The sequence below is a fragment of the Geomicrobium sediminis genome (genome assembly GCF_016908595.1).
Classification (GTDB): Bacteria; Bacillota; Bacilli; order Bacillales; family Marinococcaceae; genus Geomicrobium_A; species Geomicrobium_A sediminis.
In genome coordinates, this window is the sequence record NZ_JAFBEC010000009.1 from 57672 (window position 1) to 111954 (window position 54283).

Below are 54283 nucleotides of genomic sequence, written 5' to 3' on the forward strand. Positions count from 1 at the left end.
TACGAAATGGAGTTTATATCCGCAAGCGAAGTAACGAAACATGAAGGTTTACAGGAAGCTTTTAGACTTAATCAATTGCAGGCGCAGGAGGCGGCGGAATGACACAGGTGCTCATTAAAACCGAAAATATGAGCCGTGAAGACTGGCTCAACCATCGTAAAAAAGGCATCGGCGGAAGTGATGCAGCAGCGGTGCTAGGAATTAGTAAATATAAAACACCATTCGAAGTATGGCATGAGAAATCAGAGGACTACGTGCCTAATACGGACGATCCGAGCGAAGCAGCGTATTTCGGCAACTTACTTGAAGATGTAGTCGCAGAAGAGTTTGCAAGACGAACAGGTAAGAGAGTACGAAGAAAAAACTTCATGCTTCAACATTCGGAACACCCATTTATGATTGCTGACGTTGACCGTGTGGTCGTTGGAGAAGACGCAATTCTAGAATGCAAAACAGCGAATCAGTTTTTAGCGAAGGATTGGGACGGAGAAGAAGTGCCAGACGCTTATCTGGTGCAAGTGCAACACTATCTAGCTGTTACAGGTAAGAGTAAAGCGTACTTTGCAGTGTTGATTGGCGGACAGCGTTTCGTATGGAAAGAGATTGATCGAGATGAAGAACTCATTCACATGATCATCCAACAGGAAAAGCGCTTTTGGGAAGATCATGTTGTGACTGGAATTGCACCTGCATTAGATGGATCAAGCGCAGCAGAAAGGTATATCAAAGAAAAGTACCCAGAATCAGACGGTGAGAAGGTTGTGAACCTTGGTAAATCGGACTTAGAGAACCTTAAACAGCTAGAGCATATCAAGGAGCAAATTAAGCTACTAGACGTTCAAAAGGCTGAGATCGAGAACAATATTAAGCAACAGATGAAAGACGCTGAAACAGCGCTCACAACGGAATATAAAGTCGTTTGGAAAAACGTAGTAAGACGTGGAATCGATACTACTAGAATCAAAAAAGAAAAGCCCGAACTTTACGACCAATACGCCAAAGAAAGCGTATCACGACCATTCAAAATCCAGACGGTATAGGAGGCTATTATGGCTACGAATCAATCACTTAAAAACAATCTATCGAAGAGTAACGGACAAGCCCCTGCCAAGCAGGGGACGACACTTAAAGGACTCCTTGAAAGTCCAGCAATTAAGAAACGTTTTGAAGAAAACCTAGGCAAGCGATCCAGTCAGTTTATTACGAGCATTGTCAATCTCTATAACTCAGAAAAGATGCTACAGAAATCAGAGCCAATGAGCGTCATTTCATCCGCAATGATCGCAGCAACAATGGACTTACCCGTTGATAAAAACCTCGGTTACGCCTATATCGTGCCATATGGCAATAAAGCAACGTTCCAGATTGGTTATAAAGGTTTAATACAACTGGCGCTACGTACAGGGCAATACAAGAACATTAACGTCATCGAGATCCACGAAGGAGAACTACAGAAATGGAACCGTCTCACAGAGGAAATTGACATTGATTTTGAAGCAAAAGAATCGGATAAAGTCGTTGGCTACGCAGGGTTTTTCGAACTCATTAACGGGTTTAGAAAGACGGTTTACTGGACCAAATCAGAAGTTGAGGCGCACAAGAAAAAGTTTAGCAAATCCGATTTCGGTTGGAAGAATGACTGGGATGCAATGGCGAAAAAGACCGTTATTCGTAATCTGTTATCCAAGTGGGGAATCCTTTCCATCGAACTACAAACAGCGTATGTCGAGGACACTAAAGACCCGCAGGATCGTAAGGAGATCAGCGAAGACGGCGAGTATTTAGACATTGATATGGCAGAGGTTCCAGAAGAACCCGCAGATGAGCCACAGGTCGAGAAGAAAGAAGCGAAGCAACAAGGATCAGCCGAAGAAATCGCCTTAGATTTTAAATGATCTATGAGTACCACGTGCCGATCCCTTACGAGTATTTAGAGATAGCGGATCAAAGCCCGAACAAGAAGCAAACATTTGCTAAGTATGTACGTGGCTACATCAAGAGTCAGTACCCAGAGTTTGAGTTTGTCAGGATCGAAAAGATGAACGCGATTTGTAGGAAGAAAAGCTAAAGAACTAAGAACATCAACCAGAAAAAGAACACCAGCAGGGGAAGGTGAAGCACTTGCGCGGGGCATTCCAGATGAGTAGAGACATTTTCGAAAACCCAATTTGGGAAGATCCAGTGAAATTTCGCATATTCTTTTTCATCATCGGTAATGCAGTTTTCTCTCAGGATGGGGTTACTCATGCTGGGGTGCACCTCAAAAGGGGTCAATACCTTCGTTCATTACGTAAGTTGAGAGAAGACTTAACTTATCGAGAAGGCAAAGGAAATGCAATAAAACAGTACCCATTAACAACGATTCAGAGGAAGCTTAAATCACTTGAAAACGAAGAGAAAATAATCATGAAAACACTCGAAAATGGAACACTCTTTACAGTGGTCAATTACGAGAAGTATCAAGGATTAGAGAACTACAAGATACATGAAATGGAACAGCTACGGAACAGTGATGGAACAGTGACGGAACAGGAACGGAACAATAATAAGAATGTTAAAGAATGTAGTAAGAATGATTCTGTTGTTGTTACTAATACGCACGAAACAAATTCAAATCATGACGTGGATAAAATAGCTGAACGATATGCAGATTTAAGAACCGCACAGGAAGGCAAAGAGATTTACCCGAGCATTAGTGATTATGATGCCATCGCCCAGGTTGTCGCCCGTGGTATACCGTTACCGCAAACAATCAAATGGCTTGATCAATGCTTTGAGGAATATCGAGAGCGTGATCCTAACGGTGCTATCAAGAGCTTTAAATACTGCATGAAATATATCGAGAGCAGACACGAAGAGTCCCTTGCGAAGAGTCATGCAAAAGAGGTGAAGCCAAGTGGAGGGTATAGCAGCAGTCATCGAGCAAATCAAAGCGAAAGCCAACGAGGTTCAAAAGAATCCGTCATTGGCGGACAAACAGGATGGATTAATCGTAAAAGAGCCTAAGTGCACAGAATGTCAGGACAAGCTCGGATGGTTAGAGGATCGCAATGGCATTGAGGTTTATGTTAAATGTCCATGTCGAGAACAACGAGCCTTAGCGAACAATATTCGAACCAGTGAAATTACTGATTCCTTTCGAAAGGCAGACTTTAAAACGTTTCAAACGGAGGGCAAGCCAGAGATTGTGCAACATGCTTATGAATGTGCGGTGACTTACTTTAAGGATTTCAAAGACATTCACAAAGAACGTTGTAATAGCATTCAGCTTCTTGGAAGCTCAGGAGCAGGGAAAACGCATCTGCTTACAGCCGTTGCCAACTACCTCATGCGTACTAAGATTCCAGACCCTAAAGAGTACGACAAAGAGCGCCAACGCTATGTGCAAGTTCATTACTTCCCTTTCGTTGAGGGGTTCAATAACTTGCGTGATGACTTTGAAAAGCTCGAAGCCAAAATTAATCGAATGCAGACCGTGGATGTGCTGTTTATCGACGATCTATTCAAGCCAGTAAGCAAATGGCATAACGGAGAACGAATAAAGGTTCCAAGAGCTACAGAATGGCAGATTGAACAGATGCAGGCCGTTGTTAATTATCGCTACCTCAACCACAAACCCGTACTTGTTTCGTCCGAATGGGATGTAGACGGATTGTTTGATGTTGACGAGGCGTTGGCTTCAAGACTCTATGAAATGTCGAAGGATTACACGGTTGTGATTAAGGGTGACCGAATGAAACTCAATCATAGGATGGGTGATTAAATGTGCAACGTATGTAACGGCTCAGGGATCGTGTACACGCAATTAAGCTACGGGGTGCGAGCTGACGGGTGCATCGCCTGTCCCCGAGAGGTGCAAGAACAAAGAGAGCGTGAGCGCATCAAAAACTATCAAACTCTGAAAGCTAAATTCCAACGTCACGTAAACAGGAGGCGGGCGGTGTGATCGATCGTAAGCGAGTTGGCGAACGACTGATTGAGCTACGAGACATCGACAATCGTACTTTGGAAAGTGCTGCAATGATGATAGGCATACATGAAAACACGCTTGCGAGTTACGAACACGGGAAACGCTTGCCATCACCTGATCGAATGGTGTTAATCGCTGATTATTATGATCAGCCTGTTGAAGAGCTATTTTTCTCTTACAGGAAGGAGCATAAAGCATGACATTAGAGCAACTAGATTTAGTCGACCAGTTAGTGCCTAATCGCAAATACAAAGGGCTAACGCTCAGTCAACTTGTAACGGCGCACGCAAAGCATGCTAAGGATCGCGCAGAAATTGAAATGGAGTGGGAGTTACAAAGCAACTTGCCGTACCCGTATCACATGGACGACGTAGGGCGCATTGTCAAAGACGCTACGGATGTGATGAGGGATAAGGATGCACCGAAGCACATTGTGTGGGAGAGGGATTTGTGGTTAACGAGACGAGCGAGACGTGAGGAGGCGGAGTGATGGAAATTAAAACACCAGTGTTGACGAAGGAACAGGCGGATATGGTGGAAAGAATAAAAGAGGAAAAAGATATAAATTATGCTCTAGAACGTCATGCAGACGAGACGAGATCGTGGACGAGCTTTAACGTCGGTCTGAATGCTCTAAGAATCGATGAACTTGCAATTGCTTTAATACACGGATACGAGGTCGAGCAGACGGCGGAAGAACGGTTAGCAGAATACTACAAGGAGTACAAAGGAATTATTGAAAGTCCCATCTACAATCTTCAAGACAAGATATTTGCTGGTGGAGTCGTCTCTGCAATTAACGCCATGTTGAATATTGAGAGTAGATCAATCCAAGGTATCAACAAGGAGGCGAATGAGTGAGGGGCGGTAAGTTACTGGAGCTAATGGATAAATACTCAGAATGCCCAGAGTGTGGAAATACCAATCTTGGAAATGGTGAAGGTGAGCTAATAGTTACAGGCACTAGCTATCACCGATCATGCAAGTGCGGATGGGTTGTAAGGTATGAGTCATAAGGAGGCAAATAAATGAACGAAATCTTAGAATGTCACAACTGTGGTCGTCCGTTAAAGGATGCTAAGAGTCGAGAGCGTGGCTATGGTCCAAAGTGTTGGCAGAAGTTGAAGGAGAAGTCAGAGGAGGCGGAGTGAGTGAAGGTTTTTAAAATGAATGATTATGACTGGGTTGCAGCAGAAAACGAAAAACAAGCAAAAGAGCATTATGAATTTGAAACTGGCTTTAGTGATATTGAAATCGAAGAAGATTTTGAAGGTGAAGTAAGTCTTGATGAAACGATGTTAATTAGCGTTGATGATTTACCCAATGAAGTACAAAAAAAAGCGTTGGTAATGGAGCGAATTCATGGGGTGCTGTGGGTGAGAAAGTCGTTTTCTTGGATGATTGAGCAAGATAAAATAACAAAACCTTGCATCATTGCTTCAACTGAATGTTAGGAGGCGAAGGGCGATGAGTGACAAAGATCGGACAACGGCAAAAGCGTTATTAGCTTGGGGATTAGGGTTTGTTGCCGAGCAAGAAGAAAGGGATGAACGCATTGTTGAAGAGCGTCAAGAGCAAGAGAAAGGAGCGAAGGGTGATGAGTGATGAGAAGCGAGGATTGTACGGAAAGTATCACATTATACGAGCTGACGGAAAGCCGTTGAAGCAGGATTTTAAGTTTGTGCTATCCCCTGAGAACGATCCTGCTGGATTAGAAGCTCTTAAAACCTATCAAAGAGAAACGACTAACATGCAACTTTCGAAGGATTTAAAGCTTATGATTCAAGTTATTGAGCAAGAGAAGGGAGGCGAAGGGCGATGAGTAGGGAGATTAAGTTTGAGTTTTGGGATACAGATTTCAACGAGATGATACCTGCCGATGAATTAACGGCAATCGGAATTGGCAATGCGCTAACAGATAAAAAAAGATATATTCCTAGACAATACACTGGACTCAAAGACAAACACGAGACGAACATTTACGAGGGGGACATTATTGAGTTTAACGACTGTTCCTACGACAGAACAGGTGGAAACAGGGGCGATCAAATACTAAGGGGTCCAGTCGTTTATACTGGTGCAGCGTTTTGGTGTGAGGGCATCCTCCTTATTGATGTCGAATGCAATGATGAAGAGCTTGAAATTATCGGCAACATCTATGAAAACAAGGAATTACTGGAGGAAAGCACAACATGACGTACTGCAAGAAGCTAGAGGTATCAGCAGCAATAACACGGGGTGAACGAACATTAGCCACAGCTAAAAACTACCCCGTTGATCCATGCAACGGCAACTGTGAGATTAACAACTCGTGCGTAAAGACGATACACGCAGAGGTTGCAGCATTGATGAAATGTGCTAGGCACGGAATAGCGACAGAGGGCGCAGAGATTTGGGTGAGCCACAAGCCATGTGCCGAGTGTACAAAAGCAATCAAGTTTGCAGGGATCACCAAGGTTTATTACAGGCACGACTATCCGCATAAGTATGACAACAATTTTAGCGAGGGATTGGAGCTGGTGAAGGCGTGAACCTACAGAAACTATTTGAAACTCAGAAACAGTTAGATGAACGGATTATCAAGGAGAAAGGGTTGGAAGCCGAGGACTTGACTCTGAAACGTGTGAGAGCGCTGTTGACAGAGTTGGGGGAGCTATCCAATGAGGAACCGAGCTTTAAGTTTTGGAGTGAGGATCGGGAGCCGAGGACAAAACTTAGAGTTGAATGCACAACTTGCATCGGTACAGGAGATATAAATGCAGAGTCCAACATGCAGCAAATGTTAGAAGGTCAGTCAGGAGTTCCTTATGAAGAATGTGATCATTGTGATGGTACTGGAACAGAAAGATACAAAAACCCACTCCTAGAAGAGTACGTCGATTGTTTGCATTTCATCCTCTCAATCGGTTTAAACAACGGATATTACGACGTGCATAAAGATTATGTGATGACATTAAATCCAATGTTCAGACAGAGCGTTGATCACTCAATAATTCAATTGATGCAAACAGATTGGGAGTATTACACCACTACTATTGAGGGTGATTACAAGGATGGTTTTGAAGTGTTTCTGGGACTCGGAAGCATGCTCGGATTTACCACAGAACAAGTCGAACAAGCCTACTACGCTAAAAACAAAATCAATCACGATCGACAAGCCAACGGTTACTAGGAGGGGCGCATGACACAACTAGAGGTTAAACAGGATATTTCATTCACCATCTACGGCGAACCAGTGGCACAAGGCAGACCGAGAGCAGGGCGGGATCGCAAGGGCAATGTACAGATGTACGATCCTCTAAAAAGCCGAGATTATAAGCAATACGTCAAGTTGGCAGCAGCTGAGCATAGACCAAGTAAGTTGCTAAGTGGCGAGCTAGAGCTAGTGGTGGATGTGTACAGGCAGATACCGAAAAGCCTAGCAAAATACAAGCGGGCACTAGCAATTGAGGGCAAGCTCAGACCGATTACCAAGCCTGACGTTGATAATTACGTCAAGGGCATCAAGGATGGGCTTTCAGGGATCATTTGGGAGGACGACAAACAAGTTGTCGATTTGACGGTACGTAAGTGGTACAGCGACGAGCCGAGGGTTGAGGTTCAAGTTAAGGAGGTTGGGCAGTGAGTGATGATCAAATGTTAAGAGAAGTGCTCGAAAGGCGGAGACAATGGGGAAAGACAAGAGACAGTGATTTTGATTGGTTCGTTGAACGAGCTGAGAAAGCGGAACGTTATGAGAAAGCACTTATCAAAGCAAAAGACGCATTACAGGATATTGTAACCGAATTGCGTCCTAGTGACGGTGAAGATGAGTTTTTGGGGGAAGCGATAGACACAATCATAGACGTATTGGAGGAATCTGAATGAAAACAATGACGAAGAGTGAGCAGATCAAGTGGCAGCGTAAGGTGATTCGTGAGGAGATCCAAGAAGAAGAGGTCAACAAACGTGCTAGAGAAATTGCGGAGAGGGTTTTAGGGTAAAGGTTATCAAAGGAGGTGACCAAAATGGATATTATATGGCTACCTATTCTCATAGCAATGCTGTTACCATTCATTGTTGCATTTATAATATATGCAGAGAAAACAAAGAAATAAAAAAAATAAAAAGACCCCTTGCGGAGTCTGTACCCACAGAGAGTATACCACATACACGGGAGGGGTCGCATTGAGTAAAACGGCGGAGATTGATTTGAGCAAAGATGCGGTGTTGATTATAAAAGGCGGGCAAATTACACAGGTAGAGAAGCCAGTCACGGGGTTTGGAGAGCAAGTTATTACATGGCAGGATCACAAGCTGGTGCATAAAAAGGTGTCGGCGACAGAACGATTATAAGTAGCTTATCGGAAAAACCGAGAGCGCTAATTGATACAGCAATAGCTGTGTTGGTTGGTGCTCTTTTTTATTGGGAGGGACGAGATGACGGATAAGCAGACTAAGAAGAAGCCACAGAAACAAAAGGAAACGCACTCAGAAGCGTTTTGGGAGCAGATGATGGGGCAGAACAAGCAAACTCTGAAAAGAGGCAAAGGCGGAGCGTACAAAGGCAAATAAGAGCAAAGGGGCGGGTTGTATGTTGGATCTAGTGATCGAGTACAAGCAAAAGCGTAAAGAGTTGGTCAAGTATCGGGAGACATTGCAACGTAAACCTATGGAGACTGATGGGGAGTGGACGCAGCTTAAAGCTGAGAAAAACGAGCATGAGATCATTGGCGGGATGATCCGAGACTTGGAGTATGCAATTGAGTGGATGGAGACGAGTAGACGACCAGGTGCAAAGCGAGATATTGAGCGACGATCCGTACACCAACGCACAATTTACATGGAGCCTAGCGCACTGGAGCGATTACGGCATAACATGTCAGAGGACAAACAAATTAGCCAGGCAGACCATTTCCGTATCGACGACGCTTTATCTATGCTTACGGCTAGAGAGCGTGAGGTTTATGTAATGGTCAAGGCAGAGTTGCTCTCGTTGGAGCAGGCGGCACAATATTTGGGTGTTGGAAAAAGTACGGTGCAAAAACATTTAGATCGAGCTAGCGCTAAAGTCGAAAATCAAATTTCTACGAGCCTATTCTCTTATGCAGGATAGGTTTTTTTATATTATTTTGTAATTTATAAATGAATTTTGGGGATAGTTGTTAATATACTAGAGTTATAGGGGGTGAAAAAATGAAAAGTGATAAATTAAGATATGCAGTATTAAGAGAGATTGACGAAGGAAATACAGACCTTACAGAACGTAATCTATATGTGTCGCAGGAAGAGTTCGACAATGCAGTGAACTATCACACGAGAGAAGGAAATTTAATAGGGGTAAATCGTGGAGATGGTCGACCAATACTAGAAAAAATAGGACCACAACTTACAGCAAAAGGCGAAGACTATTTGAGTTATCATAGTGACTTTGCAAAGACATACAGAGGTATAAAAGAGATCAGGGAATGGTTTAAGCTGTAATTTTGTCGTACGGTTGCCACCTATGTATGAGAGAGCCATTCTTATTAAGCCATGACGAGGTTGGCGTTGTGGCTTTTTGATATTTTTTGAAGAATTATGCAGGACTTTTGAACCTACTGTCGAAAGAGTGGGCAGGGGGAGATAATAATGAAAAAATATGTCAGATTTAATTATTTTGAACCAAAGCTAGTTCCTGCAGAGGTCAACGTTTTAGAAGAGTACGGCGAAGAAATAAATCAATATCCTGCAGAATCATGGGATATGCAACCATTACTGAACTATTTTATCCAACAAAGAGAGTTTTTCAATCCAAATGTAGAGTTAGGTACTGAATATTCAGAGATAGAAAAGGATTCTCTGGATTATGACGACAGAAGAAATATTTATACATTTCAGTTGTCAAAATTACGAGAAACAAATATTCCTTCAAAGAAAAGATTTGGGGAAATTAAAGAGAATATCTTGATCAATCGCGATGAATACATTGGTGAATTTAATTCTTTCATATATGATAATGAGTATAGTTCATTAGTGATGCAATCTAACTTGTATGGACTTACAGTTAAACAAGCAGAACATGTATTAACTAATCTTAGGTTTTCTTATTTAGACAGGATTGGTGAAACTGAACAAAATCCACTTGTTGTAAAATTAAATCCATTAATTGATTACTCGAAAGTTGATCGAGTTACTGACGCAGATTACTATAAGAAAATAAAATTAAGAGCCTCGGATGTTTTATTGAATGCTAATCAAGACGATCAAACGTTGTTGACTGATGCAGCTAGACTTTTAAATCAATATTCTGGCGTGAATATAGAAGTTGCTGTATCACTAGGTAGAGCAGAAAAAACAGCCTCTCTAGATCAAGAGAATGTGCGGGAAGTTATTAATCAATATTTACAGTTACAGGGTGAAAGACCACATTTTGAAATAACTTCTTCTTACAATGAAGATACTGATAACGAAACTATTAATTTAATAGAGCCAAGAATGACTGATAGAATATCTATCGAAATACAGCCAAGGGTTACAGTCGGTCATCAATATTTATCTGATAAATTCATAGAAGATATATATGACCAAAGAAGACCTGATGTTAGAAGAGTGATGGTACCGTTACAATAAAAAGGGGAGGGTTTAAGTGAGTCAATACAAACTTGCATTTCACGAGAAAATTGAGAGGTTTTGGGAAAAATATCAGGTTTGGATTTGCTTAATTTTTGCCCTTCTATCAGCTGTTCTTTATTATTTCAGTCTTCTTCAGGATATACGCGGGACTCTAGGTGATGTCATAACTTTCTCTTCAATTGTTATAGGCATTAATGGTGTATTTTTGACTCTTGTTATTACTTTGAAAGAGAGCATAGCTTTTGAGAGGCTTTCATTTCTTATGCCGAAATTTCAAGAGAGGTTATACAAAGCACTTCGAGATCTGATTTTATATGGTTTAGCTTTAGTAACACTTTCTGTGATAATTAGTCTCCTGCCTAGTTCTCCTAGCAGGTATTTATCAGCTATGGGAGTGAGTGTATGGTTTTTCTTCTTTTGGAAAGTTAGTATAGGGTCATTTTATACAGTCAAGTTAGTGACAGATATAGTTGTAAAAAGTATGAATACACCAGTCAGGAAAAAAAGGAAATAATATTCATTTTTACCAGCACCCACTCGGGTGCTTTTTTAATGCTTACATAATATCAAATTACAAGGAGGGAGCTGATATGTAATGAAAATGACTGAGAAGCAAAGGCGGTTTGCAGACTACTTTATTGAGTATGGCAATGCTCACAAAGCGGCGTTAGAGGCAGGATATAGTGAGACGTATGCAAGGACGGATTCACACACCTTACTAGAAAATCCTAGAATTAAGCCATATATAGATGAACGCCTGCAACAGCTTCAAAGTGAGAGGGTTGCTGATCAGCAGGAAATTATGGAGTTTTTAAGTTCAGTGATGCGAGGAAAAGTTACGGAACCTGTGCCTATCTTAAATGGTGACGGCTATCAAAAGGTTGTTGATTTAGTACCAGGAGTGAATGTTAGAAAAGCTGCGGCTGTTGATCTCGGCAAACGCTATGCTATGTGGACGGATAAGCAAGAGGTTTCTGTCGAAGGTGCTGTCCAGTTTGTTGATGATATAGGTGATGAGGATGGCGGTTAAAAAGCTTTCTGAGTTCATCCCGCCTGCTTTTCATTCAGTTTGGAGAGCTGCGTTAGATCCCGACACTCTCAATGTTGTAGCGAAAGGCGGTCGTGGGTCGGGGAAGTCATCAGACATTGCTCATGTCATCGTACAATTACTCATGCGATTTGCCGTAAATGGTGTTGGTATTCGTAAGTTTGACAACACAATTGAACTATCGTTGTTTGAGCAAATTAAGTGGGCAATTAGCGAGCAAGGAGTAGCGCACTTGTTTAAAGTTAATAAGTCGCCTATGAGGATCACCTATATCCCGAGAGGCAATTACATTGTGTTTCGGGGTGCGCAGGAGCCAGAGCGTATTAAATCGCTTAAATCAGCAAATTATCCTTTTGCAATTGCTTGGATTGAGGAGTTAGCCGAGTTTAAGACGGAGGACGAAGTAACAACCATCACCAACTCACTTTTACGTGGAGAGCTTGGGGATGGTCTTTTTTATAAGTTTTTTTACTCATACAACCCTCCTAAACGTAAGCAGTCTTGGGTTAACAAAAAGTATGAGAGTCATATACAGGCTGACAATACCTTTGTGCATCATTCAACCTACCTTGATAACCCGTTTATTTCACAGCAGTTTATTGAGGAGGCTGAAGCGGCAAGAGAACGTAATCAAAGCAAATATGATTGGGAGTATCTAGGCAAGGCAATTGGAAGTGGCGTTGTGCCGTTTGATAATTTGGAGTTTCGCAGGATCGAGAGCGAAGAATACAACAACTTTGATAATATCCGCCAAGGAATTGACTACGGATATGCTGCCGATCCATTTGCATTTGTTCGCTGGCACTTTGATAAGAAGAAGCGCACGATCTATGCGATGGATGAGATATATGACGTTAAGCTATCAAATCGCAAAGCATCTGAGGGCATTAAGTCTAGGGGATATGAAGACAAAGAGATCCTTGCTGATAGTGCGGAACCGAAATCGATCGATGAAATGAAGCTAGAGCATGGGATTAAACGCATTAAAGGAGCTAAGAAAGGTCCTGATAGCGTGGAATACGGCGAGGAATGGTTGGATGATTTAGATGCTATTGTGATTGATCCAAAGCGCACTCCGAACATTGCTCGTGAGTTTGAAAACATTGACTATCAGACTGACAAAGACGGCAATGTGCGTAGCAAGCTAGAGGATGCAGATAATCACACAATAGATGCAACACGTTATGCATTCTCTAACGATATGGAGAAGCGCGGGAAGTTGCGCTCTCGAAGCAAAGCTTCATTCGGATTTTAAGCAGGAGGTGAGAAGATGGATATAAGAATGAATGATCCAGAACCAAGTGTTGGTTTGGTAAAAGCGTTAATTGATGCTCATAAGAGCAGTGAAGATCTTAAAAAAGAGAAGACGAATCAGTCTTATTACGATGGTCACCACGCTATCATGGAACGAGTGTTTGATGACAAAGATAAACCAAATAACAGGATCGTCACTAACTTTTGCAAGTACATCACTGATATTAGCACTGGATATTTCATAGGTGACCCAATTTCATATAGCAGCGATGCTGATAAGTATTTGGAGAAACTACAAGAAATATTTAACCTAAATGATGAACAGTACGTAAACGCTAGGCTTGCCAAGTACGCGAGTGTATATGGTCGTGCTGCGGAAATTATGTATACAGTAAAAGAGAATGATGAGAAAGCAAAGGTTAAGTTCACGGCGCTCGATCCAGGAGAGCAATATTGTGTTTTTATCTATAGCGCTAATGTTGAGAGTGATTTAATCATGGCTTTACGTTACTACGAACACTCGGACATTCTATCAAACAAAAAAGAAACTCATGCTTTCTTGTATACAGATAAACGTATTTATCATTATGTGTCTACTGAAGGTGGTTTTGCTTTAAGGAGCGATGATGAGCATTTTTTTAGTGATGTTCCACTCACGCCGTACTACAACAAAAGCGAGACAGCAGTTGGCGACTTTGAAAGCGTAATGACGCTTAATGATGCGTATAACTCTTTACAGTCAGATGATGTTGATGAGAGTGAATACAGTAACGATGCTTACCTTATAATTGCTGGATTAGAAGCAGATGAAAAAGACGTAAAAGAAATGAAGTCTCGCCGTGTGATCGAGGTGGACAACGAAGGACAAGTACAGTGGCTTACAAAAGATATTAATGATACGTGGAAGGAAAACATGAAGACTCGTATTCACAAAGACATACACAAGATCAGTGGCGTGCCAGACATGACGGATGAGAGCTTTTCGTCGGCTGCATCAGGTATATCCATTCAATATAAGTTAACGCCTTTTGAAGACAACCGAGCAGCTAAAGAGAGATCTTTTAAGAAGGGTTTGCAGAGGCGCATAAAACTTATTACGAGCATTCTTAGTGTGCAGGGTAGTGATTACGACCCTAACGATATTAGCATTCGGTTTAGCAAAAACCTGCCTACCGATGATCAAGCTGTTGTTAATCAAGCGACAGCAGTGTTAGGCACTCGTTTAGTGAGTAGAGACACATTGCGTGCAACACTGCCAATGGTTGAAGATCCAGCGAAGGAACGCGAGAAGTTAGAAGCAGAAGAAGCAGAGGACTTAGAGCGCTTTAGCTTAGACGATCATATCGACGAGAAAGACGAAGAAGATGGCGATTAGTTATCGGCGTATGAAATTGATGCTAGAGCGAATGGCTAGAGGTAGTGAGAGGCAAATCATAAAAGTTCACGCAGATACACTAGTTGCAATCCGCAACCTGCTTGGTGACCAATATCGCCAATACGAAGAAGAAGGCAAGTTAACGTATGAAATTATGAGTAAGTACGAGCGTCTCTCTAAGCTCGAAGAGAATATTGTTAAGGTGATAAATACGATGTCTCGTAATACTCGTACTGAAATTCATAAGCAGTTACGTAACCAGTATCGAGAGTCTTATTATATGACCGCGTGGAAAATCGAAAGTGAGAGTCGCGCTTTATTAAGGTACTCGGCAGTAAAACCCCAAATTATTCATCAAGCTGTTAACAACTCGTATAACGGTTTAACTCTTAACGAGCGATTGAGTCGCCATCGGAATGATCTGATCATGAATATTCGTGAGAAGATTACAAGAGGTTTGCACCGTGGCGAAAGCTATAGTCAGATGACAAAAGCTATACAAGGTGAGCTAGAACACGATGTTGTTAAGGCTCGAAGGGTAGTGAGGACAGAAGCGCATCGTATTCGAGAAGAAGCGAATCATGAGAGCGTTGCTCATGCTGAGGAGCAAGGAATCATCATGTCAAAACAATGGAATTCATTGTCTGATGAGCGAGTGAGGGATCGGCACGATGAATTAGATGGTGTGCGGGTGGGTAGCGACGTAGAGTTTGTAATCGACGAGTATGCTGCACTTTACCCAGGAGGATTTGGAGAGCCAGAAATGGACATAAACTGTCGTTGTTTCATCTCCTACGAAATCGAAGAGATTAAGAAGGTGCAATCAAATGAAGCTGTGGCATCTATGACATATGAAGAATGGAAGTCCGAACGCCTAGCATCTTAGCAGGCGTATTTTTATGAGGAGTGATTGGTATGAGTAAAGAAATTGAAAAGTACCTCAAACAGATCGCGAACAATACTGGTGAGATCGCAAAGCAATTAAAAGAACATAACCGTCGAGAGAATAAGCGTAATATCCATCCAGTTGTTGATGGCTCAGATCGTGAATTAGAGCACCGCGAACCAACAGAACAGGAAACAAAAGCAAATGATTTGAATAACGCAGTGCAATCTTTGCAACAGCTAGGGAAGTTTGCAGGCGAATTGCAAGGGACTCAACAAACTTTGAAAGAAGCTCGACGTAAAAAGGATTATAGACAACACGCCCGCCAACGGTAGGGCTATTTTTTATGCCCTGCACGGACGGCATTAAAAGACGGGCGTTGCACGGACGGTAGAAAACGGACGGGTGCGCTATTACAAATGAACGCGACGGTAGAATACGGCGCGGGCAGGAGGATGTAATGAAAAAGTATTTTGATAGCACAGGCACTATTTCTATGAATCTACAGACTTTCAACGACGGTCAAGGTGGCGGAAGCGACGAGGGCGGCACTGGAGGTCAAGGTGAAGACAAAAGTCGCGACGGTGACGATCAAGAAGATTCAATCACGATGACCAAGGAAGAACTGGAAAAAGAAAAGAATCGTGAGTCGGATCGCCGGGTGCAAGAAGCTCTAAAAAAGCAACGAGCGGACATGCAAAAAGAGATCAAGCAACAGATCGATCAAGAGCGAAAAGATGCCGAAGAACTTGCGAAGCTCTCTGAAAAAGAGCGAGCTGAGAAGCAAGCAGAAAAAGAACGAGAGGCATTCGAGAGTGAGAAAAAAGCCTTTTACCGTGAACGTTTACAGCTACAAGCTGAACAAGACCTGTTTGATCGAAGTTTGCCAAAAGCGATTGCTCCTTATGTTCTTGCTGAGGATGCAGAAAAGACATTAGAAGTAATCACAAAGGTTGAGGAAGTTTGGAAAGGTTCACTTGAAGAGGCAGTAAATAAGCGATTGGGCGGAGATAAACCATCGTTAGGTAACACCACAACATCTACAGCAACAAAAACGCCTTCAATCACAAATCTAGCTCAGGAAGCGAATATCAGAAAATAGGAGTGAGTTATGTATGAAAAAGTCAGTTATGAAAATGAATTTACAACACTTTGCGGATCGTTTTGATCCATCGAATGTATTATTGCAAGATTCTCGAACAGGAAGCATTCCAAGTGAACAGGGGACTCTCGTTCTTAAAGAGTTTATGACTAATTCATTGGTTGCGCAACTTGCAACATATGAAGAAATGACAAAGGAAAAGAAAGAGTTTATGTATCTAGCCGAAGGTCCTGGCGCTTACTGGGTTTCAGAAGCAGAACGCATTCAAACTAGTAAAGCAACTTGGTTAAAAGCAGAAATGGAAGCAAAGAAACTCGGTGTGATTCTACCAGTCTCTAAGGAGTTTTTGCGCTATAGCGTGAGTGATTTCTTTAATCAGATGGGTCCAGCAATTGCAGAAGCATTCTATAGCAAGTTTGATGCTGCGGCACTGTTTAACAACAACTCTCCTTATGCATCAGATATGTCGATTTGGGAGCGTATTGAGAATGAAGGAAATCAAATTGAGCAAGCGACAACAGGCAACATCTATACGGACCTTAATAGTTTGTTAGCTCTAATTGAAGATGGAGATAACGAACCAAACGGGTTCACCACTACGCGCCGTTTCCGCAAGGATTTACGCGCTGCTCTAGATGGGCAGGGAAGACCAATCTTTAATGAACCAGGTCAAGGGGCAACTAACCAAGTTCTAGGATTGCCTGTAGGTTACGCAAACCGCAAGTCTTGGGATTATGACAAAGCTAATCTTATTACTGGAGATTGGGAATTTGCTCGTTACGGTATGTTGCAAGGTATCGAATATAGTATTAGCGAAGATGCGACGTTAACAACTCTGCAAGATGAGAGTGGCGAACCTATCAATCTATTTGAACGGGATATGTTTGCGTTGCGAGCGACGATGCATATTGGTTTTATGACGCTCAAAGACGATGCATTTGCAGCACTTGTACCGCAAGGATCGAATGATGGTGAATAATAGGATTAAATAGCAGGAGGTTTTAGTTTATGAGTAATACTACTAAGAACTATAAAGCTAACGGGGGCGACAGTTGGATTGTCGGCGGTACATTGGATATTGTCGGTGATGGAAAGATCACTAGAAATGGAGAAGATTTTGAGATAGGTCATGGCGAACAAGGTCCAGAAGGTCCGAGGGGACCCGAAGGTCCAGAAGGTCCTAGAGGAGAGCAAGGACCGCCAGGTGAAAATGGTTCGGATGGTGAACAAGGACCTCCTGGTCAAGATGGATCTGACGGGTCTGATGCTGAGAACCCTTTTACATCTGATGAAATTGATGCTCTAAAAGCAATAGCAGCTAATTATATGGACGGCGGTGATGGCGATTAAGCTAGTATCGAAAGGCAAGCAGACAATCAATGTAACAGACAAGGCGTACAGCGTGATCTATGCGCCTCTTGGTTATAAGGAGGTAAAGAAAAATGGCAAAGGGAAAACCGAGCAAGGGAAGCAAGAAGGACATGAGGCTAAAAAGCAATCAGAAGACAAAGGGAAGGAAACAGGCGGGGAATCCAAAGAGTAAGAAGAATTGAGGGTGAGTGATGGTTGAAATCCAATCAAAAGAATCTTTGTATAAGGATGTACTAACTCTTGCTGAGATGGAAGACAACACTAAACATCGCTTAGAAGTCGATTCGGCTTTTGAGTACGTTGAAGCGAAATGCAGGCGTTCATTCGCTGAACATGTCCCGTCCGCCGTAAAAAAAGCTATGTCTTTGCTTGTGATTTCAAATGACCAAACTCCAAATGTCCGGTCTGAGAGTGTCGGCGGTGAGTTAAGCATCACTTACAGCGAATCAGTTACTGATGCGGCAGATGCATATTTAAAACCGTTTATAAGAGCGAGGTTCCGTTAATGGGAATTAAAATCAAAGACAAAAACAAGATACCCGAGGTTGCAAAGAAACTGAGTGGCATGGATGGCAAAAAGATAAGCGTCGGAGTGCGTGGCGAGATGGAAATGATTGCACGGGTTCATGAGTATGGAATGGATATACCAGTTACCCCCAGTATGAGGGCATACTTGCACTACGAAGGTATCCACTTAAAACCGAGCACTACTCATATTCATATTCCAGAGCGTTCATTCTTGCGAAGTGGCTTTGACCGATACGAGACCGAGATTGTTGATTTGATTGAAAGTCTATTAGGTAATGTCTTTGAAGGCGGGACGAGCGGAGTGGCTTTACTAGAAGCGGTTGGATTGCAATTAGAGGGTAAGTTACAGCAACACTTAAAACAATTGTCTTCACCGCCAAATAGCAGTATGACAACAGATCGTAAGGGCTCTTCTAACCCACTTGTAGATACTGGTGGTCTTGTGGGTGCGATTGAGTTTATGGTGAAGTAATGAAGCAATCACAAGTTAAGCGTATCCTTAAAAAATATGAAATGCCGATGTCGGTAGAAGGTGAAGAAGTCCCGGGTCACTGGGAGGGTCCTGTGTGGGTTGGTCCAGTTCCGGGTGATGATATTGAATTCCGAGGATCTTTTCATCCAGTCAATAATGACGATTTGAAGTTTGCAGAAGGCGGGACATTCACAGTCAATGACCGAAAGATACTCACGACGCAAGAGATCGCTAACGGCAAAGTAGTAACGATCAAGGATGACAAATACAGAGTGATGCAGCAGAAGCCCCATAACCTATATGCGGGCTTTTTTGTGTACTACGTAAGGAGAGTGGACAATGAAGCGAAGTGAGTTGTTAGACAAGCTCTTATGGCTTGTGTGGGACGAAACAGAGCTAATCATGGTAGATGTTGAGTCTGATCATCCCAGACCAGACAACTACCCTTATGTAGCCCGCAAAATCACATCACCGTGGTCGTCATCAAGTGAGAGTGAGCGCTTTGAGGAGGCAGAGGATGGCGTGAGAGTGGTAGTCACTTCACAGCCTACTTTAACGTTGTCATTGACCGTCTACTCAGACAAAAAGGATGAGGCACTAGATAGTGCGGACGAACTGTTAAAAGCTCTAAAGCGCAATTATATGCAGTTGTCAGAGCAAGGCATTGTTCTAGCGAACTTTGAACCTATGACAGACCGTACAGTGTTTGGCGACATTACGTACGAGCACCGCATTGGGTTTGATGTGCAAATCCGAATTGAAGACGAATACTCGTACATTGTTGAAGCCATCGACACTGTTATCTCGAATGAAGAAGCGATAGGAGAGTGAAAACATGGCGATTAGAGATGTTGAGGTAACAATTACCCGTGAGACACAAACAGTGTCACAAGCGGGGTTTGGTTTGCCGTTGATCTTAGGTAAAAGCAAAAGTCATGAATATAAAACGTACAGATCGATCCAAGAAGTATCAGATGATTTCAATGTGGATGACCAAGAATACCGATTTGCGAATCGGATCTTTGCTCAGAGTCCTCGACCACAACGAGTAGCGATTAAGTCAATTGCTGACGTGAACGAGGAAGGGGATGAAGCGTCGCCAGATCAGCTAGTAACAGCGCTTAATAATACGGATGGTGATTTTTATTTCTTACTATGTACCGATCAGAGCGCTGATGTTGTTTCGGCATTATCAGACTGGATCGACACGCAACGTAAGCTGTATTTTTACACGACAGGCTCAATCGATACCATCTTAGACAGTAACTCTGAGAGATCAATCGGTTTATTGCATAGCGATCCTACAGCAGCTGCGGGTTGGGTAGGGCGATGCGCGCCAACCAATCCAGGTAGCATCACATGGAAGTTTAAGCAAGTTAGTGGAGTAGGGCTTTCAGAAGGAATCAATGACGATGAGATTGAGTTGGTGATTGATGATGAAAGCAATGGAAATGCCATCATCAGTCAGGGTGGCGTACTTCACACCACTCCAGGGCGTACTACATCGGGTGAGTTTATCGACATTCTAAGATCGCAAGATTTTGTAGAGGCTCGTTTAAAAGAGCGTGTATTTACTACATTAGTAAACGCACCTAAAGTGCCGTTTACGAACACGGGTATTGCGATGATTCGTGCAGCCGTTGAGTCGGTGCTTAAATCCGCATTCAACAACGGCATTATCGCGGAAGACGAGAATGGCGAGCCACTTTATAACATTAGTACACCTGATCGCTCAGACGTCCCGCAAGAGGACAGAGCCAAACGTACACTGCCAGATGTTAATTTTGACTTTGAATTGGCTGGTGCTATCCACGGGGTAGCGATTACCGGAGCTATTAGAGTATAGGAGGGTTATAGATGACACAGGTAATGGACCCAAAAGATTGCCAAGTTATTGTTGATACAACGTATATTACTGGATTTGCTGAGGGATCAGTGATCTCAGCTGAACAAAATGAAGATCGTTTCACTGTACACACAGGAGCGCAAGGCGAAAAGAGTCTAGGGCGTAGTCATGATGAGACGGGCGTAATCACGTTGCATTTAGCATCTACGTCGCCTTCATTAGCCTTTTTAAATGAGTTGTATAAACAAGGAGAACCGTTCCCGATTTCTTGTACGAACGCACGTACAGGTGAGTTTGTTGGTGGAGATCAAGCAATTTTACAGAAGCCACCTGGTAAAGAATGGGGATCAGAAGTAGCAGATCGAGACGTAGAAATCACAGTTTTGGATTATAGAGAGGAGTAATTGATTATGGCAGAGAAAAAAGAAGCAACAAACCAAAAGCAAGAAACTTATGTAGCGGGTAGCGGTATTGAATACAAATTCCAGCATCCAGGGGTGTTAAATTGGGTTCGGAAACGTAGTCAACTGATCGATGTGGAGACAAAAAAGATGGACCAAGAACAGCTATTACATTATGTACATGATAACGTCATCGTTGATCCAAAAGTAGATTTCGGCTATTGGGATGAGAACCTAGAAGACTTCGAAGAGGTTACCAACGAAGCACAGCGATTTCTTAGAGGGGTCAAAAAGAAGTGATCCAACCCTCTCTAAAGAGGAGAAGAAAGCCGAACAACGCAAATACTACAGGGATCGCGCGCAAGAGAACTGGTGGTTTTGGCGTCCGATTATTGGTGAAGGAGGCGGCACAATTGATGTCGCCTCTTTAACGAATGATGAAGTCTATGAGATGAATGCAGCGTTGGACATAATGAACGAAAACAGTGCGAAGAAGCAAAAAGAAGCCAAGAAGAAACAAAAGAAGAATAAGAAGAAAAAATGATGAGCGCCCTGAAAAGGGTGCTTTTTTTATGCCCTAAGAACGGGGGTGAGTGAATGGCATTAAGAGAATTAGAGGTTGAGATAGGCTTTAATATCGACACAGGCGTGTTAGACGATATGAACGAGAGTATCGACAGCGCAATGTCTGGCTTGGATGCATTAGGTCAGTCAGGTGACGATATGGGGGCTGGTATCTCTGGCGGTGCAGATGTAGGCGCTGAGGGCATTAGCGAGATCGGAGAGTCGGCAGAAGGTGCGGGCGGAGCAATGGAGGAAGCTGGGTCGACAGGCGCAGAAGCCTTAGAAGGTGTTGCAGGTTCCGCAGATGAAGCAGGCGGGTCTATGGGTGAAATGGGCGAAGCGGGCGAATCTGCTATGGGCGGTGTCGAGGAAACCGCAGGAGGCGCCGAGGAAGGCGTTGCGGGTGTCGGAGAAGAAGCCAGCCAAACAGGCGAAGCGTTAGGCGATATGGGTGATCAGGGCGGTATTGGTTTTGACACGATTGTTAAAGGTGCAGGGTTGGCAACTGGAGCCTTCACAGCAATTAAAGGACTTGTTGTAGGTGCTGGTTTTGCGATGGTCAAAAGCTTTGCCGATACCGCCAATTCAATTGATCAGGCTGCGATGCGTACTGGTATGGCAACAGAAAGCTATCAGGAAATGTCTTATGCATTAGAGCGAGTAGGGATGAAATCGTCTGACTCTGATCGTGCTTTAGAGCGTTTAAATCAGCGTATGGGTATGGCAGCAGGAGGCAACGAAAAGTACGAGAAAGCACTCACTAACTTAGGTGTATCAATGGATGATGTTCGTGCAGGAACAATCAGTACGGACGAAGCTTTTATGACAGCCATAGATTCTTTAGGTGAAATAGAGGGCGCATCTGAACGCGCAAGCGCTGCGGGAGATTTATTCGGAACTCGAATGGGTCGCCGTTTATTGCCTGCTATTGAAGCAGGATCGGATGGGATTGGTGACTTTATTGACCAAGCTCATGAGATGGGCATTATCCTTAGCGACGAAACAATTGAAGCGGGGGTAGAGTTTGGCGACACCTTAGCTGAAATAGGTGGACTCTTCGGTAATATGGGTACACAACTACAAGCTGAGTTGCTGCCGATCTTCCAGACATTTGCCGATTTTATTATCGATAACATGGGTACGATCCGAGTCGTCATTGAGATTGTCGCAGGAGCATTTGCAACATTGGCTGAGTTTGCGCTAAATGGCGCAGAGGCAATCATTGGAGCATTCGATGGTCTGCAAGAAGCAGAGAGCCTTGGCGATGTGTTTATGGGCATCGTAGATGGTTTTGGTAATCTGTTTGAAGGGCTTTTCGATGTTGTGTCATCTGTTCTTCCTGAGATAGCGGCTAATATCCCTGAGTTTTTACAGAACATGATTAGTTCGTATGCAGAGTTTTATCCAACAATGATGGAGACTGCGGTTGAATTCTTTAGCACCCTTGTTATGGGGATTGCGGAAGCTTTGCCAGAGATCGTTGCTGGTATCGCAGATCTTGTCATTACAATTGTCGAAACAATAGTGTCTTTACTGCCTTTGTTTTTACAAACTGGTATAGACATTCTATTGACTTTAATTGATGGAATTTTAACTTTGTTACCAACGTTAATTGATACAGCATTAGACCTTATTTCAACTCTTGTTGAAGCAATAATTACCCAAGTGCCAATGTTACTTGAAGCGGGGGTAGAGTTATTAATTAAGCTTGTAGAAGGCATTATTACAGCGCTACCTTTGATTATAGATGCTGCGATACAAATTATTGTCACAGTTGTTGAAATGCTTGTAGAATTCGCTCCGTTATTGATTGAAGCTGCAATAGGAATAGTTTTAACGTTAGTTGAAGGCATCATTGAATTGTTACCTATGCTTATCATAGCAGCGCTAGAGTTAATTATTACACTAGTTACAGCAATTATTGATTTGATACCAATGATTATCGATGCAGCAATTGAAATCGTGTTAGCCCTGAATATGGGGCTTATAAGCATGTTGCCAGAGATTATAGAAGCGGGTATAGAATTAATTATTGCTCTAGTCGAAGCTATCTTAGAGATGCAACCCCAACTGTATGATGCGGCAATAGATCTGATTATAGCTTTAATTGAAGGTGCATTATCTTTGTTATCTCAAATAGTCGAGATGGCTATGGAAGTAGGATCTTCAATACTAGATACCATAATTAATATGGACTGGTTAGGACTTGGAATAGATCTTGTCCAAGGTCTAATTAACGGTATGTTAGGTATGGTTGGCAATGTTATTTCAGCAGCAGCAGATTTAGCAAACTCTGTATGGGATACGTTCACAGGAATCTTCCAAACCAATTCACCTTCTCGTTTGATGATGGGTCTTGGTGACGATATTGGTATGGGGCTTCAAATAGGTATGGATGACAGTGCAATGGCAGTAGCTGATAGTGCATCAAGACTCGCAGCCTCCGCATATCCAGATGTGCATTATATTGATGATTACCGAGATACAACCCCGACTAACACAGGTGGATCATCATACACGTATAGTCCAAGGTATAATCTCGAAGTGAAAATCGAAAATGCACCAAAGAATGCAACCGAAGCGGATTACACGAAACAAGCAATCAAAGATGCGATCCGTGAAGTTGAGGAAGAGAAAAACGCCAGAGCAGTCTAGGAGGTGGTGAAATGGCGTACTTTAGAGGATCTTTTGGAGAAGTACACTTTAATATCCTTAACGAGGATCGGTCACGGGACAACGAAGTAACGGAACATCCAGTAGAAGGTAATTCAATCGTTGATCATGTACAGCAATTGCCAACTGTTTACTCTCTGCAATGTGTTTATTACGGGGATAATCCTTCACAGGTCCATCTAGACTTGTTAGCAGCTAGACGGTCAAAAGAGGTCATCAAGTACAGAGGGCGAGCAAACATGAAGAATTGCGTTATTCAGTCTATGACTACGAGCGTTGATCAAAATGATGCGAATGGTTTTCGATTTAACATCACAATACAATCTGTTCGTCTTGCTCGTCCTTCCACCTCGGGACTCTCAGGCATCCTAAGAGCCGAAGTTGATGAGGTCGGCAGTGCAGGGAGGGTACAAACGGTATGATTTTACCCATTGATGTTGAGCGTGTGCCTTATCGTTTTAATGTGGAGTTAGCCGAGGAACTTTTTGATTTTGAGGTGCATTATAACGGAGCTGGAGATTACTTCACGATTGACCTTATGAAAAACGGAGAGGACGTTGTAATCGGTGAAAAGATCACCTACGGCGTGCCTCTTTTTTATGCCTACACGGATGCTCGTTTGCCCGCAGTAACCATCACAGCCAGAGACGAGGCGGGTATTCAAAACCGTGTAAGTCGTCGCAATTTTGGTGAGACGGTGTTTTTAGAGGTGGTGGAGTAATGGAACAGTTTGGTCGAAGAGCTGAGGTTATTCTTGGTTCTTCTTCTTATATGCTTCATCGATTCAAAATTGAGTTTAATGTCGAATTTGATGATCAACCAGACTTAAACCATGCAGAGATTAAGATATACAACCTATCAAGCAATTCAATTAATCAGTTAGGCGAGGGGTTGCCTGTGATCCTAAATGCAGGGTATCAACAGGACGTAGGCGGAATCTTTTTAGGTGCGCTCTATAAGCACTACACGGAGTGGTCAGGCGTTGATAAGATCACAACCATTAAAGCTGTGGACGCCTCAGACCAATTAAGAAAGCTGCCATTTAGTCGGTCCTACAAAGCAGGAACAAACGCCGGGCAGATCATTACAGACGTTGCTCGTGCAGGAGGTTTATCAGTTGGTGCGTTATCGTTGCCGCGTAATCCTTCATACAGCCGAGGAAAGACGGTAAATGGCAGGATACCAACGATATTAAAAGAGTTGGCTAGGGATTGCGGTGCGAAGTTCCATATTGCTAAAGGTCAGGCGTTCTTCCGTGGCGGTCGTGATGGCGACAATATTCGTTTTAGGTTTACGCCAACACGAGGACTCATTGGATCGCCAGAACCTTTTGAAGAGGAACGAGACGAGCGTATCATTCGTGGGTACAACATGACAGCGTTACTTAATCACAGGATACAAGCAGACTCAATCTTTAATATCGAGAGCAGGTATGTAAACGGTCAGTATAGAGCGATGGAGGGGTCGCATGTGCTTGCGGGTAACGACTTTTATACGCACATTAAGGCGGTGTAGCAATGATTGTATGCAGGGTTGATAAAGTAAAAGGGTCAACCTATGAGTTGGACCCAATGTTTGTTGATGATAACGGTCGTAGGCTATCAGTGATCCCAGAAGCAATTGCAATGGGTACAGACACCTATAGCAGAGGCGACCTTGTTTGGGTCGGTATATCTGAGCGTGATTACTCGGATGCAATTAGAGGCAAACGTGGAAACGGTAGTAACCAAGCAAAGTATGATCCCTCAAATGCCGTAATCATTGGGAGGGTTTAACGAATGAAGAGTCTTGCGGTAGATGATACAGGTGATCTGGTTATTAAAAATGGCAACATAACAATGGTCGATGAGGACGAAGAACTGATACAAAGTTTACGACTATTACTTCAAACTAATGTTGACGAATGGTTTTTAGATCCAAGTATTGGATTGGACCATGCGGAGTTCAGGGGCAAACGAGCAGATGAAGAGGATATGACGGTTGCGTTAGAAGAAGCCATAGAGCAAGAACCACGCATTGATCGCATCAAGAGCATTAGTTATGAATACGACAGACCGAGGCGCAAAGTAAGCGTCTTTTTTATTGCGATTAAAACGGATGGTGAGCCATTAGAGGTTAGTGAGGTGATGGAACAATGAGCTTTGGATTAAGCCGAAATGGTTTTAAGCGCAAGCGCTATGCAGATGTTTTTAGTGAATCAGAGCGTAGAGCAAAAGAAATGTTCGGAGAGGACATTAACACGGCTGCATGGACACCTGTAGGGATTATCCTTCGTATACATTCGTTTACAGTAGCTCAGTTATGGCAGGAGACAGAAAACAGCTACAACAGTGGCTTTGTGCATAAATCAGAGGGCAAAACGTTGAGTGGTGTTGCAATGAATCAACTGGTGCGACGACGCCCTGCTGAGTTTGCATCAGGAGTGCTTAACTTTACAGGTGATGAAGGTACTGAGATTCCAGAGGGATCGCTGTTTAGTAATGATGACGGGGTTACGTATCGGCTCGCTGAACGTGTCGTAATTTCAGAGGACACTACTGACGGGACAGTGGTTGCCCTAGAGGCAGGCGCATTAAGTAATAGCCCTGCTAATACGGTAACGGAAATTGATACGCCTGTTGCGGGACTGGATGAGGTCACAAACTTACAAGCCATTGCTGGTGGACGTGATGAGGAAACGGACGGTGAATTACGTGATCGTTATGATCGCTCATTAACCTCTGGTGGATCGCCAACAACAAACGGTATTCGCGCTGCCGTCCTTAGTGTCGAAGGGGTGCGCACAGCAACGGTTATTGATAACACAACGAATGAGTCTGTAAATGGACGACCGCCGAAGTCTTTCGAAACCTATGTATTAGGTGGAGAGTCGGAGGATATAGCAAGAGAAATCTTTAGGCGCCGTGCAGCAGGAATAGAAGCTCACGGTGATGAGTTAGTCGAGATTGAGGATGACAGTGGAAACATCGTGCCAATCAAATTTAGTCGTGCGGAAGAGGTCCAGCTTGATATTGAGGTAGACATTACAGTGAATAACGAGTATCCATCTAACGGTCATGAGCTTGTGCGCTCTGCAATTATCGAATATATCGGCGGTACAGATGAAGACGGAAACATTTATACAGGTTTACAGACGGGGCAAGATGTTGTGTACTCACGCCTCATTAGCATCGTTCATCGAGTGCCTGGCGTTGCCTCAGTTGATTCGTTAACGCTTAATGGGGAGTCGGGGAATATCTCAATTGATGCGATACAGGTAGCACAGACCAATTATGAGCAAGTGGTGGTGTCATGACCATTACGAAACGTATGATTAGTCGATTAACAGACGCTTACAATAAGCGACCTGACAGCAATATCGGAAAGCTTCTTTATGTGTTCGGCGCTGATTTTGATGAGTTGCAAGCGACAAACAAGCGCATTGCAGAGTGGCGAGACATCGATCATGCACAAGGCGAGGTACTAGATGATCACGGTCGCAATGTTGGGCAGTGGCGTGGTGCAGCTAACGACAGTGTGTATCGGATACTCCTTAAATCGAAGGTTGCTCGTGATAATAGCACAGGTGATACCAATACGATCATTAATGTTTTGGCAATGTCTCTGGGCGCCGATCCAACGGAGATTAGAATTGAAGAAGGGTGGACAGGTGATAACCCACAGCCTGCGAGTATACGACTAATAGAGCTGCCAATATCAAGACTTAATGAAGTCGGTCTATCAAGCCAACAATTCGGACGCATTGTGGCTCACACTGTTGCATCGGGTGTGGGCGTACAATCGATAGATTTGCAAGGGACGTTTGAGTTTGGCAATACAGACTTGGATATTGATGAGGAAAAAGGATTTTCAAATGCGGAGATGGAGACAGGCGGTTATCTGGGCAGTATTTATGTGCCTTCTGATGATCGAGACTTGCCACTATAGAGGAGTGAAACGATGGCAAACTTTGAAAGTAAGCTACCAGTTTGGCAGGCAGAGGGCATCGAGCCTAATGATGATATAAAGCAATCGGGGTATCAGGAAGGCATGAAGCCCCCTGCTGAATGGTTTAACTGGATGTACAACATCACATATGAAGCTCTTAAAGAGATCCATGCAAAAGCAGAAACAACAGAGGGATCGACACTAAAGAAAGAAGAAGCGATTGAAGAAGCCCACAAGAAAGCAATGGAATACGTCAGTGAACAACTCGAAGATTATGACGAGGATGTTGAGTGGGACAATGTTCTAAATAAGCGCTACAACGTCATTGATCTCTTGGATAATGGCGTTAGTGGGAATGACTATCCTATTGGCACATCTCTAATGAGATTAACGGGTTCTGATGACACTAGCTATCCATTTAATTACGCCATCATCCGCACCGAGAAACTGGACACTTTTAGAATCGTACAACAGGCATTCGCATTCCGAGGGACAACCAATACTGAGTTATACCTACGAAGGTTCCACCCTGATAATGGTTGGTCGAACTGGGAGACGATTGATACTAGTAGCCAAATCGACCAAAAGATCGATAATGCCCTAGAACGCTACGAGAACGCATTGTCCGTGGACACTAAAACATTCGTAGCAAATGAAGATCAAGACCGATTCAATGTCGGCTTTGCGCTGTCCCGTGACGACCATTTTGTACAAGTAAATGTAAATACCACCTTACTACAAACCGATCAGTTTGAATTAGACGGGCAATACGTGGTGCTGGGCAGTGGACTATCAGAAGGCACATATGTTGAAGTTATCGTTTATCGCAACATCAGTAGGCACGTTGACGGAATAGACATTGCTCAACTCGAAGCACACTATGAAGACAACAATCGCCACGTCAACCACAGTAAACAGGAATATTGGAATGGATCAGAAGGTAGAGCCAATGGCTACACCGATGAAAAAGTGACAGAGATCAATACGAAGATCGGTCAAGTAGAAGGCGTAATTGCTGAAGCACAAGAGACATTAAACAGTCTCAAAGCTGAGGTAGAAGGGTTAGATATCTCCAAGGAAGCTATTGGTCTAGGTAATGTTCTAAATGTTGAACAGGCTAGTAGGGCAGAATTGTCTGAGCTAACTAGAGAAGTCGAAAGTATGGCTGAATCCAATTCTGATATCGGCAACACTCTAATCAATTTACAAGAATCAATTAGTCAAATGAGTGAAAGTACGGGTTATGTGATAGGCTCCTATGAAGGTAATGGCGAAAACAATCAGAATATAAATGTAGGCTTTGAACCAAAGGCAGTAATAGTTACTAGAGTTATTGATTCTGGTACGCCAATAGTCATATTAGCGACTAGGGCACATTCAGCCAGAAGTTCCTATGTAACAATACCCTTTCAGGGAAATGTTTTTAATGTCAGAAATAGTATGAACATGGGTTCATCAACCCATTTATACATTGCATTTAAGTGATTTTAACAGGGGACTTCCACAAAGGTGTCCTTTTTAACTATATTGATAAATAACGAGGTGATGACATGCCAAGACGCATTACGCCACACCAAACGAACGAAGAGTTCGAAACTAAAATAGGCTCGCAGAATAGAGCTAATCGCTCTAAGCGTGAAGCTATAGAAGAAGCCAATGAGTATTCAGATGGACGCCTTGACGCACATATGCAAAATGATGAAATACACCACTCACATACGAACATGGAAGCATTGGATCTCATCGAGAGGGACAGATTCAATAATCTGCTGTTCGATGGAGAAAGATATGCTACACAAAGTTCATATCGTGATCTAATGCGTGAGATTGCTAATATCAATCTTCATCTTGAAGCCGAAGATCGTGTCATCAATGGCGCTACTATCGGAGATACATTCTCGGGTAGTGGTAGCGTAGATGATGGTGGAATAGGCATATCCTATATTAGTGGAGTAGATTCAGGTATTAGCAGAGATGAGCGTGGGCTTTTTGCATTGAGCACACAAATGTCCCCTGCAATAAGAAGAACTTCTATTAATAATAATGGTAATATACCGATCATAGAGGATTTTGAGAATAGCAATGAAGTAATTAGGAGAGATGTAGATTATGCCATCACAGAAGGACATCAACGTTTCCTGAAAGTTGGTAATAAGTATTTTTATGTTATTAGTACCACTGTAAATGTCGAGAGAAGACATATTATTTATATCAGTGAGGACGATTGTGAGACTTGGCGAGAACATGCAGTGTTGGAACATGGCAGCAATTTTAGAACCAGTCGGTTTTGTGCTATGGATACTGACGGTAGTAGGCTATTCATTGTTTATACCTCTGCATCAACAAGCTCTGGAAATGCCGATAATACTTCTGATCTTAGGTTCTGCACTATCAGCATAGAGACCGGTAATGTTAGCAATAACAGGAGCATTAGAGGAATAAATAGAACAGGTGCAGTTTGGTCTGTTGCATATACACATCTTAGACCAACAATTCATTACAACGAAGTCAGAGACGAGATTCATATAGCGTGTGTAATAAATTATGCAGAAGACATCAACAATCATGGAGACCAACATGAAGGGAAGTTGAGACATTGGGTTTGTAGTGCAACTAATTTTGAACTGGACAATTGGAGTTCTTATTTTGTTGCCACCCCCTCAGAAACAAGTATAGCTACAGATGCATTTATTACTAGTGAATTAGATGGTGTTCCTATGCTATTTTCTATGGTGCTTTGGGGGAATCGTGGACTAAGAGTTCACAGAAATCGTTTCGAGAATGGTTCATGGGGAAATGTTAATTTTGGTTATGGTACTAATTTGTACTTGGGTAACGAAATAGATGCTCTTATATCCATGAGCTATGGAGACTTGAGGAACTATGCATTGGACTACCCATTGTTTTTCGATGTATATAGGGTTGTAGATGGAAATCATTATGTAGCCCATGATTGTTTATCTAATACCAATACAACAGTAGAACCTATCAAAAAATTTGTCGAAGTGAAGCGTATTACTACCAATGCCGCTTCAAGAATTGCTTCAGCTAACAATGACACTAATGCATCCATTTCCAGAAATCCAAAGATTTTTGTAGATACCAATGGCAGTGTTGCTTATGTGCTTACTGAACACTTTGTAGCTGGTCATGCCACGTACAGGTTGCGAAACACTTCAATAGGTGCTAGCTTACCTAGCGAATTGCTAGGCACAAATGATACGGACACAAGATTTGAACTACAGATAGTTAGAACTAGAAATCATGATATTTTCGCAGAAGTGACTTCAGGCGTTACTTCTAATATACCTCCACTAATTTGGGCGAAACGTGATTCTGATAGAGAATTGACATTCTACTTCACTGGTTTTTGGAGAAATATTGACAATTTTGAAGAAGGGGAAGGAATAAGTCAGACGGCAAAATATCGTTTAGAATACGACACCGATGAAGTTGTTTTGTGGATGCAAGCAACTGATAGTGTTGATGATATTGAAGTTTATCTTGAAGGCGTTGAGATGGATAAGAGCTATACAATAAATAGCAATGGTAGGGAGTTCCAATTCACTAAGCAAGTTAGTGAAGTTTTGTCTAGTGCAGAAATTCAAGTAGTTTTCTTTGCTAAATCAGGTGGGTCATCCACTGTCCACGTGTTAACTAAATTAATTGGTGGTGTATCCAATGCATAAGGAGGTACAGAGAGATGTCTAAGCCACGGCATAGGTTTCCATCGCCTGAGCAAAGGATGATTGAGCAATTAGAGAAGCTAATGGAAGATGGAAACATGGACAATCTAGATCTCATTGCAAGTATTTATGAGGAAATGATTGAGCAGAAACTAGATACCTATGAAATACTTGCTGAACAATATGAGTTGATCCTAGACCTGTTAGGGGGTGAGGATGATAATGATGAAACCGAGTCAGCGAGTAGTTAGCATGTATGTTGATTTAGTTAATGGCAAACGGCGTACGATTGATACTGTGCCTGTCCATTTGCAAGAAGAAGTGAGGGTGAAATTAAATGATCCGCAGACTGACGCGTAACATCCGCATTCGAACAAAATTAATCTTATTCGCCGTATTTGGCAAAGGAGCTGACGAAATGGTAACCGTATATGTAACGTTGATTGTAGCAGGACGAAGAGAGTTTGATTCCGTACCATTCACCATTAGAGACGAAGTGAGGAAAGATTTAGAAGCAATGGGGCTTAGTAGCTCAGGTCAAGTAGGTAAACTCATCTAAACGCCGATAGGGCGTATTTTTTTATGCTTAAAAGGGGGCATTGCATGGAGGTGATAAATAATCTCAAACCAGCACTAGCAGTTGTGTCGGTTTTTTTATCATACTTGTTTGGTGGATGGAGCGTACTGATCGGTGCGCTTATTTTATTTATTACATTTGATTATTTGACGGGTATTGCAGCAGCGTTTTACCGTGGCGAGCTGAACCCCAGAGTAGGATTCTGGGGGATACCCAAAAAGGTCTTTATATTTGGGGTTGTGGCTTTAGCGCACATGATCGACAAGGTATACATCGATCAGATGGGCGATCCACTCGTGTTTGGTGAGTTTGAAATATCGGTGATGGTCGCCACCATTATTTACTATTTGTTTAACGAATTTATAAGCATTTGCGAGAATCTAGGGCGCATGGATATGAACGTACCGTTGCCCTTAGCAAAAGCGATGGACATTTTAAGAGGGCAGTCTTACTACGAGGATAAGAGGAGAGATAACCATGATTGATATTTTAACGTTAGCATCTATTATTGCCCCTGTAACAGCAGGGATCGTGCAAGGAGCAAAGCAATTTCAAATTAGTAATCGCCTACTCCCTACAGTAGCTTTGATTGTAGGGCTTTTACTTGGCTTAGTTGCGTTCCCTATTACTGATTTAGAGGTAGTAGAGCGACTATGGTCTGGCGGTATCAGTGGACTAGCGGCAGTTGGTTTGTTTGAGCTTACGAAGCACGTTAAACCAAGCAAGGAGGGATAACTTTGATTAAACCTACTCTGAGGTGGGGGAGCCTTACACCGATCCGGCAAGTGAGACGCATCATCATCCACCATCCCGGCGCTGTCCGTTACTCTTATTTACAGGTCCATAACCAACATCGTGGGCAAGGCTGGTCTGGGGCAGGATACAATTACTATCTGCAAAAGAATCACGAATACTACGAGCTTAGAGGGCTAAACGTCGGCGCACATGCTGCTAATAACAACAGCGATTCGTTAGGTGTTTGTGTTGAGGGAAACTATGATGTTGAGCACATTGATGAAGAGTTATTCTTACGTTTTGTGCAGGAAGTACGAAAGCTTATGCGCCAACATGGTTTAACGGCAAATGATGTGTACCGTCACAGCGATGTTGGTAATACAAGTTGCCCAGGTCGTAACTTCCCGTGGGCGCGATTTAAGAGGTTGATTGGACAGACAGAAGAAGTGAAGTCAATTGTATATGGACCTAAAGAAAAAGAGGTGATTTATGTGAAAGCTGGAGATTTCCAATGGGCATCAGGAAAAGAACGTTTTGAACAAATCCTTAACCGACACGGTAACAGCAATGAACAAGAAGCTTATAAAAATGACGAGTTAACAGTTAGCGATGCATTTGGAGTTTTGGCTAAAGGTGTACTTGCTGAGCCGTCGCAAACCGTACCGGACACGCACAAAGAGGCTTGGGAGGATCTAACGAAGAGAGGCGTATTTAACGGGAAGAACCCGAACCATCCTATCACACGGGCGCAACAAGCTACGGTAGCAAAGCGGATTGAAGATGGTATGTAATTGGCATATTTCCATTACAAAAGTATTAACAAATTAGGCATTAAGTGCTATGATTAAGGTCCATCATTTGCTCGCAATGGTCGAGCGATTACCCCGTAACTAACCGTGCGGGGTTTTTTATACAAAAAAATGGCGCACTCGAATGTGAATGCGCTCAATGAGAGAAGAACTCGTATACCCGTTTCAGGGTATTAGATAGTATGCTAAATTAATCCAGTTTTATACATAAAAAAAGCACGCCCCTTTATGGGGCGCGTCCAGATGATGTATACATTTATGCGGGTTTTGGAGTGGACATTAATAACTTAACCCATTATTGAGGTTATATACATCGTTACAATAAAAAGACACGTCTCATTTTATTGAAGAGACGTGCCTAACCACAATATCATAACGTAAGACTGCTAAGAGAGAGGCATTTATATAATGCGCAAGAGTAAAGGTAACTATACATTAAAAATTAGTGGAGGAATTTGGAGGTGTCTAAGTCTCAGCGGGAGGATTAGACGTTGCCCTCCACAATTTCAGTATATGCGATCTAAATCTTAATGTGAAAGGCACGTTCAAAAGAACGTGCCTGCGGAATCGATACAGGTCTATGGAAGAAACCTTGATCATATGGTTTCCAATTTGAATCAGTATATACTAAATAAATGAAAATTTATTGACAGATAGGAAGGATAACAGTAATTTTAAAGGGGGACTATTGGTTGGTTAGTGGTTCTTACATAAGAAGTCTCGGATCAGGGGGGTCCGGGGTTTATTTGTTTAGATAAAGAAAACACGCCAAGGAGTCAAGGCGTGTCAACTGAATATCATAACCTAGGTATCTCGGGAGAGACATTTTGTAGTATGCGGAATAACTTATAAAATATACAAAAAAAGCACGCCCCATAAAGGGACGTGTAAAGATAGATGTATACATGCACGGGAATTGGATCGGGCATTACTAATGTAACCTTTCAGTGGAATTATATTCATAAAAAGGATATTTTTTTGTTCGATCTGTTGTCATGTGTAAACAGATATGGTATAATTAAACTATAGAAAGGAGGTAATAAACATTGAGGATTTAAGAAATATCGTTCTAATCATAGCAGGCATCATCGCAACAATTGCTAACATCTTCAACATCACAATGAAGGTTATTGAGCGAAGAGAGGAGAAAGAAAAGAGAAAGAAAAAAAGAAAACCCAATCGCAAGAAGCGAAAGGGCTAACAAAATCCATAGGTGAGGGATAGCGCCCCTCACCTTCTATACTATCACATTTGTTCAATCGTAAAACATGGAAGGTGGTAAATATGAAGAAATTGGACATAGCTTTTATGGTACTGGTTGCAGTATTTTTGATTTTTACGAATTGGTATGAATCTAAAACAGGTATCATCGCAGCATCTGTATGTGGAATTGCTTTAATAGCTATGATTGTAAATAATGCCATGAGGAGTAAGTCAACATGAATCATCATATTAAGAATCGTGAAGAGTTGAATGCGTTTATGCACAAGTATATCGTTACTCCAGGAGAGGCTACGGAGATGTTAGGTATTACACGACAGCGCCTTACTAAATTAGTTAATGATGGTCGTCTTATACCTGTAAAACAGTTTGGGAAAACGACAGTATATTACAAACCTGACTTAGAAGTTTTAAAGAAAGAACTCGAACTAGGTAGGGAAAAGTATAGACCATATGATCAATAATATTACGGGCGGGGATAGTTAATGAACAAGTTTAGAGGTTATCTATATAAGACTGCACGAATCATGGGTGATATAAATGCCATTAAAAAGGGTACAGTAGGGAAAAGAATAGCTCGTAGGATGGCGGGGCGCTTCACAGGTAAAGCAATATTCAGACGTATATTTAAATAGAGGAACACGCCCGAATATTGGACGTGTTCCAGTGGATTAGAATATCATAACCATAACTTATCTTTAGCAACTGTTACGTTATTATACGCTTTCAATATTGCTTATTACATCAAATTTTAAGTAGTGGATTTCGTCAACTGTATCTAAGATGTGGAACTGCTTTTGATTGTGATTTACAAAATGGCACTCACCTATGATTTCATGGAAAAATCCATCCTCCCAGTACACAAACCGTATAAGGTGCTTATACTCCATGCACTCCCCGACGATCCTTCCGAAATCTTCCCATTGTTGCTCATCTAATACTGGTTGATTAACTTTTTTATTGTTATGTTGGTGTTTAAGCCATTCTTCTCGTTGTTCAGGTAGTATCATCCTCATCGATTCCCAGCGCATGTTAGAGCCGGGACTTAGTTTGTTGCCTCTCACGATGCGATCACAGAGGCGTCAATAATGTTTTTATATTGTAGCACCCAAAAATCTTGTTTGTGCTTTACTATGATCTTTTGGTCACCATTATCAATCTTGGTGATTTTCCCGATAGCAGTTTGTTTACCTTCATTATAATAAGTGATGCTAATTAAGTTATTTAAACCTTGCGATATATTAATTGTGTTAACGATTGTTGACCAGTCACGTTTAATCAATCAAAACACCTCCATAATCTAAAGTATGTAATTAACTAAATTATATACGAACATTAGTTCTTATTCAAGGTAAAAAACAAACAGTGGTTTAACACTGCACAGTGAGAGAGGTTACCATTCTGTTACCAATAGACCTCGGATTAATCAAAAAGCGGATTCCAGCAATCGCTGAAACCCGCGTCATTATTAGTGTTATTATGGAGCTTCCTACCGGGCTTGAACCGGTGACCTCATCCTTACCATGGATGCGCTCTACCAGCTGAGCTAAGGAAGCAAAAAAATGGCTCCGCAGGCAGGATTCGAACCAGCGACCTACCGGTTAACAGCCGGTTGCTCTACCACTGAGCTACTGCGGAATATGTAGTATTCTTACGTCACAGGAATATAATATCATGGCTGTAGGAGATATGCAAGATTGGAATAAAACTTTTTTCATTTTTCAATCGGATCACCTATAACCATTTTACTTGATTCTGGAAATTGTTTTCGAATGTAATGTTTTTATGCTTGCAACGGTAGACTTATGAACCAAGAGTAAGTAAGATGAAAAGTAGGCGACAGAGAATGCCTGAAAAGAATTTACGTTTTCAGTGAATTTAGAAGAAAATCACTTTTGGCTAAAAAAATAATGTCAGATAATCGGATGACTGATGAACAACGATACGACTTCACGTGTCTCACGCTGTGTGCCACTCCAGACACGATTATAAATAGGATACGGGGTGTGAAATAATGGAGATACGATTTGCGACTTTGGAAGATTTGAATGACTTGGTTAGTCTTCTTTGGAGTAAAGCCAAAGAAGACGACGGCGAGCTCAATGAAGAGAGTTATGCAGTATTCAAAGAAGAGTGTTACAACTACTTATTTGAGCTGATTTTTAGTAATGATCACCATCTATGGGTAGCCATTGATGACAAAGAGATTGTCGCTCATATGTCTTTGAAAATACTTAAGGGATTCCCTGAGCCAGATCGTGAACCTCGTATTATTGGTATCATAACAACCGCTTATTTAAAAAAGGAATATCGTGACCGCAATTTGTTAGAAAGTATTTTAGATGCCATTGAACAGTATCGTGTTGAGCATGAATTGTTTACGATCATTGTAGCGGGGAATATTGATGAGACTGGCGTGTTTGAACGGGCAGGGTACGATATGCAATATCCGCTTCTTGCACGTACTTCTAAGAGATGAACGTAGAGAAGAAACCGATTAATAATTGTACGTAATGTGGAGTTGTGTAAGATTGATGTATACAGATAAAGAAGATGTGAGGATTGTCCAAGTAGAGGTTGTTGATGAGTCGTTGAAGGCATTGCTTCTATTAGCAGATCCTAATCTTAGTCTCGTTGAGAAGTATGTCGAGCGAGGCTTTATTTATGGCTTACGTGATCAAGATCAATGGTTTGGGGAATACGTTCTTCTTGAAACAGGACCTCAAACAGTGGAGATCATGAATGTAGCTGTTCGAGAAGATGCGCAAGGTAATGGCTACGGTGAAATGCTCGTCAGAGATGCGATCAAGCGAGCATTTAGTGAAGGATATCACCGAATTGATATTGCTACAGGGAGCACAGGGACGTAGCAGTTGTACCTTTATCAAAAGTGTGGGTTTAGAATGATGTCAATTGAGCAAGATTACTTTGTTGAACACTATGATGAACCAATTTATGAACATGGCATACAGTTAAAAGACCTTGTACGATTATCAATAAGTCGATTATAAACAAACGCTCCTCGCAACAGCAGTGCGAGGAGCGTTTGTTTTACTCTGATAAGGAGTGCCAAGGTCCATCATAATCAGGCATGTAAACGAGTGAAGGGTGTGAATCATCTTTATTGATTAAAAAAGCAATCCAACCATTTGCATTCGTATCCGCTTCCATTTCATGCCAAAGGGGTTGGGCTAACGAAAGATCAACAGGTTGATGTGTCTTCCCTGTAGAAGTAACCATTTGAAAATAATCCGGGCTAATCGTAAAAAGCTCTTTGTTCTCTATGTCCTCAGTATAGATGTGAACGTGAGCGAGTAGTAATTCCATATCTTCGTGTAAGGTGAAATCACGATCTTTATCTAAAATTCGTTGGAATGCTCGGTCGCCTCGTTCAACGGAAAGTAAAGTTATCTCCGTTGTAAGTTCACCATACAGTGAATGAGCCGTAATGACTCTCACCGTCTCACCAGCTTCTGCTGGGGTGAAGCGGCTGGCAACTTCTTCGCTGTATGCAGAATCGTTGCTGAAAAGGGAGTTGTTTGAAGCTTGAGTATCATGCTGTAGGGGTCTTTGACTAGAAGGAGCATCTTCATCAAGACCAAACAACCACACGCTTAATAACATAACTGGTCCGATAAAACCAAAAGTTAAGATAGGAAGCAGAAGTGTTGCTAGAGAGCTTTTCTTATGTTTAGGTACCGTTCTCGAACGTAATGCATTTCTTAAGGCAAGTAGTAAACCAAAGGTAAGAAAGGCTCCTAGCGTAACGGATATTAAGATCGCCAAGATACATAACCTTCTTTCTAGGATAAGGGGGTAAGGGTATAGCGTGTAATTTGTCTATTTATTACCCGCTTTTCTACAACATTAAGCCTGTCATTGCTGAAATGGTGGAAAATAAGCTATAAAGTAATGGCAGGCTGAACATGGCGAGAAATGTAGATAAGATGACAGAAACTGAGGCGAAGGCTGTATCTCCACCATATTGTTCACTGTAAAAGCTAACTGTAGGTGCACAAGGCGTCGCAGAGAGAATTACTGCAATTGCAAGCCACTCAAATGGAATCGGTAGAAATAAAAACGGTACAAAAATAATAAGAGGAAGTAAAAATAAGCGATGTGCCATGACGAACCATGTGAGCGGTAATGTCAGTAATTTACGTAGTCCGTGAAGTGTATTTTCTGAAAGTAAGATTCCGATAAGAATCATCGATAATGGGATCGTCATTTGCCCGATCGTATTGATTGGAGTCATCATTAAATCTGGTAATTTTATTGGTAATAAAAATAGGATGACTCCAATTGATGTCGCCAATAACCCTGGATTAAGGTATAGCTTCGGTGGCTTTGTTTTCATGATGGCAATGCCATAAATCCAAATGAGGATGAAGTAAAGTAAGTTAAACGCAACGGCATAGAACAACCCTTCGTGTCCGAATAGCAAGAAGACGACCGACACGCCGATAAAGCCTTGATTTCCAAAGAGTAATAAGTTCTGAAAAACACCACTTTGTGTTGAAGAAACAGCTAATCTGCGGGTCATTACTTTTCCGTATAACAGTGTTAAAGATAGAAAGGAAAATGAAAGAAGCATTAGCACGATGAAAGCTAGCGCTCGTTCATATTGAAATGGAATATGCATCGAAGAAACAATTAAAGCGGGTAATGTGAGATAAAGTAGCAATCGGGTGAGAATGGTTTTGCTTGTTAAGGGTATGAGGTTAAAGCGTACAGCTATAAAGCCAATGGCAAGCATGATGTACAACATCACCATTTCTTCCATCAAAAGAAAAAAGCGGACATAACAATCCCTCCTTTTGAGACACCATAGGCATTGTATGTCGTTAACGTGCACGTTATGAATAAATTAAAAAAAGCAGCCACACAAGTGGCTACTTCTCTGTGCCAATCCCATTAAAGATGACGTGATATAGCAATGTACCAACCTCTAAAGGGTGGTCGTAGTAACGCTGGTTTAGCCTCACGGCATTAAAGATTAAATCTGTAATCATCGTAGCAGGCAATTCTTGTTTGATTTCACCAGCTTCTTGACCTTCAACAATTGCTGTTTCGATTAATTGAAAAATATCATTCCGTGCACGCCATAACATCATTAGATTCTTTTTTACTTTTTCTGAGATGTCTGCATTCACGTGGGGTGTCGTTTCAATAATCAAATGAATTTGTGTAAACTTCATCAGCAGTCGAATGATTTCTTCTAAGCGTTTAGAAGCGTGACCATGCACGTTGATGCTCTTTATTTCTTCATAAAAGCGAGACATTTTATGAACCATATAGGAGGTTACAAGCTCTTCTTTGTTCGTGAAATATTCGTAAATCGTACTACGGCCAACTTGTAGGCGATCCGCCAATAATTTAAAGTGAAAGGCTTTGTAGCCTTCTTGAAGTAAGACCGCTTCAGCAGCTTCATAAATTTCCTCGTTGTTAAGACTTCGCTTAGCCACACGTTTCCTCCTTTTAGCGACCCATCAATCCATCGCGAAACGATTGTTTCGAGCTGATTTTGTTCGGTTTGATTACGTAAACCAAAAACTTGCAAAACTAGATACGAGTGGGATCGTCAGTAATGATAACAACGTAGAGCTAATTGTCGTAATGGCTGCTTCATCTTCAAAATCTGTGTAACTACCGTAAATAACCGGTGCAACGAGGAATGTTGGCATAGCCGTTACGATGACTAAAAACTGTTTCAAAAAAAGATCAATAGGTAAGAATCCGACAATAAGAATTGTTGTCATTGGAAAAATGAGCAGTCGCATCGTGAGTGGAAAACCAATAGATCGGTAAAAAAAGGTTTTTTGTTCTTTGAAAAATGGTGGTAACAATAGCCCGATGTAAAGCATTGCCAGTGGTGCAGCTAATCCGGCAAGCATTGCAGATAATTCTTGTAAAAGCAATGGAGCTTGTAAACCACTAACGGCAAAGGTCAGTCCAACAACGATTGCAATTAATGGCATGTTAATGAGTGCAGTTAAGCTTTTCATGGTGAAGCGTTGGTGGCCACTTTGTAAAATGGCAACGCCAAGTGTGAACAAGACCACATCAAGACCAGCGTCAAAGATCGCCGCGAGTAACCCCCCAATGGGACCAAATACAGCCGCACACAAAGGAATGGCAATAAATCCAGTATTGCCGATGGCGGAAAGTAACGATAACTTCTTAGCGGTTGTTGGTTGAAATCCAAGAAGTCGAGCAATCAAGATGCTCAGAACGATCGCAGTTGAATTAAATCCTAGACTTATAACAAAAACGAGAAAAATAAGTTGTAAGACATCGTCAGTGATGGGCGTATTAAACACGCCATTCAAAATGATAAACGGAACAGCGATATTAATGACGAGGCTCATGACTAATTTCTTGGAAGAAGGTGTCACGGTTTTCCTCCAAGAAACGAGCGCCCCGAATAAAATAATGATACCCATCATCGAGATCGTGAGTGTAATCGTTGCAACGTCCATAATCATTTCCATCCTAATTCTAGACTCAAACCATTAAACAAAAGACAAACAACTCTCGTGATCTACGTAAAAGCTTAAGAGTAAGCTATAAAATCTTCTAACTTCTTGTGCAAGCCTTTGGCATCCTTAAGACCAAGATCATAGACGGACTGCAACTTGGTTACGGACTTCTCTACACGCCCAATGTCTAAATCCCTTGACGGACTAATGACGAGAACATTTCCTTTTTCTTCTTCTGTCTTTAGTTGTTGTAACGATTGATTATAAACATCATGTCGCTTTTCAATCGCCCGTAACAGGTGAGGGTAGTGTTTGTATTTGCTTTTTATGTACCATAAGAATGATTGTCGCTTCTTAAAGTACCCTCGCTTTTGGGTAAGAATAACGACATGCTTTTTGTTGCCATCTTGAATGGACTTAGCAATTGGGATTGGGTCGACAATGCCACCATCCATTAATAGGCGATCTTGAAATGAGACAGCGGGTGCAACGAGTGGCAAGGAGCTTGACGCTCGTAACAGGGTTAATACGTCTTTAGGGAAGTGTGATTTACGATAGTAGACGGCTTCTCCCGTTGACACGTCGGTTGTAACGATGACAAACTCTTGGCTCGAATCTTCGTATGCACCGAAATTAAAAGGCACTAATTCATTGGGCAAGCGATCAAACAGAAAATCCATCCCGAACAACTGTCGATTTTTTACATAGTTACGTAGTGAAAGGTATTCCGGGTGGGAAGCATATGTAACGTTTACGGTGTGATTGCGGTCGATTTGATTTGAAATATAAGAAGAGCCGCTGCATGCACCAGCGGAAACGCCAATAACATAGGGGAATTGCACATTATTCTCCATGAAATAGCGCAAAACACCAGACGTATAAACGCCTCGGCTTCCTCCTCCTTCTAATAATAAGCTAACCATCGTCCAACCCTGCTACTAATCTCTTCGTGCCACAACAAACCTCTACTTTCGAATGCGGTGCAAGTCTTGGAACTCTTTAGAGGTTATAGGCAATCATCGCTTGTGATTAGTAACAGTCTCACCTCACCTTCGTGTGTTTTCTATTGTTGTAATCACCGGTGTTACCCAAGCTTCCCGATCGTTTAGGATTAATTGAGTCTTCATAATGTGCGAAAACGGTTCTAAATCAGGGTAGAATATATATCTACTTTAGCAAAAACTAGGTCAATAGAGAAGGAAAGCGTGAATCACTTGGTCATTTGAGACGAACATTAACAGATAAATATATAGATTTTTATCTACTTGCAGGAATCTAGTAATGAAAGAAGAAGTAATGTAATAGGAAAATGGAAGCGATTACAATATAGGGAGGTTTTTTCATGCGTTATGTTCAACCAGGTCAAGATGGAGCTGTAGTTGCGTTTAAATCCAAGTACGACAATTTTATTGGGGGAGAATGGACGGCACCTGTGGAAGGTGAGTACTTTGAATCGATTTCACCAGTAACTGGTGAGGCGTTTACTCAGATTGCTCGTTCTACTGAAGCTGATGTTGAACGAGCAATTGATGCTGCACATGAAGCAAAAGCATCTTGGTCGCAAACGTCTGTTGCAGACCGTGCGCTTGTGCTCACGAAAATCGCCGATCGTATGGAAGAGAATCTCGAGAAGCTCGCGGTTGCCGAAACGTGGGACAACGGTAAGCCTGTTCGAGAAACATTAGCCGCTGATTTGCCACTTGCGATTGATCATTTCCGGTATTTTGCAAGTGCAATTCGATCGCAAGAAGGTGGCATCTCACAAATTGATGAAGACACTGTAGCTTATCACTTTCATGAACCGTTAGGTGTTGTTGGGCAAATCATTCCATGGAACTTCCCTCTTTTAATGATGACATGGAAAGTAGCACCGGCCCTTGCAGCAGGAAATTGTGTCGTTTTAAAGCCTGCAGAACAAACGCCTGCATCCATTACTATTTGGTTAGAGATCGTTCAAGATCTATTACCAAAAGGTGTGTTGAATGTTGTTCAAGGTTTTGGTCTTGAAGCAGGGAAACCATTAGCCCAAAGTGATCGAATCGATAAAATTGCTTTTACTGGTGAAACGACAACTGGGCGTTTAATTATGCAATATGCATCTGAGAATATTATTCCTGTTACCTTAGAGCTTGGAGGGAAATCGCCAAATATCTTCTTCGAAGACGTTATGGATAAGGAAGATGGATTTCTAGATAAGGCAGTTGAAGGCTTTGTGATGTTTGCTCTCAATCAAGGTGAAGTGTGTACGTGCCCTTCAAGAGCGTTAATTCAAGAATCGATTTATGATGAATTTATGGAACGGGCATTAAAGAGAGTAAAGGAAATCGTTGCTGGTGATCCGTTAGATACGGACACAATGATTGGAGCGCAAGCGTCAGAAGAGCAGCTTGAGAAGATCATGTCTTACTTTGATATTGCAGAGCAAGAAGGTGCGGAGCTTATTACAGGTGGGAAGCGTCGTGAAAGTGCAGATCATGGTGGGTATTATGTTGAACCGACCATCTACAAAGGTAAGAACAACATGAGGATTTTCCAAGAGGAAATCTTCGGACCTGTCGTTTCTGTAACGACGTTTAAGACGAAAGAAGAAGCTCTAGAAATTGCAAATGACACGCTATACGGCCTCGGCGCAGGGGTTTGGTCTCGTGATATGAATACTGCGTATCGGTTTGGACGTGCAATACAAGCTGGACGTGTTTGGACGAATTGCTATCATGTGTATCCTGCTCATGCGGCATTTGGAGGGTATAAGAAATCTGGAATTGGAAGGGAAAATCATCAAATGATGCTCGAGCATTATCAGCAAACGAAAAACTTACTCGTGAGCTATAGTGAAGCACCTGCTGGCTTATTCTAAAGCAAGGAGTTGTTTGCTCATGGATATTCATAAGGTAATTGCAACCGATGCGACCGTTGCATTGATTGATCAACTGGAAAGAAAGCATGGGCCTGTTATTTTTCATCAGTCAGGCGGTTGTTGTGACGGAAGTTCACCGATGTGCTTCTCGCAGTCAGAGTTTAAACCAGGAAAACACGACTACTATTTAGGGGATCTCGGGCACGCACCGTTTTATATTTCTAAAGATCAATATGACTATTGGAAACATACTCAGCTCATTATTGATGTTGTCAAAGGGCGTGGTGGAATGTTTTCACTTGAAAACCCCACAGGGAGACGTTTTCTCGTACGTTCCCGGGTGTTTACAAACGAGGAACGACAAGCGTTGAAGGCTCAAAGTGACACTCTTTGAGCCTTTCTGTTAGTTAAGAATCTGAGCAAGCGCTCAATCTATAGAATTGATGAGAGGACGTTGATGACATGCTTGAAGAATTAGGCATTGAAACGATTCGATTGGAATTACCTTTTCGATTGAATCATGTGAATGTGTTTTACGCAGAAGGGGAGACCGGATGGTCTGTGATTGACGCAGGTTTACACAAAGAAGATACGGTCGCAGCTTGGGACAGTGCCTTAAAGGGCAAAGATGTGAAAAACATCATTATTACCCATTACCACCCTGATCATTTTGGTTATTCGGGTGGTTTGCAACAGAAGACAAGTGCGAAAGTATGGATGACAAAGACGGATGCAGAAGCGGGATTGAGAGCTTGGACTGCTGAATTCTTAGATGAGATGTATCGAAATTATCAATTTGCAGGTATTCCAGAAAAGCAAGCACGGGAAATGAGAGACAATACGGCCTCCTTTGTGCCAAGAATCAGTCCATTACCGACGATTGATCATTACATTGAAGAAGGGCAAACATTCCAGTTTGGAAAGGAAGAGTATGAAGCGATCTTTACACCTGGCCATTCAGATGGCTTAATCGTTTTATTTAATAAATCTAAGAGGGTATTGCTTGGAACCGATCACATTTTACCGAAGATTACGCCGAACATCTCTTATTGGTTCCATGGACGTAAAGATCCATTGCATGATTACTTACAATCGTTAAAGAAGATTGAAGCATTAAATGCTGAGTATGTGATTCCTTCTCATGGCAAGCCATTTTATGATGCGAATACGAGAATCCAAGAAATTCGCGAACACCATGATGAGCGTCTTGAAAAAGTATTAACCCATGTGAAGAGCGATCAGACGGTATTCGAAGTGTGTGATTTATTGTTTCCTAAAGTGTTAACTGTGCATGAGTCTAGATTTGCGATTGGTGAGACGCTTGCCCACCTTGAATATTTGCGACATAAGGGTGAAATTAAACGAAAAGATCATCAAGGGCGATGGTACTATTATCAATAGGTTCATTAGATTAAGACCGACCAAAACATATGCGTATTTCTTCATTCGACCGCCCCTTTCTATCGTCTACTATTCTCTACAGGGGGATAGCTGTTTAGTGATGAAGCAGAAGAAGGCATGGAAACAGCTGACTTTAATTCTGGTGATGATACGCGGGCGCCATCTGGAGCTGCGTTTAAAGGAGAAGATGAATGGTTTGTAGCAGCTTTGGCTGGTTAGCAACTTATGCAATTTTCCTTGGATGACAACACGATAACGACCGTTTTAGAAGAAGAGGGGCGTTTGCGTGACGCTGCTGTACGATGAGTCAGAGGACATGTTGTATGTGATAACGAATAACGCAAATGGTCGAGGGAACCCAATTGAAGAAGATGACCGTCTACTACGTTTCCCAGCACCATAAGTCAATAAGTATAAACTGAGTAGTTGAACGTCCTGCTCAGTTTTTTAGGTTCAGAGAGGTAAGTAGCACGCCATTATGAGATTTTTATTATTATTTTCAGAAATGTGAAACATATAAGCGTAGAACACGACTACAAAGGTAGAGAGAAGGAGGGGTAGTCGTGACACTAAAAATTGTATCATTACTGTTTGTTCTCTTATTCATTTCAGGTTGCAATCAAGATCAATCAACGGAATCTACTCGGCAGATGGGTAATACGATTGAAATGGCAGACCAAGCTATAAACATAGAAGAAGACGCTGTAGATATGGAAGTAGAAGAGACCGACCAGACAGAGAGCGGTTTAGAAGCATCAGAGCGAATGGTCGTTCAAAATGGCCATCTTGAAGTTGTTGTTGAAGAGTTTGACGACATGATGTATGAAATTGAAAACAAAGTGATGGATTTAGATGGCTATGTTGTTGAAACGAGCGTTCAAGGGAGCGAGGAAGGTGAGCGCAGTGGTTCATTACTCGTACGTATTCCAGAAGATGATTTCCAATCGTTTTTGGATGAGGTTGTTTCGGTGAGCGTAGAATTAGTGCATCGTTCCACGTATGGAAATGACGTGACCGAAGAATATATCGATCTCGAATCTCGGCTTCGTTCTCAAGAGATCGTAGAAGAGAGATTGCTTACCTTTCTTGAAGCTGCAGAGAATACAGAAGATTTACTAACGATCTCTGAGGATTTGGCAAATATTCAACAAGAAATTGAAACGATTGAAGGAAGAATGAATTATCTAGAAAATCAAGTCGATTTTGCAACGGTAAATTTGTATATCTATGAGCAAAGTTCAACCGCACTGCAAGATCAAAGCAGCTTGAATACGTGGCAAAATGCGACGAACTTGTTTACGGGTACAATTAATGCGTTACTGTCTGTCGTCTCATTTATTGTTGTAACTGTTGTGGGATTATCACCAGTTCTTGTACCACTATCTATTGGGATCATTGTCTGGTTTTGGTTATATAGAAGGAAAAAGAAATAGGTCAAATTAAACCCTTCATTTGATAATGTTCAAATGGAGAGTTTTAGTTGTAAAGAACTACTCTTGAACCTAAAAAAAGCCCTGATGCATTGCACAGAGCGTTCTCGTAACAAGCTTCACTTCCCTACGCTGGTACGAACCAGATCAGGTTCAAAGGGTTAAAGCAACGCTTCTCTCAGCCGAATGGCCCCCCTAGTGAATGAAAAAATATATTCAAGAATGGCTTACTAATACTTATTAAACCATAAAAAAGTCAGAAAATCAAAAAGAATTCCGCATGCATTGTATTCCATTAAATGTATAACAATGATTCTAATTAACCGCGTCTTATGTCAGTTATGATAGGAAGATAGCCCCGTATATAAGAGAGCCAATAATAACGATGACAGGATGTACTTTGAACTTCTCTAATAGAAGTAAAGCAGCGATTGCAATAAACAGTGTCTGAATCAATCCAGCATCTTCCCAAGACATAACGAAGAATTGAAAAGCAAGTACACCTAGTAATACAGCAATGGGTGCTTGAATGTAAGATGTCATTTTTTTCATGCGTGGGTGATCTTTGTACTTTAGTAAGACGGACATTAGAAGTAACATCGCTGCTAGACTTGGTCCTACTGTAGCAAATAGTGTGGCGATGACACCAGGTACACCGGCAACTTCCCAACCGACAAATGCAGCCATCTTCGTCGCAATAGGTCCAGGTAATGCATTGGCAAGAGCAAGGACTTCACCGAATTCTTGCGTGGTCATCCAACCGTAGCGATTGACAACTTCATGTTCGATAAGAGGAATGGAAGCGGGTCCCCCACCGTAACCGACAATTCCAGGAATGAAAAAGGCGAGGAATAAGTGCCATAACTCTAGCATTAGTGATCGCCCCTTTCTTGTTGCTTTTCTTCTTTTGGTTTGCGGATCAGTGCAATGGCGATTAAAGTGACGATAAGAATTGCAGGGTGTACGTTTAACCACTCGAGTACAATCAAACTAATGAATGTTAAGAGTACTGTTCCGAGAAACCCTGCTTTTTTGTTCGATTGCTTCAAGAAATTATACGTCATGATGATTAGCAATACCCCGACAACAGGGGCAATTGCATACGTCATTCCTTGTACAAAGGGAATGTCCCGAAACGATGATAATGTTCCAACGAGAATTATCGTTAAGATTGCCGTAGGCATGATTGCTGCGATAATTGCATTGATGAGACCAAGTGTGCCTCCGATTTGATAACCGATGTATCCACAAAGCTTCGTAATGATTGGTCCAGGAAGCGTGTTGCCTAGCGCTACTGCATCACTAAATTCTTCATCACTCATCCATTTGTATTTATCTACTACTTCTTTATGTACGAGAGGGATCGTTGGAGGACCGCCTCCGTAACCGAGGATATTCGCTCGAAACATCGCAATAAAGATGTTGAGCTGTGTTTGTGCGTTCATGAGTAGCCTCCAGGTTAGTAATAAACGAGGAAAAGCAAGGAGATGGCCCCTTGCCCTTTAAATTACCAAATTGCGATATGTCCGTCTGCGCGTGGTTCAGTACCACCGACAAGTACACCTGTATCTGGATCACGCCAAATGATTTGCCCTCTTCCGAAACTTCCAGATTCGAGCGTCGGTTTAATTGTATGCCCTTTGCGTTCTAACTGTCGAGCGATTTCAGCTGGAAAACTTGCTTCAACTTCAACAGTTTTTCCTCCAACCCATTTCCAACGAGGGGCGTCTAGAGCAGCTTGTGGGTTAAGGCCGTAGTCGATGCAATTGGTTAATACTTGTAGATGTCCTTGAGGCATCATGTATCCGCCCATTACACCGAATGGTCCGACAGGGACACCGTCTTTTGATAAAAATCCAGGAATAATCGTATGATACGTACGTTTGCCACCTTTTAGCGCGTTAGCAGCCGTTTCATCTAATTTGAATTCCCAACCACGATTTTGTAATGAGATTCCTGTGTTTGGAATGACAACGCCTGATCCAAAGCCTGCATAGTTGCTTTGAATTAATGAAACCATGTTGCCATCACCATCAGCTGCGGTCATGTAGACTGTTCCGCCACGTGCAGGATCGCCCGCTTTAGGATCAATAGCTTGGTCGGTGATAAGGGCACGACGTTCTGCCCCGTACTCTTCTGTAAGCAAGTCTTTCGGGTCAATGGACATGTGTTCAGGGTCTGTAATGTATTCAAAGCCATCAGCAAAGGCGAGTTTCAAAGCTTCGATATGTGTATGATATGTTTCTACCGTTTCCTTAGCTGGTAAGTCGAACCCGTTTAAAATGTTCATCGCCATAAGAGGAACAATTCCTTGTCCGTTCGGAGGCAACTCCCACACATCATAGCCTTTGTAGTTTACGCTAAGTGGTGTCACCCAATCGGTTTGGAACTTCGCCAAGTCTTCTTTGCGAATAAATCCACCATGCTCTTTAGAAAAGGCATCAATGGCATCGGCCAACTCACCTTCGTAAAAAGCTTTCCCGTTCGTTTCTGCAATTTTCTTCAGTGTTTCTGCATGACCAGGTAATGTCCAAATCTCACCAGCCTCAGGAGCACGTCCATCTTTTGTGAATGTATCGTGCCACGGCTTAAAGACAGCTTCCTCAGCAGGATACGTGTTAACGGCTTTCTTCCAATGATGAGCTACGACTGGACTGACGGGGAACCCATTCTCCGCATAATCAATGGCAGGAGCGAGGGTTTCACTGAGTGGGAGTTTCCCGAATCGTTCAGAAAGAGCTGCCCAACCACCAGGTGCACCAGGAACATTGACCGGAATTAATCCCTTTTGGGGCATATCTTCATGTCCAAGTGCCTTTACAGCTTCAATTGAAATGCCTTCAGGAGCACGTCCGCTTGAATTCATGCCGTAAAGTTCTCCGTCTAGCCATAAAATTGCGAAAGAATCGCCGCCAATCCCGTTTGATGTCGGCTCAACAACGGTTAAGGCTGCAGCGGTTGCAATTGCTGCATCAACGGCATTGCCGCCTTTTTTGAGCATCGTAAGGCCAGCTTCAGCTGCCAGTGGTTGAGAAGTTCCTACCATCCCTTTTGTGCTGTACACTGGCGTTCGCTTTGAAGCGTAAGGCTGATAATACTGATCGAATTCCATCATGTTCCTTCACCTCTATGTATAAGTATTAATCTTCTAAAAAGTATAATTAGTATTTTACCATAACTTATTACAGGAAAGTATCTCGTTTTTCAAAAGTGATCGAGTGGAATTAAAGATGAGAATTCTTTTTTCCTATACATGTTTTACGTCAAAACGTAGCAAACTACGAAGATTAGAAAGTCAAATTCGTAGGCTGTTGGAAAAAGGAGAATTGTAAGATGTGTGGGATTAACGGGATTGTTGACATAAGCGTTCATTCAATGATGCAAGAAGATCTACTAAATATGAATGAGCAAATGATTCATCGGGGACCTGATGATCAAGCGATCTGGAGTAATGATCACATCGGTCTTGGTTTTTGCAGACTTGCGATTATCGATCCTTCAACAGGCATGCAACCGCTCACGAATGAAGATGGAACACTTCGCCTCATCTGCAATGGAGAGATTTACAACTATCAAGAATTACGTATGAATTTAATCGCTCGTGGACATCAGTTTACGACGAAGAGTGATGCAGAAGTTCTTCTTCACCTGTATGAAGAATTAGGAGAAGCGTTCATTTATGAGCTTCGAGGGATGTTCGCATTTCTTTTATGGGACGAGCATCAAAAGCGTCTTATTGCAGGACGCGACCCTTTTGGTATTAAGCCTCTACATTATTGTATCGATGACGGTAGGATTCTTCTTTCCTCGGAGGTTTCTAGTTTGGTAAGGGTACGAAGAGAGTGTTCAAAAGTTGATGCAAAAAGCTATTCGCACTATTTAACCTTACAATATGTTCCTGGTGTAAATACGATGATTGAAGGGATTAAATCTGTTCGACCAGGGTCGTATTTGTGTATAGAGACTAGCGGGAAAGTTCTCTCCAAGACGTATTGGAGCGCTCAACCTTCAACAGTCGAGCCATCCGATCGACAGAATTGGAAAACAAAAATTCGCGAAAGCTTGGAGGAGTCGGTAAATGTACATATGCAAAGTGATGTACCTGTAGGGAGCTTCCTTTCAAGTGGAATCGATTCCACTATTATTACCGCATTAATGCGTCAGTATGGTCCGCTGCATACGTTTTCGGTTGGTTTTGAAGGTGAGCAGAATGAGTGTGAGATTTCTCGGGAAACCGCAAAACAACTAGATACCATTCATCATGAACAAACGTTATCCGAGGAGACGTACTTTGAACTTGTTGATGAGGTGATCTGTAAGCTGAATCAACCCATTGCTGACCCTTCAGCAGTTCCTTTATATGCCCTTTGTAAAATGGCAAAGGAGAATGTGACCGTTGTATTATCAGGGGAAGGAGCGGACGAGCTGTTTGCAGGTTATCGAATTTACCAGGAGCCAGAAGCGTTAAAAGCGATAGCGAGTTTACCTGATATGCTAAAAAGACCTTTGCGCCAAGTCTTGTCTAAACTACCAGCGATGTATGGAATCAATTATTTGCAACGCGCGTGTACACCACTGAACGAGCGTTTTGTTGGTAATGCGAAAGTATTCCAAGGGGATAAATCATCTGTTTTAAACAAACGTTTGATTAACTACGATGTGTATGAAGAAATGAGAAACGTTTATGAAGAAGCAAGTAATTGGAACGACGTTCAAAAGATGCAACATATTGATATGAACTTTTGGTTACCGGGAGATATTTTAGTAAAAGGGGATCGGATGTCTATGGCTAATAGCCTTGAGTTGCGTGTTCCTTTTTTAGATAAAGAAGTGTACAACGTTGCTCGCGCAACACCAACAAAATGGCTGGTCGACAAAGGGACAACAAAAAGGTTGTTACGGGAGGCATTTGCAGATATAGTACCTGCGCATGTTCTTCACCGTCCGAAGCTTGGCTTTCCGGTCCCGCTACGCAAATGGCTGAAAGGTAATCGAGGAACGGAGATGGTAGAACGGATTGTAGCATCGAATGTAGGTGATTATGTAAACATTCATTATGTAGAACAACTTCTGCGTGAACACCAACTAGGGAAGAAGGATAACAGTAGGAAGTTGTGGGTCATTTACGTGTTTGCTGTGTGGTTTGAGCAACAAGAGCGGTTCATGCTAAGTAGCGAGAGACAAACATTAAAAGAAAAGACGTCTAACCGTCTGTAATAAAAATTGGCAGAGTACGTGGGGGTTCCCGTACTTCAGTGTCTCTTGCATAGCTTTTTTTCATAGGGTAACAACCAAAATAAGCTCCCTCCATTTGGAGGGAGCTTATTACATTGTGTATGATTACAGTTGTTCGATGGGTTGTTCGGTGAAGATGATTTCAAGTTTGCGGTAGCGATATTCGTCCCGTTTAAGCACTCGTATTTCGAGTTCTTCGGTGCGCCATCGTTGTCCTTCTTCGATGTTTGGGTTTTTAGCGAATAGCCAACCTCCGATCGTATCAAATTCATCCTCATCAATTTTTGTTGGGAGAAACTCATTTACATCGTCAATGAGTGCTATTCCATCAACAAGAATGTGGGAGTCAGCAATCTGTTCAATCTCTGGAATCTCTTCTTCATCAAACTCGTCTCGAATGTCCCCAACGATTTCTTCAAGAATATCTTCAATGGTAATCATCCCAGAAGTACCGCCATACTCATCAATCAAAACTGCTAAGTGAGCACCTTCTGATTGCATTTTGCGTAGTAGACGTTTAATTGGTGTTTGATCTGAGACGGTTAAGACAGGACGAATGATTTCATTTAGATTCACAAGGTTTTCTTCAACGTTCAAGAGTAGAAACTGTTTGGTGTTGATAAAGCCGATCATGTCGTCTTTGCTTTCGCCAATGATTGGGAAGCGGGTGAACCTTGTATCTTGAATAATCGCCATTGAATCTTTGAAAGAATCATCGACCGACAAACAGATCATATCTGTCCTAGGTACCATAATCTCATGTGCTTTTCGTTCGTCAAAGGCGAAAATATTATTTACGTAGCCAAATTCTGCTTGATTAATTTCACCGTGCTTTAAGCTTTCGGTAAGTAAAATTTGTAACTCTTCCTCGGAGTGTGCCTCTTCCCGCTCTGCAGCAGGTTGTATGCCGAACAGTCGTACAAATCGGTTTGCAACACCATTGAGTACAAATATAATTGGATAAGCTAATTTATAAAAGATTCTTAGTGGTCGTAACAAGAAAAAGCCAATGGCTTCAGGCTTTTGGATGGCAGCGGTTTTAGGTGCCAATTCTCCGAAAACGACGTGCAAAAACGTCACAATTGCAAAAGCTAGAACAAAGGATAAAGGTGTAATTAGTGTATCTGAGACGCCCACTGCTTCAAACACAGGGTGTAAAATACGTTCAACGACTGGCTCACCTAACCAACCTAGACCGAGTGCAGTAATCGTAATTCCAAGCTGACATGCGGCAAGGTAACCGTCTAACTTCTTTACGGTGTCTTTCATTAAAGAAGCCTTTACATTACTTCCTTCATCAATCATTTGATCGAGACGACTGTTTCGAATTCTAACAATCGAGAATTCTGACGCCACAAAAAAAGCAGTGGCGATTAATAACAATACAAACAGCGTCGCGCTAATCCCTATACTCAACGAAACATTCTCCTCTGTTATGCAGTATGTTGTTGTAGATGTTGAATAATGAACAGCAAAATAGACAATTATGTTATGCACAAATAAACAGGAACATCACCCCTGTAAAAACGTGCAACTCATTATTCTAGATCTTCACTCACCTGCCTCAAAGGAAATATTAAAAAGTATTATAGCATGAATCATCTGTGAATGGGGGCGACCTTGCTGGGATTTGGAGCTAGAAAAGCTTCAAAGCTCTAAATGTTTTTTTAGTTTATTGGATTGTCTTTCAAGTTCTTCATCTGAGACGAGTAAATAGTAAATCCCATCTTTATACGTCCCAGTTCCTTGTAATGTATGCTGTTCAATATGATGCCTAGAAGGTTCATAGGCGAATAAATCAATCATTTCACTAAGTGTTAAATTCGTTTCAACGTTATCGCG

The 54283-nt window shown here is 42.1% G+C and carries 76 protein-coding genes, 2 tRNA genes, 1 pseudogene and 1 riboswitch (2 of these 80 only partly in view); of the genes and pseudogenes, 65 read left to right on the forward strand and 14 right to left on the reverse strand.

From position 1 onward, the window contains the following. From JOD17_RS15245 to JOD17_RS15520, 58 genes are all read left to right on the forward strand, one after another. Positions 1-102: the final stretch of a hypothetical protein gene (locus JOD17_RS15245; protein WP_204698784.1), read on the forward strand. It extends 192 nt beyond the left edge of the window; the window shows 102 of its 294 coding nt (coding positions 193-294); its start codon lies beyond the left edge, outside the window; it ends in the stop codon at positions 100-102. Then, positions 99-1040, forward strand: a complete 942-nt coding sequence (locus tag JOD17_RS15250) for a YqaJ viral recombinase family nuclease (RefSeq protein ID WP_204698785.1) — start codon at positions 99-101, stop codon at positions 1038-1040. The genes JOD17_RS15245 and JOD17_RS15250 overlap by 4 nt, the downstream gene beginning before the upstream one ends. Positions 1041-1049: 9 nt before the next feature. Continuing rightward, complete coding sequence (locus tag JOD17_RS15255; protein ID WP_204698786.1) at positions 1050-1895, forward strand: recombinase RecT; 846 nt, start codon at positions 1050-1052, stop codon at positions 1893-1895. A gap of 244 nt (positions 1896-2139) precedes the next feature. Next, positions 2140-3006 (forward strand): hypothetical protein, encoded by an 867-nt coding sequence (locus tag JOD17_RS15260; RefSeq protein ID WP_204698787.1) that lies wholly within the window; start codon positions 2140-2142, stop codon positions 3004-3006. Continuing rightward, positions 2966-3763 (forward strand): DnaA ATPase domain-containing protein, encoded by a 798-nt coding sequence (locus JOD17_RS15265; protein ID WP_239575609.1) that lies wholly within the window; start codon positions 2966-2968, stop codon positions 3761-3763. Before JOD17_RS15260 ends, JOD17_RS15265 begins: the two co-directional genes overlap by 41 nt. 179 nt (positions 3764-3942) lie before the next feature. Beyond that, on the forward strand, positions 3943-4170 hold the full coding sequence (locus JOD17_RS21345; RefSeq protein ID WP_204698788.1) for a helix-turn-helix domain-containing protein: 228 nt from the start codon (positions 3943-3945) through the stop codon (positions 4168-4170). Then, a complete protein-coding gene (locus tag JOD17_RS15275; RefSeq protein WP_204698790.1) occupies positions 4167-4460 on the forward strand; it encodes a hypothetical protein in 294 nt (97 codons plus the stop codon). Before JOD17_RS21345 ends, JOD17_RS15275 begins: the two co-directional genes overlap by 4 nt. Further along, positions 4460-4831, forward strand: a complete 372-nt coding sequence (locus JOD17_RS15280) for a hypothetical protein (protein ID WP_204698791.1) — start codon at positions 4460-4462, stop codon at positions 4829-4831. The genes JOD17_RS15275 and JOD17_RS15280 overlap by 1 nt, the downstream gene beginning before the upstream one ends. Positions 4832-4854: 23 nt before the next feature. Further along, positions 4855-4986 (forward strand): DUF3797 domain-containing protein, encoded by a 132-nt coding sequence (locus JOD17_RS15285; protein WP_204698942.1) that lies wholly within the window; start codon positions 4855-4857, stop codon positions 4984-4986. A 12-nt stretch (positions 4987-4998) separates the two neighbouring features. Next, positions 4999-5121, forward strand: a complete 123-nt coding sequence (locus JOD17_RS21350) for a DUF6011 domain-containing protein (RefSeq protein ID WP_239575611.1) — start codon at positions 4999-5001, stop codon at positions 5119-5121. Further along, the gene (locus JOD17_RS15290; protein WP_420827944.1) at positions 5122-5424 is read left to right on the forward strand and encodes a hypothetical protein; all 303 of its coding nucleotides are present in this window, start codon (positions 5122-5124) and stop codon (positions 5422-5424) included. It begins immediately after the preceding gene. 13 nt (positions 5425-5437) lie between these two features. After that, entirely contained in the window at positions 5438-5575 is a 138-nt protein-coding gene (locus tag JOD17_RS15295) for a hypothetical protein (protein WP_204698793.1), read from the forward strand. Further along, the gene (locus JOD17_RS15300) at positions 5568-5792 is read left to right on the forward strand and encodes a hypothetical protein (RefSeq protein ID WP_204698795.1); all 225 of its coding nucleotides are present in this window, start codon (positions 5568-5570) and stop codon (positions 5790-5792) included. The genes JOD17_RS15295 and JOD17_RS15300 overlap by 8 nt, the downstream gene beginning before the upstream one ends. Continuing rightward, the gene (locus JOD17_RS15305) at positions 5789-6166 is read left to right on the forward strand and encodes a YopX family protein (protein ID WP_204698797.1); all 378 of its coding nucleotides are present in this window, start codon (positions 5789-5791) and stop codon (positions 6164-6166) included. The genes JOD17_RS15300 and JOD17_RS15305 overlap by 4 nt, the downstream gene beginning before the upstream one ends. Then, positions 6163-6501 carry a deoxycytidylate deaminase gene (locus JOD17_RS21850; RefSeq protein WP_204698799.1) on the forward strand — a complete coding sequence of 113 codons (339 nt, stop codon included), beginning with the start codon at positions 6163-6165 and terminating at the stop codon, positions 6499-6501. Before JOD17_RS15305 ends, JOD17_RS21850 begins: the two co-directional genes overlap by 4 nt. Continuing rightward, positions 6498-7142: a dUTP diphosphatase gene (locus JOD17_RS15315; RefSeq protein WP_204698801.1), complete on the forward strand. Its 645-nt coding sequence runs from the start codon at positions 6498-6500 to the stop codon at positions 7140-7142. The genes JOD17_RS21850 and JOD17_RS15315 overlap by 4 nt, the downstream gene beginning before the upstream one ends. A gap of 9 nt (positions 7143-7151) precedes the next feature. Next, complete coding sequence (locus tag JOD17_RS15320; RefSeq protein WP_204698803.1) at positions 7152-7595, forward strand: RusA family crossover junction endodeoxyribonuclease; 444 nt, start codon at positions 7152-7154, stop codon at positions 7593-7595. Beyond that, positions 7592-7837 (forward strand): hypothetical protein, encoded by a 246-nt coding sequence (locus JOD17_RS15325; RefSeq protein ID WP_204698805.1) that lies wholly within the window; start codon positions 7592-7594, stop codon positions 7835-7837. Before JOD17_RS15320 ends, JOD17_RS15325 begins: the two co-directional genes overlap by 4 nt. A 300-nt stretch (positions 7838-8137) precedes the next feature. Next, positions 8138-8305: a DUF3954 domain-containing protein gene (locus JOD17_RS15330; protein ID WP_204698807.1), complete on the forward strand. Its 168-nt coding sequence runs from the start codon at positions 8138-8140 to the stop codon at positions 8303-8305. Between the two features lie 84 nt (positions 8306-8389). After that, on the forward strand, positions 8390-8524 hold the full coding sequence (locus JOD17_RS21355; RefSeq protein ID WP_239575612.1) for a hypothetical protein: 135 nt from the start codon (positions 8390-8392) through the stop codon (positions 8522-8524). Between the two features lie 19 nt (positions 8525-8543). Then, positions 8544-9065: a sigma factor-like helix-turn-helix DNA-binding protein gene (locus tag JOD17_RS15335; RefSeq protein WP_204698809.1), complete on the forward strand. Its 522-nt coding sequence runs from the start codon at positions 8544-8546 to the stop codon at positions 9063-9065. Positions 9066-9145: 80 nt separating this feature from the next. Beyond that, entirely contained in the window at positions 9146-9433 is a 288-nt protein-coding gene (locus JOD17_RS15340) for a YjcQ family protein (protein WP_204698810.1), read from the forward strand. A 147-nt stretch (positions 9434-9580) separates the two neighbouring features. Next, positions 9581-10561, forward strand: coding sequence for a DUF6731 family protein (locus JOD17_RS15345; protein ID WP_239575614.1), 981 nt, complete (start codon positions 9581-9583; stop codon positions 10559-10561). A 16-nt stretch (positions 10562-10577) separates the two neighbouring features. Continuing rightward, on the forward strand, positions 10578-11078 hold the full coding sequence (locus tag JOD17_RS15350; protein WP_204698811.1) for a hypothetical protein: 501 nt from the start codon (positions 10578-10580) through the stop codon (positions 11076-11078). Between the two features lie 81 nt (positions 11079-11159). Continuing rightward, entirely contained in the window at positions 11160-11594 is a 435-nt protein-coding gene (locus JOD17_RS15355) for a terminase small subunit (RefSeq protein ID WP_204698812.1), read from the forward strand. Beyond that, positions 11584-12867 (forward strand): PBSX family phage terminase large subunit, encoded by a 1284-nt coding sequence (locus JOD17_RS15360; protein WP_420827945.1) that lies wholly within the window; start codon positions 11584-11586, stop codon positions 12865-12867. The genes JOD17_RS15355 and JOD17_RS15360 overlap by 11 nt, the downstream gene beginning before the upstream one ends. A 15-nt stretch (positions 12868-12882) precedes the next feature. Beyond that, a complete protein-coding gene (locus tag JOD17_RS15365; RefSeq protein ID WP_204698814.1) occupies positions 12883-14241 on the forward strand; it encodes a phage portal protein in 1359 nt (452 codons plus the stop codon). Then, positions 14231-15127 carry a phage minor head protein gene (locus JOD17_RS15370; RefSeq protein WP_204698815.1) on the forward strand — a complete coding sequence of 299 codons (897 nt, stop codon included), beginning with the start codon at positions 14231-14233 and terminating at the stop codon, positions 15125-15127. The genes JOD17_RS15365 and JOD17_RS15370 overlap by 11 nt, the downstream gene beginning before the upstream one ends. Before the next feature lie 29 nt (positions 15128-15156). Then, on the forward strand, positions 15157-15462 hold the full coding sequence (locus JOD17_RS15375; RefSeq protein WP_204698816.1) for a hypothetical protein: 306 nt from the start codon (positions 15157-15159) through the stop codon (positions 15460-15462). Positions 15463-15587: 125 nt separating this feature from the next. Continuing rightward, entirely contained in the window at positions 15588-16229 is a 642-nt protein-coding gene (locus JOD17_RS15380) for a DUF4355 domain-containing protein (RefSeq protein ID WP_204698817.1), read from the forward strand. A 13-nt stretch (positions 16230-16242) separates the two neighbouring features. Further along, positions 16243-17208: a phage major capsid protein gene (locus JOD17_RS15385; protein ID WP_204698819.1), complete on the forward strand. Its 966-nt coding sequence runs from the start codon at positions 16243-16245 to the stop codon at positions 17206-17208. A 29-nt stretch (positions 17209-17237) separates the two neighbouring features. Beyond that, entirely contained in the window at positions 17238-17579 is a 342-nt protein-coding gene (locus JOD17_RS15390) for a collagen-like protein (RefSeq protein WP_204698820.1), read from the forward strand. Then, complete coding sequence (locus JOD17_RS15395; protein ID WP_204698821.1) at positions 17569-17772, forward strand: hypothetical protein; 204 nt, start codon at positions 17569-17571, stop codon at positions 17770-17772. The genes JOD17_RS15390 and JOD17_RS15395 overlap by 11 nt, the downstream gene beginning before the upstream one ends. A 19-nt stretch (positions 17773-17791) precedes the next feature. Beyond that, positions 17792-18106: a hypothetical protein gene (locus JOD17_RS15400; protein WP_204698822.1), complete on the forward strand. Its 315-nt coding sequence runs from the start codon at positions 17792-17794 to the stop codon at positions 18104-18106. Further along, a complete protein-coding gene (locus JOD17_RS15405; RefSeq protein ID WP_204698823.1) occupies positions 18106-18600 on the forward strand; it encodes a hypothetical protein in 495 nt (164 codons plus the stop codon). Before JOD17_RS15400 ends, JOD17_RS15405 begins: the two co-directional genes overlap by 1 nt. Then, complete coding sequence (locus JOD17_RS15410) at positions 18600-18953, forward strand: hypothetical protein (RefSeq protein WP_204698824.1); 354 nt, start codon at positions 18600-18602, stop codon at positions 18951-18953. The genes JOD17_RS15405 and JOD17_RS15410 overlap by 1 nt, the downstream gene beginning before the upstream one ends. Next, complete coding sequence (locus JOD17_RS15415) at positions 18940-19431, forward strand: phage neck terminator protein (protein WP_204698825.1); 492 nt, start codon at positions 18940-18942, stop codon at positions 19429-19431. Before JOD17_RS15410 ends, JOD17_RS15415 begins: the two co-directional genes overlap by 14 nt. A gap of 4 nt (positions 19432-19435) precedes the next feature. Beyond that, positions 19436-20446, forward strand: coding sequence for a DUF3383 family protein (locus tag JOD17_RS15420; RefSeq protein ID WP_204698826.1), 1011 nt, complete (start codon positions 19436-19438; stop codon positions 20444-20446). An 11-nt stretch (positions 20447-20457) separates the two neighbouring features. After that, complete coding sequence (locus JOD17_RS15425) at positions 20458-20850, forward strand: phage structural protein (RefSeq protein WP_204698827.1); 393 nt, start codon at positions 20458-20460, stop codon at positions 20848-20850. A gap of 6 nt (positions 20851-20856) precedes the next feature. Further along, on the forward strand, positions 20857-21147 hold the full coding sequence (locus JOD17_RS15430; RefSeq protein WP_204698828.1) for a hypothetical protein: 291 nt from the start codon (positions 20857-20859) through the stop codon (positions 21145-21147). Between the two features lie 297 nt (positions 21148-21444). Continuing rightward, the gene (locus JOD17_RS15435) at positions 21445-24066 is read left to right on the forward strand and encodes a phage tail protein (protein WP_204698829.1); all 2622 of its coding nucleotides are present in this window, start codon (positions 21445-21447) and stop codon (positions 24064-24066) included. A gap of 11 nt (positions 24067-24077) precedes the next feature. Next, a complete protein-coding gene (locus tag JOD17_RS15440) occupies positions 24078-24506 on the forward strand; it encodes a phage baseplate protein (protein WP_204698830.1) in 429 nt (142 codons plus the stop codon). Continuing rightward, the gene (locus tag JOD17_RS15445) at positions 24503-24805 is read left to right on the forward strand and encodes a phage baseplate plug family protein (RefSeq protein WP_204698831.1); all 303 of its coding nucleotides are present in this window, start codon (positions 24503-24505) and stop codon (positions 24803-24805) included. The genes JOD17_RS15440 and JOD17_RS15445 overlap by 4 nt, the downstream gene beginning before the upstream one ends. Further along, positions 24805-25599 carry a phage protein gene (locus JOD17_RS15450; RefSeq protein ID WP_204698832.1) on the forward strand — a complete coding sequence of 265 codons (795 nt, stop codon included), beginning with the start codon at positions 24805-24807 and terminating at the stop codon, positions 25597-25599. Before JOD17_RS15445 ends, JOD17_RS15450 begins: the two co-directional genes overlap by 1 nt. 2 nt (positions 25600-25601) lie before the next feature. Further along, positions 25602-25859 (forward strand): hypothetical protein, encoded by a 258-nt coding sequence (locus tag JOD17_RS15455; protein WP_204698834.1) that lies wholly within the window; start codon positions 25602-25604, stop codon positions 25857-25859. Between the two features lie 3 nt (positions 25860-25862). After that, positions 25863-26222, forward strand: a complete 360-nt coding sequence (locus tag JOD17_RS15460) for a contractile injection system sheath initiator (RefSeq protein ID WP_204698835.1) — start codon at positions 25863-25865, stop codon at positions 26220-26222. Beyond that, positions 26219-27379 (forward strand): baseplate J/gp47 family protein, encoded by a 1161-nt coding sequence (locus JOD17_RS15465; RefSeq protein WP_204698836.1) that lies wholly within the window; start codon positions 26219-26221, stop codon positions 27377-27379. The genes JOD17_RS15460 and JOD17_RS15465 overlap by 4 nt, the downstream gene beginning before the upstream one ends. Next, positions 27376-28011 carry a hypothetical protein gene (locus tag JOD17_RS15470; protein WP_204698837.1) on the forward strand — a complete coding sequence of 212 codons (636 nt, stop codon included), beginning with the start codon at positions 27376-27378 and terminating at the stop codon, positions 28009-28011. Before JOD17_RS15465 ends, JOD17_RS15470 begins: the two co-directional genes overlap by 4 nt. Positions 28012-28023: 12 nt before the next feature. Continuing rightward, entirely contained in the window at positions 28024-29496 is a 1473-nt protein-coding gene (locus JOD17_RS15475) for a hypothetical protein (protein WP_204698838.1), read from the forward strand. Positions 29497-29561: 65 nt separating this feature from the next. Then, a complete protein-coding gene (locus tag JOD17_RS15480) occupies positions 29562-31700 on the forward strand; it encodes a hypothetical protein (protein ID WP_204698839.1) in 2139 nt (712 codons plus the stop codon). Between the two features lie 14 nt (positions 31701-31714). Next, entirely contained in the window at positions 31715-31948 is a 234-nt protein-coding gene (locus tag JOD17_RS15485; protein ID WP_204698840.1) for a hypothetical protein, read from the forward strand. Next, positions 31920-32057: a CD1375 family protein gene (locus JOD17_RS15490; protein WP_204698841.1), complete on the forward strand. Its 138-nt coding sequence runs from the start codon at positions 31920-31922 to the stop codon at positions 32055-32057. The genes JOD17_RS15485 and JOD17_RS15490 overlap by 29 nt, the downstream gene beginning before the upstream one ends. Further along, positions 32035-32256 (forward strand): CD1375 family protein, encoded by a 222-nt coding sequence (locus JOD17_RS15495; RefSeq protein ID WP_204698952.1) that lies wholly within the window; start codon positions 32035-32037, stop codon positions 32254-32256. The genes JOD17_RS15490 and JOD17_RS15495 overlap by 23 nt, the downstream gene beginning before the upstream one ends. A gap of 44 nt (positions 32257-32300) precedes the next feature. Next, positions 32301-32759, forward strand: coding sequence for a phage holin family protein (locus tag JOD17_RS15500; protein ID WP_204698842.1), 459 nt, complete (start codon positions 32301-32303; stop codon positions 32757-32759). Continuing rightward, complete coding sequence (locus JOD17_RS15505) at positions 32752-33009, forward strand: holin (RefSeq protein ID WP_204698844.1); 258 nt, start codon at positions 32752-32754, stop codon at positions 33007-33009. Before JOD17_RS15500 ends, JOD17_RS15505 begins: the two co-directional genes overlap by 8 nt. Before the next feature lie 2 nt (positions 33010-33011). Continuing rightward, positions 33012-33800 (forward strand): peptidoglycan recognition protein family protein, encoded by a 789-nt coding sequence (locus JOD17_RS15510; protein WP_204698845.1) that lies wholly within the window; start codon positions 33012-33014, stop codon positions 33798-33800. 1302 nt (positions 33801-35102) lie between these two features. Beyond that, the gene (locus JOD17_RS15515) at positions 35103-35261 is read left to right on the forward strand and encodes a hypothetical protein (RefSeq protein ID WP_204698846.1); all 159 of its coding nucleotides are present in this window, start codon (positions 35103-35105) and stop codon (positions 35259-35261) included. Next, a complete protein-coding gene (locus JOD17_RS15520; protein WP_204698847.1) occupies positions 35258-35503 on the forward strand; it encodes a MerR family transcriptional regulator in 246 nt (81 codons plus the stop codon). The genes JOD17_RS15515 and JOD17_RS15520 overlap by 4 nt, the downstream gene beginning before the upstream one ends. A 252-nt stretch (positions 35504-35755) precedes the next feature. Here JOD17_RS15520 and JOD17_RS15525 read toward each other — a convergent pair whose 3' ends face one another. From JOD17_RS15525 to JOD17_RS15540, 4 genes are all read right to left on the reverse strand, one after another. Beyond that, positions 35756-36049 (reverse strand): YolD-like family protein, encoded by a 294-nt coding sequence (locus JOD17_RS15525; protein WP_204698848.1) that lies wholly within the window; start codon positions 36047-36049, stop codon positions 35756-35758. Positions 36050-36099: 50 nt separating this feature from the next. Continuing rightward, the gene (locus tag JOD17_RS15530) at positions 36100-36321 is read right to left on the reverse strand and encodes a YolD-like family protein (protein ID WP_204698849.1); all 222 of its coding nucleotides are present in this window, start codon (positions 36319-36321) and stop codon (positions 36100-36102) included. Between the two features lie 198 nt (positions 36322-36519). Continuing rightward, positions 36520-36595: transfer RNA gene (locus JOD17_RS15535), tRNA-Thr, on the reverse strand. A gap of 7 nt (positions 36596-36602) precedes the next feature. Further along, positions 36603-36677, reverse strand: a tRNA-Asn gene (locus JOD17_RS15540). Positions 36678-37053: 376 nt separating this feature from the next. Here JOD17_RS15540 and JOD17_RS15545 point away from each other — a divergent pair. Beyond that, a complete protein-coding gene (locus tag JOD17_RS15545; protein WP_204698850.1) occupies positions 37054-37518 on the forward strand; it encodes a GNAT family N-acetyltransferase in 465 nt (154 codons plus the stop codon). 55 nt (positions 37519-37573) lie between these two features. Further along, a pseudogene (locus JOD17_RS15550) lies at positions 37574-38050 on the forward strand (GNAT family N-acetyltransferase). A gap of 40 nt (positions 38051-38090) precedes the next feature. Here the strand turns inward: JOD17_RS15550 and JOD17_RS15555 are convergent. The 5 genes from JOD17_RS15555 to JOD17_RS15575 all read right to left on the reverse strand — a co-directional run bounded on the left by JOD17_RS15555 (position 38091) and on the right by JOD17_RS15575 (position 42441). Beyond that, the gene (locus JOD17_RS15555; RefSeq protein WP_204698851.1) at positions 38091-38825 is read right to left on the reverse strand and encodes a DUF4352 domain-containing protein; all 735 of its coding nucleotides are present in this window, start codon (positions 38823-38825) and stop codon (positions 38091-38093) included. Between the two features lie 73 nt (positions 38826-38898). Then, on the reverse strand, positions 38899-39822 hold the full coding sequence (locus tag JOD17_RS15560) for an AEC family transporter (RefSeq protein WP_338028813.1): 924 nt from the start codon (positions 39820-39822) through the stop codon (positions 38899-38901). A 109-nt stretch (positions 39823-39931) separates the two neighbouring features. After that, positions 39932-40504, reverse strand: coding sequence for a TetR family transcriptional regulator (locus JOD17_RS15565; protein WP_204698853.1), 573 nt, complete (start codon positions 40502-40504; stop codon positions 39932-39934). 72 nt (positions 40505-40576) lie between these two features. After that, a complete protein-coding gene (locus JOD17_RS15570) occupies positions 40577-41518 on the reverse strand; it encodes an AEC family transporter (RefSeq protein ID WP_204698854.1) in 942 nt (313 codons plus the stop codon). Between the two features lie 74 nt (positions 41519-41592). Continuing rightward, complete coding sequence (locus JOD17_RS15575) at positions 41593-42441, reverse strand: patatin-like phospholipase family protein (RefSeq protein ID WP_204698855.1); 849 nt, start codon at positions 42439-42441, stop codon at positions 41593-41595. Between the two features lie 419 nt (positions 42442-42860). On the opposite strand from JOD17_RS15575, the gene exaC reads away from it, so the two are divergent. The 4 genes from exaC to JOD17_RS15595 all read left to right on the forward strand — a co-directional run bounded on the left by exaC (position 42861) and on the right by JOD17_RS15595 (position 47209). Then, positions 42861-44375 carry an acetaldehyde dehydrogenase ExaC gene (gene exaC, locus JOD17_RS15580; RefSeq protein WP_204698856.1) on the forward strand — a complete coding sequence of 505 codons (1515 nt, stop codon included), beginning with the start codon at positions 42861-42863 and terminating at the stop codon, positions 44373-44375. A 19-nt stretch (positions 44376-44394) separates the two neighbouring features. After that, complete coding sequence (locus tag JOD17_RS15585) at positions 44395-44769, forward strand: DUF779 domain-containing protein (protein WP_204698857.1); 375 nt, start codon at positions 44395-44397, stop codon at positions 44767-44769. A gap of 68 nt (positions 44770-44837) precedes the next feature. Next, positions 44838-45776: an MBL fold metallo-hydrolase gene (locus JOD17_RS15590; protein WP_204698858.1), complete on the forward strand. Its 939-nt coding sequence runs from the start codon at positions 44838-44840 to the stop codon at positions 45774-45776. A gap of 563 nt (positions 45777-46339) precedes the next feature. Continuing rightward, the gene (locus JOD17_RS15595; RefSeq protein WP_204698859.1) at positions 46340-47209 is read left to right on the forward strand and encodes a DUF4349 domain-containing protein; all 870 of its coding nucleotides are present in this window, start codon (positions 46340-46342) and stop codon (positions 47207-47209) included. Positions 47210-47313: 104 nt separating this feature from the next. Further along, positions 47314-47413, reverse strand: a riboswitch (TPP riboswitch). A 132-nt stretch (positions 47414-47545) separates the two neighbouring features. Here JOD17_RS15595 and JOD17_RS15600 read toward each other — a convergent pair. The 3 genes from JOD17_RS15600 to JOD17_RS15610 form a co-directional block, all read right to left on the reverse strand. Continuing rightward, entirely contained in the window at positions 47546-48079 is a 534-nt protein-coding gene (locus JOD17_RS15600) for a chromate transporter (RefSeq protein ID WP_204698861.1), read from the reverse strand. Then, the gene (locus tag JOD17_RS15605) at positions 48079-48651 is read right to left on the reverse strand and encodes a chromate transporter (protein ID WP_204698863.1); all 573 of its coding nucleotides are present in this window, start codon (positions 48649-48651) and stop codon (positions 48079-48081) included. Before JOD17_RS15605 ends, JOD17_RS15600 begins: the two co-directional genes overlap by 1 nt. 62 nt (positions 48652-48713) lie before the next feature. Further along, complete coding sequence (locus JOD17_RS15610) at positions 48714-50321, reverse strand: gamma-glutamyltransferase family protein (RefSeq protein ID WP_204698865.1); 1608 nt, start codon at positions 50319-50321, stop codon at positions 48714-48716. A gap of 218 nt (positions 50322-50539) precedes the next feature. Here JOD17_RS15610 and asnB point away from each other — a divergent pair, with 218 nt between their 5' ends. After that, a complete protein-coding gene (gene asnB / locus JOD17_RS15615; RefSeq protein WP_204698866.1) occupies positions 50540-52423 on the forward strand; it encodes an asparagine synthase (glutamine-hydrolyzing) in 1884 nt (627 codons plus the stop codon). A 123-nt stretch (positions 52424-52546) separates the two neighbouring features. Here asnB and JOD17_RS15620 read toward each other — a convergent pair whose 3' ends face one another. After that, entirely contained in the window at positions 52547-53857 is a 1311-nt protein-coding gene (locus JOD17_RS15620) for a hemolysin family protein (RefSeq protein ID WP_204698867.1), read from the reverse strand. Positions 53858-54088: 231 nt separating this feature from the next. Then, positions 54089-54283, reverse strand: the end of a protein-coding gene (locus tag JOD17_RS15625; protein ID WP_204698868.1) for an LCP family glycopolymer transferase. It continues 708 nt past the right edge of the window; 195 of the gene's 903 nt are visible here — the last part of the coding sequence; the start codon falls outside the window, past its right edge; the stop codon is at positions 54089-54091.

What these genes read in the sequence shown, in the direction of transcription:
- JOD17_RS15250 (WP_204698785.1), top strand. Translation starts at nt 99, where the DNA reads ATGACACAGGTGCTCATTAAAACCGAAAATATGAGCCGTGAAGACTGG.
- JOD17_RS15255 (WP_204698786.1), top strand. Translation starts at nt 1,050, where the DNA reads ATGGCTACGAATCAATCACTTAAAAACAATCTATCGAAGAGTAACGGA.
- JOD17_RS15260 (WP_204698787.1), top strand. Translation starts at nt 2,140, where the DNA reads ATGAGTAGAGACATTTTCGAAAACCCAATTTGGGAAGATCCAGTGAAA.
- JOD17_RS15275 (WP_204698790.1), top strand. Translation starts at nt 4,167, where the DNA reads ATGACATTAGAGCAACTAGATTTAGTCGACCAGTTAGTGCCTAATCGC.
- JOD17_RS15280 (WP_204698791.1), top strand. Translation starts at nt 4,460, where the DNA reads ATGGAAATTAAAACACCAGTGTTGACGAAGGAACAGGCGGATATGGTG.
- JOD17_RS15285 (WP_204698942.1), top strand. Translation starts at nt 4,855, where the DNA reads ATGGATAAATACTCAGAATGCCCAGAGTGTGGAAATACCAATCTTGGA.
- JOD17_RS21350 (WP_239575611.1), top strand. Translation starts at nt 4,999, where the DNA reads ATGAACGAAATCTTAGAATGTCACAACTGTGGTCGTCCGTTAAAGGAT.
- JOD17_RS15295 (WP_204698793.1), top strand. Translation starts at nt 5,438, where the DNA reads ATGAGTGACAAAGATCGGACAACGGCAAAAGCGTTATTAGCTTGGGGA.
- JOD17_RS15300 (WP_204698795.1), top strand. Translation starts at nt 5,568, where the DNA reads ATGAGTGATGAGAAGCGAGGATTGTACGGAAAGTATCACATTATACGA.
- JOD17_RS15305 (WP_204698797.1), top strand. Translation starts at nt 5,789, where the DNA reads ATGAGTAGGGAGATTAAGTTTGAGTTTTGGGATACAGATTTCAACGAG.
- JOD17_RS21850 (WP_204698799.1), top strand. Translation starts at nt 6,163, where the DNA reads ATGACGTACTGCAAGAAGCTAGAGGTATCAGCAGCAATAACACGGGGT.
- JOD17_RS15320 (WP_204698803.1), top strand. Translation starts at nt 7,152, where the DNA reads ATGACACAACTAGAGGTTAAACAGGATATTTCATTCACCATCTACGGC.
- JOD17_RS21355 (WP_239575612.1), top strand. Translation starts at nt 8,390, where the DNA reads ATGACGGATAAGCAGACTAAGAAGAAGCCACAGAAACAAAAGGAAACG.
- JOD17_RS15335 (WP_204698809.1), top strand. Translation starts at nt 8,544, where the DNA reads ATGTTGGATCTAGTGATCGAGTACAAGCAAAAGCGTAAAGAGTTGGTC.
- JOD17_RS15340 (WP_204698810.1), top strand. Translation starts at nt 9,146, where the DNA reads ATGAAAAGTGATAAATTAAGATATGCAGTATTAAGAGAGATTGACGAA.
- JOD17_RS15345 (WP_239575614.1), top strand. Translation starts at nt 9,581, where the DNA reads ATGAAAAAATATGTCAGATTTAATTATTTTGAACCAAAGCTAGTTCCT.
- JOD17_RS15355 (WP_204698812.1), top strand. Translation starts at nt 11,160, where the DNA reads ATGAAAATGACTGAGAAGCAAAGGCGGTTTGCAGACTACTTTATTGAG.
- JOD17_RS15360 (WP_420827945.1), top strand. Translation starts at nt 11,584, where the DNA reads ATGGCGGTTAAAAAGCTTTCTGAGTTCATCCCGCCTGCTTTTCATTCA.
- JOD17_RS15365 (WP_204698814.1), top strand. Translation starts at nt 12,883, where the DNA reads ATGGATATAAGAATGAATGATCCAGAACCAAGTGTTGGTTTGGTAAAA.
- JOD17_RS15370 (WP_204698815.1), top strand. Translation starts at nt 14,231, where the DNA reads ATGGCGATTAGTTATCGGCGTATGAAATTGATGCTAGAGCGAATGGCT.
- JOD17_RS15375 (WP_204698816.1), top strand. Translation starts at nt 15,157, where the DNA reads ATGAGTAAAGAAATTGAAAAGTACCTCAAACAGATCGCGAACAATACT.
- JOD17_RS15380 (WP_204698817.1), top strand. Translation starts at nt 15,588, where the DNA reads ATGAAAAAGTATTTTGATAGCACAGGCACTATTTCTATGAATCTACAG.
- JOD17_RS15385 (WP_204698819.1), top strand. Translation starts at nt 16,243, where the DNA reads ATGAAAAAGTCAGTTATGAAAATGAATTTACAACACTTTGCGGATCGT.
- JOD17_RS15390 (WP_204698820.1), top strand. Translation starts at nt 17,238, where the DNA reads ATGAGTAATACTACTAAGAACTATAAAGCTAACGGGGGCGACAGTTGG.
- JOD17_RS15395 (WP_204698821.1), top strand. Translation starts at nt 17,569, where the DNA reads ATGGCGATTAAGCTAGTATCGAAAGGCAAGCAGACAATCAATGTAACA.
- JOD17_RS15400 (WP_204698822.1), top strand. Translation starts at nt 17,792, where the DNA reads ATGGTTGAAATCCAATCAAAAGAATCTTTGTATAAGGATGTACTAACT.
- JOD17_RS15405 (WP_204698823.1), top strand. Translation starts at nt 18,106, where the DNA reads ATGGGAATTAAAATCAAAGACAAAAACAAGATACCCGAGGTTGCAAAG.
- JOD17_RS15410 (WP_204698824.1), top strand. Translation starts at nt 18,600, where the DNA reads ATGAAGCAATCACAAGTTAAGCGTATCCTTAAAAAATATGAAATGCCG.
- JOD17_RS15415 (WP_204698825.1), top strand. Translation starts at nt 18,940, where the DNA reads ATGAAGCGAAGTGAGTTGTTAGACAAGCTCTTATGGCTTGTGTGGGAC.
- JOD17_RS15420 (WP_204698826.1), top strand. Translation starts at nt 19,436, where the DNA reads ATGGCGATTAGAGATGTTGAGGTAACAATTACCCGTGAGACACAAACA.
- JOD17_RS15425 (WP_204698827.1), top strand. Translation starts at nt 20,458, where the DNA reads ATGACACAGGTAATGGACCCAAAAGATTGCCAAGTTATTGTTGATACA.
- JOD17_RS15430 (WP_204698828.1), top strand. Translation starts at nt 20,857, where the DNA reads ATGGCAGAGAAAAAAGAAGCAACAAACCAAAAGCAAGAAACTTATGTA.
- JOD17_RS15435 (WP_204698829.1), top strand. Translation starts at nt 21,445, where the DNA reads ATGGCATTAAGAGAATTAGAGGTTGAGATAGGCTTTAATATCGACACA.
- JOD17_RS15440 (WP_204698830.1), top strand. Translation starts at nt 24,078, where the DNA reads ATGGCGTACTTTAGAGGATCTTTTGGAGAAGTACACTTTAATATCCTT.
- JOD17_RS15445 (WP_204698831.1), top strand. Translation starts at nt 24,503, where the DNA reads ATGATTTTACCCATTGATGTTGAGCGTGTGCCTTATCGTTTTAATGTG.
- JOD17_RS15450 (WP_204698832.1), top strand. Translation starts at nt 24,805, where the DNA reads ATGGAACAGTTTGGTCGAAGAGCTGAGGTTATTCTTGGTTCTTCTTCT.
- JOD17_RS15455 (WP_204698834.1), top strand. Translation starts at nt 25,602, where the DNA reads ATGATTGTATGCAGGGTTGATAAAGTAAAAGGGTCAACCTATGAGTTG.
- JOD17_RS15460 (WP_204698835.1), top strand. Translation starts at nt 25,863, where the DNA reads ATGAAGAGTCTTGCGGTAGATGATACAGGTGATCTGGTTATTAAAAAT.
- JOD17_RS15465 (WP_204698836.1), top strand. Translation starts at nt 26,219, where the DNA reads ATGAGCTTTGGATTAAGCCGAAATGGTTTTAAGCGCAAGCGCTATGCA.
- JOD17_RS15470 (WP_204698837.1), top strand. Translation starts at nt 27,376, where the DNA reads ATGACCATTACGAAACGTATGATTAGTCGATTAACAGACGCTTACAAT.
- JOD17_RS15475 (WP_204698838.1), top strand. Translation starts at nt 28,024, where the DNA reads ATGGCAAACTTTGAAAGTAAGCTACCAGTTTGGCAGGCAGAGGGCATC.
- JOD17_RS15480 (WP_204698839.1), top strand. Translation starts at nt 29,562, where the DNA reads ATGCCAAGACGCATTACGCCACACCAAACGAACGAAGAGTTCGAAACT.
- JOD17_RS15485 (WP_204698840.1), top strand. Translation starts at nt 31,715, where the DNA reads ATGTCTAAGCCACGGCATAGGTTTCCATCGCCTGAGCAAAGGATGATT.
- JOD17_RS15490 (WP_204698841.1), top strand. Translation starts at nt 31,920, where the DNA reads ATGATGAAACCGAGTCAGCGAGTAGTTAGCATGTATGTTGATTTAGTT.
- JOD17_RS15495 (WP_204698952.1), top strand. Translation starts at nt 32,035, where the DNA reads ATGATCCGCAGACTGACGCGTAACATCCGCATTCGAACAAAATTAATC.
- JOD17_RS15500 (WP_204698842.1), top strand. Translation starts at nt 32,301, where the DNA reads ATGGAGGTGATAAATAATCTCAAACCAGCACTAGCAGTTGTGTCGGTT.
- JOD17_RS15505 (WP_204698844.1), top strand. Translation starts at nt 32,752, where the DNA reads ATGATTGATATTTTAACGTTAGCATCTATTATTGCCCCTGTAACAGCA.
- JOD17_RS15515 (WP_204698846.1), top strand. Translation starts at nt 35,103, where the DNA reads ATGAAGAAATTGGACATAGCTTTTATGGTACTGGTTGCAGTATTTTTG.
- JOD17_RS15520 (WP_204698847.1), top strand. Translation starts at nt 35,258, where the DNA reads ATGAATCATCATATTAAGAATCGTGAAGAGTTGAATGCGTTTATGCAC.
- JOD17_RS15525 (WP_204698848.1), bottom strand. Translation starts at nt 36,049, where the DNA reads ATGATACTACCTGAACAACGAGAAGAATGGCTTAAACACCAACATAAC.
- JOD17_RS15545 (WP_204698850.1), top strand. Translation starts at nt 37,054, where the DNA reads ATGGAGATACGATTTGCGACTTTGGAAGATTTGAATGACTTGGTTAGT.
- JOD17_RS15560 (WP_338028813.1), bottom strand. Translation starts at nt 39,822, where the DNA reads ATGGAAGAAATGGTGATGTTGTACATCATGCTTGCCATTGGCTTTATA.
- JOD17_RS15570 (WP_204698854.1), bottom strand. Translation starts at nt 41,518, where the DNA reads ATGGACGTTGCAACGATTACACTCACGATCTCGATGATGGGTATCATT.
- JOD17_RS15575 (WP_204698855.1), bottom strand. Translation starts at nt 42,441, where the DNA reads ATGGTTAGCTTATTATTAGAAGGAGGAGGAAGCCGAGGCGTTTATACG.
- exaC (WP_204698856.1), top strand. Translation starts at nt 42,861, where the DNA reads ATGCGTTATGTTCAACCAGGTCAAGATGGAGCTGTAGTTGCGTTTAAA.
- JOD17_RS15585 (WP_204698857.1), top strand. Translation starts at nt 44,395, where the DNA reads ATGGATATTCATAAGGTAATTGCAACCGATGCGACCGTTGCATTGATT.
- JOD17_RS15590 (WP_204698858.1), top strand. Translation starts at nt 44,838, where the DNA reads ATGCTTGAAGAATTAGGCATTGAAACGATTCGATTGGAATTACCTTTT.
- JOD17_RS15600 (WP_204698861.1), bottom strand. Translation starts at nt 48,079, where the DNA reads ATGCTAGAGTTATGGCACTTATTCCTCGCCTTTTTCATTCCTGGAATT.
- JOD17_RS15605 (WP_204698863.1), bottom strand. Translation starts at nt 48,651, where the DNA reads ATGAACGCACAAACACAGCTCAACATCTTTATTGCGATGTTTCGAGCG.
- JOD17_RS15610 (WP_204698865.1), bottom strand. Translation starts at nt 50,321, where the DNA reads ATGATGGAATTCGATCAGTATTATCAGCCTTACGCTTCAAAGCGAACG.
- asnB (WP_204698866.1), top strand. Translation starts at nt 50,540, where the DNA reads ATGTGTGGGATTAACGGGATTGTTGACATAAGCGTTCATTCAATGATG.